The following is a 57,671-nucleotide window of genomic DNA, read 5'->3' as shown; positions in this document are numbered from 1 at the left end:
GCGCCAGCGGCGCCGCTCTACGGGCGTCGCTGGGATTCGAAAAATGCCCAGATTGCCTGGTCACCGTTAAAGTCTTGGGCGACTCGGCCGAGGTTGAATGGCGAAATCGTTGGTGACCATTGTGGCCACGTATGGCCACCGCCTTCGACGGTATAGAGCGCGGTGTCACCGGTACAGCCGACCCCATGGGAGATGACCGTGCGGGTGCCGTCATCGGCGACGTCCGGAACGTCCTCAAGGTCCACTGCCGACGGATCGCAACCGTTGATTTGCGCCCAGAATCGGAAGGTGTCCTGCGCCGACAGCAGGCCCAGGCGTGCGTCGTACCAGACATACGGGTCGCTGGTGCCGAGGACCAGCATCATCGGCATGGTCTGCGCGGGCGCACAGGCGCGGGACTGCGAGGTGCGCATCGATGCAGCGACCGAGGCCACAGCCGCGATCAGCTCGGGGCGCTCGCAGGCCAGACGGGTTGCCATGAAGCCGCCATTGGACATGCCGGCAACGTAGATGCGGGTGGGATCAATCGGATAGCGCGCGGTTGCGGTTTCGATGACCTTGGCCAGGTAGCCCACGTCGTCGGCGCCGGTGGCCGATTCCGGATCGTCGTTCCAGCGGTGGTTCTGACCCTCGGGGACGATAGCCCAGGCGCCGGTGGCGGCGACCAGATCGCCGATGCGGGTGGCGTTGGCAATGTCCTCGGACGTGCCGGTGGCATAGTGCAGCAGAATGATGGCCGGGACCGGCTCCACCGGATCGGCCAGCGGGCGGATATAGAGCGCACGACGGCCGACACCCTCGTGTTCGACAGCTTCTTCAAACGAAATCGTGCCATCGGTTGGAAACAAGTAGCTGTGCTGCAGCCGCGCAAGGCCGATCTCCAGCTGCTCCTGGGCGTTCTGCCAACCCTCGGTCAGGTTCGTCTGCAAAGTTTGCAGCGAGTTCTGCAGGTTGCCCTGCAGGGTCTGCAGTGAACTCTGCAGGTTGTTCTGCAGCGTTTGCAGGGAATCGGCAAGGCTCGCAGAGGCGTTGCCCGAGAACAGGCCAAGACAGATGGTCACAGAAATAAGAAAGTGACGGCGCACGAAAACCCCCAATGAGTGCAACGGCTCCGGCCATTATGTACCTGAACTGATGTAGGAATGTTCCGTAACAGGTTGATTTCCATTGATTCGATGCGGATGTCCCGGCGGGGCAGGTGCTGGGCGGAGGTCTGTGGGAGAATGCGCGTCTCAGAGAGCACCCATCGGCCGCTGCGGGATCACACGAGACCAAAACGGGAGGGCTTCGCCAGCCGATCGGGTCTCCGCCGCAGGCTCAGGTAATGAGACAGCGGCCGGGCATACTGATGTCGACCCCCTTTTCAACAGATCGAAACGCTATGGACGAAAACCGCAAGAAAGCTCTGGAAGCCGCGCTGAGCCAGATCGAACGTCAGTTCGGCAAGGGCGCCATCATGAAGATGTCGCCGGACGGCTTCGTGCCGGACGTCGAAGTCATTTCCACCGGTTCGCTGAATCTGGATTCCGCGCTGGGCATCGGCGGTTTGCCACGCGGTCGCGTGGTCGAGATCTACGGCCCGGAATCGTCGGGTAAGACCACGTTGACGTTGCACGTGATTGCCGAGTGTCAGAAGGCGGGCGGCGTTGCCGCATTCATCGACGCCGAGCACGCGCTGGACGTCAAGTACGCCGCCAAGCTCGGCGTCAAGGTTGAAGACCTGGTGATCTCGCAGCCGGACACCGGCGAGCAGGCGCTGGAAATCTGCGACATGCTGGTGCGCTCCAACAGCGTGGATATCGTTGTCATCGACTCGGTCGCGGCGCTGGTGCCGAAGGCCGAAATCGAAGGTGAGATGGGCGATTCCAGCGTTGGCGTTCAGGCGCGACTGATGTCGCAAGCGCTGCGCAAACTGACCGGCAACATCTCGCGCTCCAAGTGCATGGTGGTCTTCATCAACCAGATCCGCATGAAGATCGGCGTGATGTACGGTTCGCCCGAAACCACCACCGGTGGCAATGCGCTCAAGTTCTATGCTTCGGTGCGTCTGGATATCCGCCGCACCGGTGCGATCAAGAAGGGCGACGAGGTCATCGGCAACGAAACCCGCGTCAAGGTCGTCAAGAACAAGATGGCACCGCCATTCCGTGAGGCGCATTTCGAGATTCTGTACAACGAAGGCATCTCCAAGCTCGGTGAGTTGATCGATCTGGGTGTGCAGAACGGACTGGTCGACAAATCCGGGTCGTGGTTCGCGTACAAGGGCGACAAGATCGGCCAGGGCAAGGAGAACGCACGCAACTTCCTGCGTGAGAATCCGGAGATCGCGGCAGAGCTGGAACTGGCAATCCGAGCCAAGTTGCTGCCGCCGAGCAGCGCAGCCCCGGCCGCGGATGCCGCCGCGGAAAAGTAAGGAGCTGACCGAGCAGGGCGCCCGCGACGCGGCGTTGCGGGCGCTAGCACGGCGCGAGCACAGCGCGGCTGAACTGGCCTACAAGCTCAAGCAGCGGGGTCATGCAGACGATGTTGCACAGTCCGTGGTCGACGCAGTCGGCGAGGCGGGTTGGCAATCCGATGCGCGCTACGCGGAAATGTTGGTGCGCAATCGGATCGAGCAGGGCTACGGTCCGCTGCGGATCCGTGCCGAGCTGCAGGCCGCGGGCGTTGCCGACACTGTGGCACGCGAGGCACTGGACGCTGCGGATATCGACTGGTGTGAACGCGTGCGCGCAGTGCATCAGCGCCGCTTCAGCGGGCCGGCGTCCAGCGCCAAGCAGTGGCAGCAGCAGTATCGGTTTCTCGCCGGGCGCGGATTTGCGTCCGAGCATATCCGTATGGTCCTGAAGGGCCTTTCCGACTTCGATTGAACCGGCAGGGCCGACCGCCACCGTCGATGCGCCGGAAATACGCGAGTTCATGATATTGAGATCGAATATCATTCATATTACTATTTGTATGGGGCGCCGCCCGGCTGCCGGATATCCCGCAGGCCGTATTGCTGGGTTTTCGGAGTGCGTGCGTGGCGGCCAGAACATCAGGACCCATCGATCGGGGCCGGCCATCCATGTGCAGGCCGCCCTGCCACGGAGAAGAGCCTTGAATTTACTGACGCGCGGCGCGGCCGCAATTTACTCTGCGGGTTTGCTGGCGCTGGCATCGACCGCGCCGGCATCGGCCCAGTCCCAACCGCCGAGCAATGCGGAGCTGTTCGAGATCATCCAGGCCTTGCAGGCGGAGGTGAAATCCCTGCGCGAGCAGCTCGCGGAGGAGCGCGAGGATCGTGCGGACGCACCGCAGGTTGGCGCGCTGAAACAGCAGGTTGACGCTCAGCAGGCTAGGATCGATGCCCTGGCGGATGTTGCGCAGGGGGGCGGAAACGGTCCCTCGGCAGTGCATTTCGGCGGCTATGGCGAGCTGCACTACAACCAGTTGCGTGCGGACGATGCGGCCAACGATCTGGACATGATCGATCTGCATCGATTCGTGCTGTACACCGGCTACGACTTCTCCGATCGCGTCCGCTTCGTATCCGAGCTGGAGGTCGAGCACTCGATTGCCGGCGACGGGCAGGATGGGGAAGTCGAAGTCGAGCAGGCCTACGTGGAGTTCGACGTCAACACCTCGCTGTCGGCCCGCGGCGGACTCATGCTGATTCCCGTCGGCATCCTCAACGAGACGCACGAGCCGACGACGTTCTACGGCGTCGAGCGCAATGACGTCGAGAGCATCATCATTCCCAGCACCTGGTGGGCCGGCGGCGCCGGCGCGACCTATCGGTTTGCCCAAGGTCTGCAGTGGGATGTCATGATCCACGAGGGGCTGGCAATTCCGACCGACGGCAGCAGCGCGTTCCGGGTGCGTTCCGGGCGTCAGAAGACCTCCGAGGCCGATGCTTCGGATCTCGCGTACACCACGCGCCTGCGCTATACCGGGGTCCCCGGACTGGAGCTGGCGGGTACGCTGCAATGGCAATCCGATGCCAGCCAGGCCGACGGCGACGGTCTGGACGAAGCCCTGCTGTACACCGCGCACGCGATCTGGACGCGGGGTGCATTCGGGTTGCGGGCACTGTATGCCGGCTGGGATCTGTCGGGTGACGCGGCTGAGCTGGCCGATGCCGATCGCCAGAGTGGCTGGTACGTCGAGCCGAGTTATCGGATTGCCGAGCCTTTCGGACTCTATGTGCGCTATGAGGAAGTCGATGGCGTGCGGGCGCAGGACCAGTTTTCGCAGTGGGAAGGTGGATTCAACTACTATCCCCATCCGCAGGTCGTGCTGAAGGCGGACTACCGTGTCCGCGAGCATGACCTGTCGTCCGAGAATGGACGCGATTTCGACGGATTCGACCTGGGTCTTGGCTACAACTTCTAATTCACGTCTGAACAAGCGATCCCGTGCCGTGATCGCGGTCGGCCTGCTGCTGGCCGCGATCACCACCGCGGTGGCCGCGGTCGATGCGGAAGGATCGGTGTTCCTGACGCCGGAGGCATTTGTCGCCTCGGCTTTCGACGGATCCTCGCCGGAACCGCAGCTTCTGTGGTTGACCGGCGAGCTGCGCGATCAGGTTGCCGACGTGCTGGGCCATCCGCCCGGAGTCGTGCGTTTGCGGTATTGGCAGTCTGCTGCGCGCAGTGCCTGGATTCTCGAGGAAATCGGCAAGGAGCGCCCAATCACTGTCGGCATTGTCGTGGATCAGGGCCGGATTCAGGCGCTGCGCATTCTGATCTATCGGGAAAGCCGCGGATGGGAAGTGCGCAACGACTTTTTCACCCGACGCTTCTCTGGCGCCATTCTCGATGCCGATGATCAACTGGATCGGCGGATCGACAACATCGCGGGTGCGACCCTGTCGGTCAACGCGGTGCGCAAGCTTGCGCGCGTTGCGCTGATGCTCGACCGGCATTTGCGAAGCGAATGACCCATAGCGTCCGCATTCGCATGCGGCGCTGGCATCGCAGCGCCGGCGCCCTGGCAGCGATCGGCGTGCTGTTGCTGGTGGTGACCGGCATGCTGCTGAACCATGCGCCGTCGCTGGGACTTGACCAGCGTCCGGTCCGGGCGGATTGGGTGCTGGATCGCTATGGCATCCAGATCGCGGCGCCGATGGGGTACTTTGTCGCGCCGTTCTGGATCAGCGTCAGCGGCGGCCAGCTCTATGTCGATGCCAATGCGGCGGGGACGCTCGATCGTTTGCGGGGTGCCGTGACGCTCGAGGGCATGATCTTCGCCGGCGGCGGTGACGCGCTGGTGGTTCTCGACGGTGCGGGGCATCGGATCGATCAGCTGGATCGGGCTTCCCTACCGGGCGCAATCGATGCGATCGCGGCAAGCGCAGATCGCGTGCTGATCGAGACCGGGGAGCTGTGGCATGCCAGTGACAGCAGTCTGCTGGCCTGGACCCCGAGTGCAGCGCCGGATGCCGTGACCGGTGCCCGCCCGCTGCCGGTGTCGCTGGCCCGGGCTGTCGTCGCGGATGCGCGCAGCCGTCAGCTCAATTGGGAGCGCGTGCTGCTCGACCTGCACAGCGGGCGGCTGCTGGGTGCCTGGGGGCCCTGGGTGGTCGATGTGTTCGCGCTGCTGTTCGCGCTGCTGGCGGTCAGCGGATTCTGGTTGTGGCTGAGGAGCCGGCACCGTCCGCGCGCGTGAGCGCGTCAGCTGGCTGCTGTCACCTGTTTCAGTCGGTGCGGCATCGGCGTGACGGTGACCCGACCCTGATCGCGCATTCCGGGTCGCGTTCGCGGGCGCTGCAGGGTAGGGTGGGCGTGGCCGGAAGGCTCCGTCAGCGCCAGTGCGCACACGCCGCGTGTGGCGGCAACATCGGGGCTTGGCTACCATAACGCCCCTTTTTGTTTCGAATCCGGTCTTTACCGCCGCATTCCCGAACGCTGCCTTTCCGAACTGTTATTCCCATGAACAGCAACGAGCTTCGTGCCCGCTTTCTGGAGTACTTCCGTCAGCAGGCTCACACCGTCGTCGCGTCGAGCCCGCTGGTTCCGGGTAACGACCCGACCCTGCTGTTCACCAATGCCGGAATGGTGCAGTTCAAGGACGTCTTCACCGGGCAGGACACGCGGCCGTACACGCGCGCCGTCAGCAGCCAGAAGTGCGTGCGCGCAGGCGGCAAGCACAACGATCTGGAGAATGTCGGCTATACCGCGCGGCATCACACCTTCTTCGAGATGCTCGGCAATTTCAGCTTCGGCGATTACTTCAAGCTGGAAGCGATCCGTTTTGCCTGGGAGTTCATCACCGGCAAGGACTGGTTGGCGATCGACCCGGCACGCCTGCTGGTCACGGTGTACCAGGAAGACGACGAAGCCTTCGAGATCTGGAACAAAGAGATTGGCGTGCCGGCGGACCGCATCATCCGCATTGGAGACAACAAGGGCGCGCGCTACGCCTCCGACAATTTCTGGAGCATGGGCGACACCGGCCCCTGCGGCCCGTGCACCGAGATCTTCTACGACCATGATCCGGATGGCAGCAAGGGCATCTGGGGCGGGCCGCCGGGCTCGGCCGAAGAGGACGGTGATCGCTGGATCGAGATCTGGAACATCGTGTTCATGCAGTTCGACCGCGCGGCCGATGGCACGATGTCACCGCTGCCGGCGCCCAGCGTCGATACCGGCATGGGTCTGGAGCGCATCAGCGCGCTGATGCAGGGCACGCACGACAACTACCAGATCGACGTATTCCGGCACTTGATCGAGGCCGTGGCGAAACTGGCCGGGGCAGAGCCCTATTCGAGCCCGTCGCAGAAGGTCATCGCCGACCATATCCGCGCCACGGCATTCCTGATGGCTGACGGCGTCCTGCCGTCCAACGAAGGTCGCGGCTACGTGCTGCGCCGGATCATGCGCCGCGCGATCCGTCACGGTTACAAGCTTGGCGTGACTGACGCGTTCTTCCATGCGCTGGTGAAGCCGCTGGTCGAGATCATGGGCGAAGCCTATCCGCAGCTGGTTGAGCAGCAGGCGCAGATCGAAAAGGCGATCCGTGCCGAAGAGGACAGCTTCGCGGTGACCCTGGACAAGGGCATGAAGTTGCTCGACGAGGCGATTGCCGGCATTGCCGACAAGACCATCCCCGGCGAGGTCGTGTTCAAGCTGTATGACACCTACGGGTTCCCGCTGGACCTGACGGCCGATATCGCGCGCGAGCGTGAGTTGAGCCTGGATATGGACGGCTATGAGCGCGAGATGGAAGCGCAGCGCACGCGTGCCCGCGCTGCCAGCAGTTTCAAGACCGGCCAGAGTCTGAGTTACACCGGGGCCGATACACGCTTTACCGGATACGACGCGTTGCAGGGCGAGGCGACCGTCGTCGCGCTGTACCGCGACGGCGCGTCGGTTGACGCGCTCAACGCCGGCGAATCGGGTGTCGTCGTGCTGGATGCCACGCCGTTCTATGCCGAGTCTGGTGGTCAGGTCGGTGATCGTGGCGTGCTGTCCGCGGCGACGATGCGTTTCGATGTCGCGGACACGCAGAAGATCAAGGGCTCGGTGTTCGGTCATCACGGCGGCCTGGCATCAGGCACGCTGAGGGTCGGCGATTCCGTCAAGGCCGAGGTCACCGAAAGCTTGCGCCGCGCAACCATGCGCAATCACTCGGCCACGCACCTGTTGCATCGCGTCTTGCGCGACGTGCTTGGTGCGCACGTGGCGCAGAAGGGGTCGCTGGTGGATGCCCAGCGCACGCGTTTCGATTTTTCGCACAACCAGCCGATCACGGCTGAGGAACTGGCCGAGATCGAACGTCGTGTGAACACGGCGGTGCTGGCGAATGTGCCGGTCGAAACCGCCCTGATGAGCTACGACGACGCGATCAAGGCTGGCGCGATGGCGCTGTTCGGTGAAAAGTACGGTGACGAAGTACGCGTGCTGACAATGGGCGGCTATTCGACCGAACTCTGTGGTGGCACGCATGTCGCGCGCACAGGCGATATTGGCCTGTTCAAGATTGTGTCGGAAGGCGGCGTTGCCGCCGGCGTGCGTCGCGTCGAGGCGATCACCGGAGACAATGCGCTGAACTATCTGCGCGAGCTGGAACAGCGTCTGCGCCACGCGGCGGAGTTGTTGCGCGCGTCTCCGGACGAACTGGTGTCCAAGATCGAGCAGCTGCAGGATCGCAGCAAGCAGCTGGACAAGGAACTGGCGGCGCTCAAATCCAAGCTGGCGTCCAGCGCCGGCGGTGATCTGGTGGGGCAGGCGCGCGACATCAGCGGGACCAAGGTGCTGTCGGCCAGCGTCGAAGGAGTCGACGGCGGCGGTCTGCGCGATCTGATGGATCAGCTGAAGGACAAGCTCGGCTCTGGCGTGATCCTGCTCGGCGCAGCCAATGGCGACAAGGTCAGTCTGATCGCCGGGGTGACCAAGGATCTGACCGGCAAGGTCAAGGCCGGCGAGTTGGTCAATTTTGTCGCTGGTCAGGTTGGTGGCAAGGGTGGTGGTCGACCGGACATGGCGCAGGCCGGCGGCACGCTGCCAGCGGCACTGCCGGCGGCAATCGACAGCGTCTACGGCTGGGTCGAGCAGAAGCTTCAATAACGGCATTCGGTTTCCAGTTGCCGGGCCACCGTTTCAGTTCACCGAAACGGGAATGCGCTCCAGGGACTGGAAACACCTCACTGGAAACTGCTTTTCAAATGGCACTCATCGTTCAGAAATATGGCGGCACCTCAATGGGCTCGGTCGAGCGCATCGAGCATGTCGCGCGCAAGGTCGCCTCGTGGCATGGACAGGGGCATCAGGTCGTGGTGGTGGTGTCGGCGATGTCCGGCGAAACCGACCGCCTGCTGAAGCTGGCGAAGTCGATCGATCCGCGAGGATCGCAGCGTGAGTTCGACCAGATCGCCGCCACTGGTGAGCAGGTCACGATCGGGCTGCTGGCGCTGGCGCTCGGGAAGGTCGGCGTTTCGGCGCGCTCGTACACGGGCTGGCAGGTTCCGATTCGCACGGATGGCTCGCACATGAAAGCGCGCATCCAGGAAATCGATGCAGAACGCCTGCGCAGCGATTGCGAGGCCGGCATCGTACCAGTGGTTGCCGGCTTCCAGGGTATCTGCGACGACAACAGCGTCACCACACTGGGACGTGGTGGTTCGGATACGACCGGTGTGGCACTGGCTGCGGCGCTGAAGGCGGACGAGTGCCAGATCTACACCGACGTCGACGGCGTCTATACCACTGATCCGCGGGTTGAACCGAAGGCGCGGCGCCTGGATCACATCACCTTCGAGGAAATGCTCGAGCTGGCAAGTCTCGGCTCCAAGGTGCTGCAGATCCGTTCGGTCGAATTCGCAGGTAAATACAAGGTTCCGCTGCGTGTGCTGTCCACCTTCGTGGATGGCCCAGGCACTCTGATTACGCTTGAGGACAACAAGATGGAAGAGCCCCTGATCTCTGGCATCGCATTCAACCGCGACGAGGCCCAGATCACCATGAGCGGCGTGCCGGACCGCCCGGGTATTGCCGCGGCCATTCTTGGCCCGGTGGGCGAGGCCAACATCGAAGTCGACATGATCGTTCAGAACGTCGGCGGCGACGGCGCCACCGATTTCACCTTCACCGTGCATCGCAATGACTACGAGCGCACGCTGGAAGTGATGAGCCGACTAGGGGCCGAGCTAGGCGCCAAGGGCGTCGCCAGCGCCACGGACATCGTCAAGGTGTCGCTGGTCGGTGTCGGCATGCGTAGCCACGCCGGTATTGCGTCGAAGATGTTCAAGGCGCTCGCCGCGGCCGGCATCAACATCCGGATGATTTCGACCTCCGAGATCAAGATCTCGGTGGTGATCGAGGAAATGTATCTGGAGCTGGCCGTGCGGACCTTGCACAAGGCCTTCGGACTGGAGACGGCGCCGGCCGCCTGAGTCACTTATCCACAGGCGGTGGGCCATCGCTCAGGATTGGACCCACCGTCGCATTCTCTGACACTGCACCCATGCAGTCATGGAGGATGGTGGAATGTTGATACTGACACGGCGCGTCGGTGAGACCCTGATGATCGGCGATCAGGTGGAAGTGACGGTGCTTGGCATCAAAGGCAATCAGGTGCGCATTGGCGTCAAAGCGCCCCGTGACATCAGCGTGCATCGCGAGGAAGTTTTCGAACGATTGCACCATGACGATGTTGAAAACCTGTCGAAAGCGGCCGCCTGACAAATTCGCTGCAACTTTCTCTTTACCTTCACTAGCGAGGCCGCTAGAATCGCGGCCCCTGTAGCGTTGTTTGCAGGGAATGCGCGCCCGTAGCTCAGCTGGATAGAGCACCAGGCTACGAACTTGGGGGTCGGAGGTTCGAATCCTTCCGGGCGCACCATTATTTAAATGGACTGTGCTGTCGATCGTGTAAATCAGATCGACAGAAGTGCTTCGATAAGTCGGTTGTGACTGACAGATCGAAGCCAACCGGGGCCACGTTGCGATGCTCCGGTCATTCGAAAGATTGATCGAGGTGTGTGCAGGGTGAGAGCCCTGGCTGATCGTCCCGGAGAGATGGCCGAGTGGACGAAGGCGCTCCCCTGCTAAGGGAGTATACGGCTTATACCCGTATCGAGGGTTCGAATCCCTCTCTCTCCGCCAATTCAAACAGAAAGCCCCCGCGCGGGGCTTTTTGTTTGGCCGGGGTTCGGCGTTTTAACCTTCGATACCGTATTTGGGGCGCGACTGCGCGCAGCAGCCCTCATCGCAAACCATGACGCCTCAGAATGGCTGTATGGAGAGCGCGGCAACCTGTTTCACGTCATCCCGATCTTGGTGCGGAGCCAGTGGTGGCGATGGACTGCGATGTCAGCGATCGCAGTGTCTGCACGCTGCGTGACCCTGAGGAATGCGTCGCGCGGTCTCCGCTCATCCGTCCCGCCTGTTCGGTGGGGAGTGCATCGCAAGGCCGGTGTTGCCTTGGCCTTGTCAGGCCGGCGTGCGGCCGATGTCGCGATGGATGCGGCAGCAACAAAAAAGGCCCCTTGCACAAGGGGCCTTTTTTGCGAGAACGGACCTTATGCCAGCTTCTTGTGCCGTGCGCGGCGATTGACGCCGGGCTCGCTGCCGGTGCGGCGGCGGAAGTCTTCCTCGTAGTCCTGGTAGTTGCCTTCGTGCCAGACCACGTCGCCGGAATCCTCGAAAGCGAGGATGTGCGTGGCGACGCGATCGAGGAACCAACGGTCATGCGAGATCACCATCACGCAGCCCGGGAAGTCGAGCACGGCTTCTTCCAGCGCACGCAGGGTTTCGACATCCAGGTCGTTGGTCGGCTCGTCGAGCAGCAGGACGTTGCCGCCGCTGAGCAGCAACTTGGCCAGATGCACGCGGTTGCGTTCGCCGCCGGACAGCTCCCTGATGCGCTTGCTCTGTGCTTCGCCCTTGAAATTGAAGCGGCCGATGTACGCGCGGGAAGGCATTTCAAAGTTTCCGACGCGCAGGATGTCCTGGCCGCCGGCGATTTCCTGGAAGACAGTCTTCTCGCCATCCAGTGCGTCGCGTGACTGGTCGACGTGGGCGAACTTCACCGTATCGCCGATCTTGATCGTGCCGCCGTCCGGTTTTTCGTCTCCGGTGAGCATGCGGAACAGGGTGGTCTTACCCATGCCGTTGGCACCGATGATGCCGACGATGGCCCCGCGCGGCACCGAGAAGTTGACGCCCTCATACAGCACGCGATCGCCGAACTGCTTCTTGAGGTTGTTGACCTCGATGACGACGTCACCCAGGCGCGGGCCCGGCGGGATGTACAGTTCCTTCGTTTCGGAGCGCTTCTGGAACTCGGCGGAAGCAAGCTCTTCGAACGCTTTGACGCGGGCCTTGGATTTGGCCTGGCGTCCCTTCGGATTCTTGCGCACCCACTCCAGTTCTTCCTTCATCGCGCGGGTGTGCGCGTCTTCGGACTTCTGTTCCTGTTCGAGGCGCTTTTCCTTCTGCTCCAGCCAGGTCGAATAGTTGCCCTGCCAGGGAATGCCGTGACCGCGATCCAGCTCCAGAATCCAGCCGGCAACGTTGTCGAGGAAGTAGCGGTCGTGCGTGACTGCGATGATGGTGCCGGGGAAATCCTTGAGGAACTTCTCCAGCCATGCGACTGACTCGGCGTCCAGATGGTTGGTGGGCTCGTCGAGCAGAATCATGTCGGGCTTGGACAGCAGTAGCCGGCATAGCGCCACGCGGCGGCGTTCACCGCCCGAGAGCTTGGTGACGTCGGCATCCCACGGCGGCAGGTTCAGTGCCTCGGCGGCCTTGTCCATGATGACGTCGAGGTTGTGGCCATCGCCCGCGGCCAGAATCGCCTCCAGCTCCTGCTGGCGCGCCGAAAGCTTGTCGAAATCCGCGTCCGGTTCTGCGTAGGCGGCGTAGACCTGATCCAGCTCGGCCTGGGCGTTCTTGATGACCGACAGCGCCTCTTCAACATTCTCGCGGACGGTCTTTTTCGGGTCGAGCTGCGGTTCCTGCGGCAGGTAGCCGACCTTGAGTCCCGGCATGGGCCGCGCTTCGCCGTGAAAGTCCTTGTCGACGCCGGCCATGATGCGCAACAGCGTGGACTTGCCCGCGCCGTTATAGCCGAGCACACCGATCTTGGCGCCGGGAAAGAACGACAGCGAGATGTCGCGGAGGATTTCCTTCTTCGGCGGGACGGTCTTGCCGACCCGGTTCATGGTGTAGACGTACTGGGACATATGCGTTCTGGATGAGTTCTGGAATTTCCGGGGCGCTGATTATCCAGTAGTGGCCGCGGGCCTGTCATGCGCCATCGGCGCGCCAATGGGTGGAATCCCCGTCGCGGCTCGCTGCGGGGTCGGCAACAATCAACGGGCCGCTCCTGATCGCGATGGGACTGGCGCCATAACTACCAGTGGGGCGGGGAAGCAAACATGGACCAGATCTCAGTCGAGCGGCGCACTGCTGCACGTCGTCGTGCCGTGTACTTGGGCAGCTCGATGCTTGTAGTGGTGGCCTGTGCCGCTGCGGCACACAAGTTCCAGATTCACAGTCCGCGGCAGGTCTACGATCTGGCGCGCTTTGCCGTGTCAGGCGAATGTCCTCCGGGCACGCGCCGCGTTGGCGGTGACGTTGAAACCAATGGCGAGCGTGAGGGCGCCGCCTGTTTGCGGGGCCGCGGATTCGAGCCGGCACACGAACGCGTCAGTCTTGAGCGCGAATTTTCGTTCCGCCGCGGCGTGCCCGCGCCGGGCGCGATGCAAGCGGCTGTGGCGCAAAAGGCCGTGTTGAGTTCCGAGAAAGCTCAGGTGGCGGGTGCGGGCGGCATCTGGGAGCCACATGGCGGCGGTCCGGTGATCGCCAACGATCCGCGTTATGGCGCGGTCAATGGCGAAGGCCTGGCCAAGGTTGCCGGGCGCATCGACACCTTCGACTTTGATCCGGTCGCACGACGTTTGTTCGCCAGCGTCGGCAACGGTGGCGTATGGATGAGCGAGGATCTCGCCCAGAACTGGGTCTCGATCGGCGACACGCTGCCGTCGCAGACCATCGGCGCGGTGGGCTGGTCGTCAGCCGGTGGCGGAACAGTCGTCGCGTTGGGCGGCGAGCCCAGCATGGGCGGTGGCACCTATGTCGGGCTCGGGGCTTTCTGGTCCAATAATCTCGGTCAGAGCTGGACGCTGGCCAGCGGGGTGCCGGACGGCATCATGGGATTCAAGGTCGCGGTCGATCATGCGGATCCGAACATCGTTTACCTCGGCACCAGCAAGGGTCTGTACCGCTCCACCGATGCCGGTCGCAGCTACAGCCTGATCAGTCTTCCGGTCGGCGGCGGCTGCGACGGGCGCTACGACGGCGAATGCCAGTTCGCCAATTTCGTCACAGACGTCATCGTCAAGGAGCCCGGCGGCGCTACCGACGAAGCCGGTGGCCAGGTGCTGGCGGCCGTGGGTTATCGAGCCGGCAACACCAAGCTGTATCCGGATGGCAAACCGCATTCGCCCGGCAACGGCCTGTACTTCTCGGCGACGGGCGCGGCCGGCACCTTTGCCAAACTCGACATTGCCGCGCCGGATTCGCTTCTGCCCAATGGATTTGCGGCGCAGGACCGCACCGGCCGCATCGCGCTGGGACCGGCCATCGGTGCAGAACAGGATCACAACATCGTCTACGCGATGGTCGAGGACGCCGTGCTGTTCAACGGCGGTTTTCCCTTGCTGGACCTGCCGGAAGCGCTGTACGACCCGACCGGTCTCGGCGGGCTGCTGAATTCGTCGCTGTTCAACGGGCTGTATGTGTCGCTGGACTTCGGCCAGTCGTGGACGCGCATGGCCGATACGCTGGAGATCATCGCGCCCGGCAGCGGCTCGGCGCTGCTGACGCAGAGCGCGCTCGGCTATGCGCCGGGCGTTCAGGCGTACTACAACCTGTGGGTCCATCCCGATCCAACGCGCACGCTGGATGGCGTGCCGACGCGCCTGGTGTTCGGGCTTGAGGAAGTCTGGATGAACCGGCTGACCGATGTGCCGCTCAATGGCACGCTGCAGGCCGGGCCCGGTGATTTCATGGTGATCGGTGACTACTTTGCCGGCGAGACCTGCGGGGCGCTAAGTCTCGGCTTGCCGGCTTGTCCGTTGAGCAACGAGCCTTTGCCGCATACGACCACGCATCCAGACCAGCACGCCGGGGTGTTCATCCTGGATACAGATGGCAGTGGTGGGGTCACGCTGATCGTCGGCAACGACGGCGGTGCATACGCGCAGCATGTCGACAGCAGCAACGATTTCGCCAACGACGGCTGGGGCGATGGCGCTAACGACGGCTTCAATACGACCCTGCCGTACGGCATCGCGGCGGCCAAGGACGGCGTGGTCTGGTTCGGCCTGCAAGACAATGGCTCGGGCAAAGTCGATACCGACGGCCAGTACTACATGACCTACGGCGGCGACGGCTTCTATGCGGCCGTCGATCCGGACAACAGCGATGTCGCTTACACCGAGTACACCTACGGCGACATCCGCGTGACGCAGGACGGCGGACAGAGCTGGTCCGGCATTGCGCCGTCGCTGACCGGTGCGATGTTCGGCACGGTGTTCGTGATGGACCCGCTGGACGCCAATCACCTGATGACCGGCGGACAGGAGATCGTGGAACGTCTGCAAGGCCCCGACGGTAGCTGGACCGAGGTATTCAATCTCGGCACGGCGGCCAGCGGCGCGACCAATGTGATGTCGACGCTGGATGTCCATGGCGACGCGGCCTATGTGGGCTTCTGCGGTGTGTGCGACATCCTCAATCACACCGACGAAGGGTTCCATAGCGGTATCGCGACCAACGTCGGCGGTGACGCCGCGCCGCAGAAGGGCAGCAGTCAGGGCTGGCACATCGCGACCGCGGCGGGATTGCCGAATCGCTACATCAGCGGCATCGATATCGACCCGCAGGATCCGAACACGGTTTACGTTGCACTGGCCGGCTATGCCAATCGCCAGTGGGTGGTCCCGGGCTCGTACCTGGACAGCAACGCCGACATCGGTAGCGGTCATGTCTACAAGTCCACCGATGCGGGCGAGACCTTCACCGACATTTCCGGGGAGCTGCCCGACGTGCCGTTCCAGGCGGTAACCGTCCGCAATGGCCAGGTCATCGTGGGAACTGACATCGGCGCGTTCATTTCCAGCGATACCGACGGCAGCCACTGGAGTGTGCTCGGTGCGGGGCTGCCGAGCACGCCGATTACGTGGCTGCAGCGCGGGCCGGGTGACGACACGCTGCTGTATGCCTCGGTGTACGGGCGCGGCGTCTACCGCTATCGCTTCGCTGATGCGGGAACGGATGTGGGGGGTGGAACCGGCGGCACCGACGCCGGTCGCTTTGGCAGTGGCGCCGCAGCGCCGGCCAGCTTGCTGCTGTTGCTGGCCATGGTGGCGTTGCGCATGCGGCGGCGGATCGCCAGCGGCTTGGCGCGCTGACCGGTTGCTGTTCGCGGCGCAATGCGAATGATCCGCCCGCCGCTGCGCTGCACCTATAATGCCGCGCATGTGCGGTCGAGCCAGCATTGGAATCGCAGCGTGGATCTCATGCGCCATGGGGTGCCTTGCGTGGGCGCCTGTGGCGCGGGCTGCCGATGAGGTTTATCGCTGCCAGGTGGATGGCGCCACGGTGTTTTCCGACAAGCCCTGTGGCGATTCGGCAGAGCGTATCGACGTGCCGCCGCCGATGATCCTGCCGCCGCCGTCCGGCCCGAAGGTGGACCTGCTGGGCGAGGCCGAGCGTCGCGACCAGCGCGCCGCGGAGCGCAAGGCCAAGGCCGATGCCGAGTGGACGGCCGACTATCAGGCGCGCAAGGAGCAGGAGGAGAAGCTCCGCGCGGCACGGATTGCCGATGAAATCGTCACCGGCATGACCCCCGAGGATGTGCGGCGGATGCGGGGTGATCCGATCACCGTGGCGACTTCGCAGAGCGGCAAGTCGCAACGCATGACCTGGAGTTATCTGCTCGACGACGGCAGCCGGCTGCATGTGAAGTTCACCGATGGCGTGGTCAGTTCGACCTCTCTGCGTCAGGAGAAGAAGTAGTGGCCGCTGCCTTGATCAGTCTGGACGACGTGTGTCGCGCCGCAGCGGTGCTGGACGGCCAGATCGTGCGCACGCCCTGCACGCATTCGCGCGTGCTGTCGAAGATTACCGGAGCCGAAGTCTGGCTCAAGTTCGAGAATTTCCAGTTCACCGCTTCGTTCAAAGAGCGCGGCGCACTGAACAAACTGTCGCACCTGACGGAGGCTGAGCGCGCAGCGGGCGTGTGCGCGATGTCGGCCGGGAACCACGCGCAGGGCGTGGCCTACCATGCGACGCGCCTGGGCATCCGCAGCGTGATCGTGATGCCGCGCAATACGCCGTTTACCAAGGTGCGCAACACCCGCGAGCTGGGCGGCGAGGTGATCCTGCATGGCGAAACCCTGGCCGATGCGCAGGAATATCTGGAGCGCGAACTGGTCGCCGGAAAAGGCATGACCCTGGTTCATCCCTATGACGATCCCCTGATCATTGCGGGTCAGGGAACGGTAGCGCTGGAGATGATGGAGCAGGCGCCGGGTCTGGATACGCTGGTGGTGCCGATCGGCGGGGGCGGCTTGATTGCCGGCATGTCGATCGCCGCGCACGGCCTTGATCCCAATGTGCGCATGATCGGTGTCGAGTCGTCGGGTTATCCCTCGGCTTACGCGGCGTTGCAGAACGATCCCGAGCTGGTGCGCGGTGGACAGACCATCGCCGAAGGCATCGCCGTCAAGAATATCGGTCGTCTGACGATCGAGATTATCCGCGAGCAGGTGGCCGAGCTGATGCGGGTCGACGAAGCGACGATCGAGCGCGCGATCGGTCTGCTGGCGTCGATTGAAAAAGTCATTGTCGAAGGTGCCGGCGCCACCGGGCTTGCCGCGATGCTGAGCGATCCGGCACGTTTCGTCGGCCGCAAGGTCGGGCTGGTCCTGTGCGGTGGCAATATCGATACGCGGTTGCTGGCGTCGGTACTGCTGCGCCAGCTGGTCAACGAGCAGCGTCTGATCAGTCTGTCGGTCGACATTGAGGATCAGCCAGGAATCCTTGCGCGGGTCGCAGGCCGTATCGGCGAGTCCGGCGGCAACATCGTGCAGGTTCATCATGAACGCCTGCATCGTGGTCATGCCAAGGGGGCGACCCTGGAAGTCATGGTCGAGGCGCAGGACATGGCGCATGCGCGGCAGATCTTCGATGATCTGATCGCTTCCGGATTCACCGTGCGCCTGGGCACCGGCGGCATGGAATTCGACTGACCCCGAAATCATCATGAAACGCACGCTGTCTTTGTTCGAGTCCGCGACCGGACGTGGTCGCGTCGTGCGACAGGGTGATCTGGTGCAGATCATCATCGATGGGGGCGGTGCGCTGGTGACGACCTCGGTCGACTTTCGGGCTGCGCAGAAGTGGGCGCAGTCGAAGCCGGCAACCGGCAATTTGATCACCGATCGCGGGCGTTTCTTCGAGCAGATCGGTGCACTGGTGTCACGCCCTGGCACGATGGTGCCGACGCGGGGCAACAGCAAACAGCTTGAGGGGCTGGCACGGCTGATGAAGCAGGGCGGCTTCGATCTGGGCGAGTGGATGCTGCCACCGGAGCTGAAGAATGTCGGTCACGTGACGCTGCCCGGTCCGCAGGCGGCACGCGATGCCAAGGACGAAGGACAACCGGATCCTGTCGACGATCAGGCGACCGGCTCAGGCGACAAAGCCACGGAGTGACCGGGGCGCAGTCGCTGATTCGATCGGCTAGGAGATCACGGGTCTGCGCGGTGCCGCAGATGCAGGGACGAAAATGTCCTTGTACGCGGTGAACACCGACAGCAGCATTACCGGGGCCAGCACCAGCAGCCCCAGTCCCAGCGGAATCATGGCCAGTATCAGCAGCGCCAGCAGGGCGATGCCGTACACCAGTAGCGGAATGACATTGCGCAGGCAGGCGGCAAAGCTGGTCTGAAGGGCAGCAACCGGATCCATGCTGCTTAGCACGACCAGCGTCGGCGCGAACCAGGTGGCCATGCCCATCAGCGCGGACATCAGCAGCACCACCAAGGCGCCGAGAAGGACCCCGCTGGCTGCGGCCACGTCAGCGTGGTCGCCGCTCAGCGCAGAAACGCTGACGGCCGAGCCGAATACCAGCACCATGGCAACGACGACGATGATCGCGCCCATCACCACGTAGGCTACGCCGAGCAGCAGCAAAGGCTGCAGGTGCGGTGACTGCATCCCCGCCCACAGATATTCGAGTTTGAAGCGTTCACCGCGATCCTGTGCCTGCGCACCCAGCGCAATGCCGCCGAACAGGACCGGTGCAAACAGATTGATCAGCAGCGATCCGAGCAACGGCAGGCTGCTGACGACGATGGTGACGACAAAGACCACGATCATCGCGGCGATCCAGGCGCCGGCATCGGCGCGAAACAGACGGAACGCATCGGTGATCCAGCGCCATCCGGCACCGGCCGGTGCGGTGTGAATCGGCTGCTGCGGCTGCATGAACGCCTCCCGTGGGTAACGTGGGGTCAGGTGTGCCTGGCACGCAGCATAGCGGGTCCGCGAGGGCGGAGCGCTACGCGGGCGGTGATGTCGACAGACGTCCGAGACGGAAGGCGCGGACACCGAGCGTGACCGCGCCGGCGCCGGCCAGGGTGATCAGGGCGACGACGCCCGGCCAATGTGCGAGGCGCCAAATCAACGCCGGCAAAATGCCGCCCACGGTGCCACCGATGTAGTAGCTGGTGACGTACAGGCCGACCGCGGTTGCGCGCGCCTGCGGCACGGCCTCGCCGACAAACGTTGTGACTGTGGCTTGCGCGATGAACAGCCCAGTCGAGAACAGACACAGTCCGATGACGACGGCCCCGAGCCGGTCCGGTACGGTCACCAGCAGGCCGACGATCGCCAGTGACCACGCCGAGACCAGCATTGCGGTATGACCGTAGCGGTTCATCAGGCGGCCGGACCACGGCGTGACGATGACGCTGAGCAGGTAGACGGTGAAGATCAGCGACAGCTGTGCCGGCCCCAGTTCGAAGGGAGCTTCTGCCAGACGCAACGTGATGTAAGTAAAGCCCGCCACCAGTGCAAACAATGCGGCAAAGCCGGCAGCACAGGCGGCGCGCAGCTGCGGCAGGGCCAGCAGGCTCAACATCGGTGGGCGCGCTGTCGTCTCGGTGCGCTGCCGCGCCTGCTCCGGCGTCAGCCATGCGACGATCGCCCAGGCCAGCGCCAGCTGCAACATCGCCAGCGCCGCGAACGCCCAGCGCCATCCAGCAAGCTCGGCGACCATGCCGGCGAGCATGCGGCCCGCATATCCGCCGCCAATGGTGCCGGCGACATACAGCGCAGTGACCGGACGGGCCTGCACCGCCGGCCACTCCTGTGCGATGTAGGCGACCGTGACGGCGAAGATGCCGGGCAGCACCAGCCCCTGCAGAAATCGCGCAACGATCAGGAAGCCGGCCGATGGGGCCAGTGCGCACAGAAGTCCGGGCAGCGCCGCAAACAGCGCGGCGAATACGATCACGCGACGATGGCCGAGGCGATCGGCGATGACGCCGGCGAAAGGTGCGGCGAGCGCGACTCCGGCGGTGCCGGCAGACATGATCGCGCCGGCCAGCGCCACGTCCTGGCCCATCCATGCGCGTAGCAGGGGCAGCAGCGATTGCGGCGAGTACAGCGGCACGAAAGCCGCGGCCCCCGCCAGACACACCGCAATGCGGCGGCGATCCATACGGTTCCGGCAAAAACGACGAGGGGCGCCACCTTAGTGGCGCCCCTCGTCGATGTCCATACAGCCAGGGAAGGACTTATCGTCCCACCAGGGCGCGGGCGATGACTTCCTTCATGATCTCGTTGGTACCGCCGTAGATGCGCTGCACGCGGGCGTCGGCCCAGTAGCGCGAGATCGGGTATTCGGTCATGTAGCCGTAGCCGCCGAACAGCTGCAGGCAGGCGTCGACCACGCGGCCTTCCATCTCGCTGGTCGCGAGCTTGATCATCGCCGCGGTCGGCACGTCGAGCTTGCCCTCGACGTAGAGCCGGCAGCATTTCTCATAGAACGCGCGGGCGACCTCGATCTCGGTCTTGATCCGGGCCAGTTCGAAGCGGGTGTTCTGGAAGCTGGCGACCGGCTGTCCGAAGGCCTTGCGCTCCTTGACGTACGCGATGGTGCGCTCCAGCGCGCCCTCGGCGTGGGCCACCGCGGATACGGCCAGCATCAGGCGCTCGCGAGGCAGTTCGTCAATCAGGTGGCCAAAGCCGCCGCCGAGGCGGCCCAGCACGGCGTCGGGGCCGAGGCGGACGTCGTCGAAGAACAGTTCCGAGGTGTCGGCGGCATGCATGCCGACCTTCTCGAGGTTGCGGCCGCGCTTGAAGCCCGGCAGGTCGGTGTCGACCAGGAACAGGGTCATGCCCTTGGCGCCAGCCGCGGGGTCGGTTTTGGCGGCGACGATAACGACGTCGGCGTTCTGGCCGTTGGTGATGAAGGTCTTTGAACCGTTGAGGCGATAGCCGTCGCCGTCCGGAATCGCCGTCGTCTTAATCGCCTGCAAGTCCGAGCCGGTGCCTGGTTCGGTCATCGCGAGGGCGCCGAAGCACTCGCCGCTGATCATGCGCGGGAGATACTTCTGCTTTTGCGCCTCGGTGCCTAGATGGGAGATGTACGGCACGACGATGTCGGAGTGCATCATCACGTTGGTCACGAGCGACATGTAGCCTAGGCGTGCCGCCTCCTCCGCGATGGCGAAGGAGAACTCCAGCGGTGCCTCTGCGCCGCCGTAGGCTGCGGGAGCGTCCACACACAGCAGTCCGGCGTCGCCCATCTTGCGGTACAGCGATTTGGGCACGATGCCGTCGCGTTCCCACTGTTCGTAGTGCGGCTCTACCTCGTCGGCCAGAAAGCGCAGGATGGTATCGCGCCAGTCGGCCAACTCGGCGGCCATCGAATCGGACATCGGGTGATCAGCAGCAGTCATGGTTCCAGGTTCGTATAGGAGGGGGGGGGAGATCATCATCATTGACGCGCAGGGCGCCCGCCTCCCCGGATCGAGGGAGAATGGGTGGCCGCGCATCGGGGGCACCCGGGCTGCGGTGAGCCCGGATGCCGCTCGGATGCCGGCTCAGCGGCCGACCAGCGACCGCGCGATGACTTCTTTCATGATCTCGCTGGTGCCGCCGTAGACGCGCTGGATGCGCGCGTCGGCCCAGAAGCGCGAGATCGCGTATTCGGTCATGTAGCCGTAGCCGCCGAACAGCTGCAGGCAGGCATCGGTGACGCGGCCTTCCATTTCGGTGGTGGCGAACTTGACCATCGCCGCAGTCGGCACGTCCAGCGTGTTGTCGGCGTACTGCTGCGTGCACTTCTCGACGAAGGCGCGATGGACCTCAATTTCCGTCTTGCAGGTCGCAAGTACGAAGCGCGTGTTCTGGAAGCTGGCGATCGGCTGGCCGAAGGCCTTGCGCTGGGTCACGTACTCGATGGTTTTTTCCAGTGCACCCTGGGCGTGGGCAACGGCCGACACGGCCAGCACCAGACGCTCGCGCGGCAGCTCGTCAATCAGGTGGCCAAAGCCGCCGCCGAGGCGGCCGAGAATCTCGTCTTTGGAAATGCGCAGGTTGTCGAAGAACAGTTCGGACGTATCGGCCGAATGCAGGCCGGCCTTCTCAAGATTGCGTCCGCGCTTGAAGCCGGGCAGCGATGTGTCCACGGTGAACAGCGTCGTGCCCTTGGCGCCGGCCTTGGGGTCGGTCTTGGTCGCCAGGACCACGACGCCCGCATGCTGGCCGTTGGTGATGAAGGTCTTGGAGCCGTTGATGATGTAGTCGTCACCGTCTGCCGTGGCACTGGTCTTCATGCCCTGCAGATCGGAACCGGCGCCGGGCTCGGTCATGCCGATCGCGCCGATGCATTCGCCGGTTGCCATCTTCGGCAGGTACTTCTGCTTCTGCGCTTCGGTGCCCAGATGCAGGATGTACGGAGCGGCGATGTCGGAATGCACCGTCAGATTCGAGGCCAGCGCCAGGAAACCCATGCGCGCCGCTTCCTCGACAACCACGCAGGAGAAGGCGAACGGGGCGCCGATGCCGCCGTATTCCTCCGGCATGTCCACGCACAGCAGACCGGCTTCGCCCATCTTCAGGTACAGATCCTTCGGATAGATGCCGTCCTTTTCCCACTGCTCGTAATAGGGCTCGACGGTGTCCTTGAAGAAGCGGACGACGTTGTCGCGAAACAGTTCAAGTTCTTCGTTATGCATGCTCATGAGTCTTCTGCAATGGAGTTGAGAGGGGTCGTGGAGGAAGTCGGAGGGATCAGGGGCAGGTGCGGCGCCGCATCGGGAAGCGCAGCGCCATCGGCTGGCCGTTGGAGGTGCCTTCGATACGCGCATTGAGCTGATCCGGCGCGGTGAATTCGTAGACGATCCGGGACGGAAATTCGTTGCTCGGGTTGTCGAATACGACGCTGTGATTGGTCATCGACGCGGTATTGAAGCGGGTCTCGCTCTCGCCCTTGGGCATGGCGATGTAGTCGAAGCCGCCGCCACCGCTGGTGACAATCCGCAGGAACTCGAACTCGCGGGTGAAGCCGTTTTCGATGCGGCGTGAAACGCCGAGCATGCTGTTGCCAGTGGGGGCGGTCCAGTTCTCCTCGTAACTGCCGGTTTCGGTATCAAAGCCCCAGCAACCGCTCATCCAGGCAAAGCGGTTGACCCGAGCGGCATCGTCGGCGCCTGCCGTTGTGGCGGCGACCGAGAGCGCGAGCGCGCAGGCCAATTTCTTCAGCATTGCTGGCTCCTCCTGTTCGTGCCCCATTGTGGGGGCGTGCAGACACTGACGCGTGCAGTGCCGAGCGGGAGCCGCGCCCGGCCCCCTAGTCGCGAAAGCGACGGGTCAGGTCGCCATACGCATCAATGCGCCGGTCCCGCAGGAACGGCCACCAGCGCCGGACGTTTTCGCTGCGCTGCAGATCGATGTCGACCAGCAGCACTTCTTCGCGTTCGTCGCCCACTGCTAGCAATTCACCCTGGGGTCCGGCGGCGAAGCTGTGTCCCCAGAACTGCGCACCCGGCCATTGACCGGTCGGGTCCGGCTCGAAGCCGACGCGATTGGCCACCAGCACCGGCAGGCCATTGGCCACCGCATGTGCACGCTGGATCGTAACCCAGGCATCGCGCTGCCGACCCTGCTCTTCGGTAGGGTCTTGCGGGTTCCAGCCAATCGCGGTGGGGTAGAGCAGCAGGTCGGCGCCGGCCAGCGCCATCAGCCGCGCGGCCTCCGGATACCACTGGTCCCAGCACACCAGCACCCCGAGGCGGCCGACACTGGTGTCGATCGGGGCAAAGCCCGGACCGCTGCTGGCAGATGCAGCGTCGCCGGGGGTGAAATAGAACTTCTCGTAGTACCCCGGATCGTCCGGGATGTGCATCTTGCGGTAGATGCCGGCGAGGCTGCCGTCACGCTCCAGCACCACCGCGGTGTTGTGGTACAGGCCCGGGGCACGGCGCTCGAACAGCGAACCGACGATGACCACACCCAGTTCCGACGCCAGGGCGCCGAGAAAGTCACTGCTGGGGCCCGGAATCGGTTCGGCCAGGTCAAACAGGTCCGTGGACTCGTGCTGACAGAAATACAGACTGGTATGCAGTTCCTGTAACAGCACCAATTGCGCACCTTGTGCGGCAGCGGCGCGGATCGCGGCTTCGGAGGTGCGGAGATTGACGCTGGGGTCTTCGACGCAGGCGTGCTGGACGATGCCGACGCGGAGTTGTTTGGAGGTCATGCTGCGGCGCTCGGGATTTGCATGGTCACACAGTGCAGACTGCCATACTGGGCAATCAGTGCACGGCAATCAATGCCGATGACTTTCCGATCAGGGAAGCAGGGGCGCAGGCGTGAAAGCGCTTCTTCGTCGTTGATGTCGGCGTAGATCGGCACCAGCACCGCGCCGTTCAGGATCAGGAAGTTGGCATAGCCGGCCGGCAGGCGGCGACCGTCGTCGGCATGGATCGGTTGTGGCAAGGGCAGCGGCACTAGGCGATATGGCTTGCCGTCGGCAGTGCGCAGCGCGCGCAGCTCCTCGGCCATCGCCCCCAGATCGGCGTAGTGCGGATCGCTGGCGTCGTCGCACGCCTGGTAGGCGATCGTGCGGGCATCGCAGAAGCGGGCCACCGTGTCGATGTGGCCATCGGTATCGTCGCCCAACAGATCGCCATGGCGCAGCCACAGGATCCGCTGCAGTCCGAACCACTGCTGCAGCCTGGCTTCGATCTGCGCCTTGTCGAACTGTGGATTGCGCGTGGGGGCGAGCAGGCAGCGTTCAGTGGTCAGCAGCGTGCCCTGGCCGTCGGACTCGATGCCGCCGCCCTCCAATACGAAGTCCAGCGATTCCACCGGTGCATTCCAGCACTGCTGCGCGGCCAGCGCGCGCGTGACCTGATTGTCCAGCGTGGCGTCGAACTTGCCGCCCCAGCCGTTGAACACGAAGTCCAGGTGCACCGCATCGCCGTCGCGAAAAACAGTGATCGGCCCATGGTCGCGGGCCCAGACATCGTCGGCCGGCACCGGATACAGCTGCAGGCGTTCGGCCTGTGCGCCGGCGGCGGTCAGGTGCTCCCGCAGACCGTCGACATCTTCGCCGCAGGCCACGATCAGGTTCTCGAAACGGGTGATCGCCACCGCGATCTGCGTGAAGTTCGCTTCGACCTCGGCAAAGATGTCGGCGAAGTCGCCGTCGGGGCGCGGCCAGGTCAGCTGCACCGCGCGTTGCGGGGCCCACTCCGCCGGTAAGACGATGGTCATGATCGGTCCGTATTGGGTGATGGACATGGAAAGGGGCGCTGATGCGCCCCCGGAATAGTGCTTCGGCAGCGTTTCGGCGCAATGGCGGCGACGCTGCGGACAGGCGTGAATTTTACGGACCGTCGCTGAGCTCGTCCACGTGAGACAGCGGCGCCGGGGCATCCTTGACCACGATATCGATCACCGTACTGTTTTCGAAGAACACCGAAAAGCCGTCGTAATCCCAGCGCGTGATCGGCGGCGTTTTCGGGCCACCGCCGCCGGCCGGGGCGTGGCGTTGCAGCGGCTCGCCAAACTGGCGGGTGACGGCGTTCATCGTCATGCCGCGCTGGGGCAGTGAGGATGGCGCGGCAGGGGTTGCTGACTCGGCTTCGGGCAGCGTCAGAACATCCGCATGCAGGGCTGGCGCGGCACCGAGTGCAGCCATCGTCAGTAGCAGAAAAATCTTTCTCATGAGCGCACTTGCGATATATAGCTGGCTTTGAATATAGCACCGGAACGGCCCCTTGGCAGCGTTCACTGCCGCGATGCCAGACACTCCCGGCCGGCGGTATCATCCTTCTGTCGGTTCACAAGGGGAGGGAACAGAATGAATCGGATCGGTATTGCCGCGTTCGCGGCCGTTTGTGCGTTGGCTGCCTCCGGGGTTGAGGCGTCAGGTGACGCTGGCGATTTCTGGGTCAGCCTGGGGGCTGGCGTCTATGGTGCGCAGGACTACGATGCGCCGTCGGGGCAGCAGAAGGGGGATGCCCAGCGTACCGGCGGTGGTGAGGGCGTACTCGCGATGAGCTACGCGGGGCCGGTGCTATTGCGACTGCGTGCCAGCTGGATGCTGGAGTTCACCAGCAACACCGCCGAGGAAGTAGGCGGGCTGATCGGCCTGCCGGTGGTGCCGTCAAAGGTTTTCGTTGCCGCCGGCGTCAGTCGCCTGACCGATGTGTCCAATCGCCAGCAGTCGCCGACGGTGGGCGTGCCGATCGAGCTGCTGTTCTATCCCACGCGCGGGCTGGAAATGGGCATTCACGGCAATTTCAATCCGGACAGCGATTTCATTGGCGTGACCCTGTCCGGCGTGTTCGGCAAGAAGCGCGCGCCCTAGCGTACGCGCGGTGATTCGACGGGGCCGCGCCGTGCGCCGGACGCGAACTGAATGCCACGGGCAACTTGCCCGTGGCATTCACTGGATCGATCAGCGGTGCGGCGGCAGCGCGCCGATGTAGCCCAGATACGAACGACGCTCCGCACTGTCGGTGGTGACCTTGTCCTCGTCGCTTTCACCGTACGGGTGCTGAACCACGGCCATGATGTAGCCGAAGCCGTCGATTTCCGGGTAGTAGTAGACCGAGGTGGTTTCCGCGCCGTATGGCGTGGTCGCAATGCGGGTCAGCTTGCCGCTGTCGGTGCGATAGGCCCAGACCATGTCGTTCTGGTGGCCGCTGCCGGTGTCCTCGCCGATCAGCAGCATGTTCTGCCCCGGCATCACGCTGACGTTGTCCGGATTGGCCAAGCCGTCGACGTCGCAGCTGCTGTTGGCAAACGGACTGTCGGACGGGTAGGCGTCGATCGTGGTCGGATTCAGGCGCTCGGGATCGGCCACGGTGGTCATGCGTCCGGCAATCATGCCGTGTGCGGACTGCGCGACAAACGGGCTGCCGATATCGCTGTCCTCACCGACCGTGAAACGGTAGACCGCACCGCAGCTGTTGAACAGCGCCTTGACGTCGTTGGACGTGCCGACGTCGTACTTGGTGCTGTCGGCGCCGTTCTTCTTGTTGTCCTCCATGCCGTACTGAACTTCCGAGTAGGCCACATAGAGCTGATTGTGGCGTGCGTCGAAGCTGATGCCTTCTTCCTTGCGCAATTCGGTCGTCGCGCCCAGGTAGCCTGCGTAGCGGCGGGTCTCCAGGAACGCGGCGGCCTGCTCCATGCCGGGGTTGAGCTTGAGGCATTCCTCGCCGATGCCATTGGCGTTCACGGAGGTGTAGGCGCCGGGGCAGGTGCCGTCCGCGGCGGGATCGACCGTCGCGAAGATGTCGCTGAACTGGATGCCGTCGGCGATCAGCGCATCGATCTCGGCATCGCTGGCGTGGCCGAGCTTGATCCAGCTCAGGTCGGCGTCGATCAGATCCGACTCCCCGGCCGGCGTGGTCTGATGCCACTTGACGGCATACAGCGCGCCGGAGGAAAGGTCGGACGCAGTGTCGGCGACATACATGAACAGGCCGACATTGGTGCCATCGTCGGTGCCGTAGACGGTGCGCTCGTCCGGCATCACATAGGACAGCTCGTGGGCGAACCGGCCCATCGAGTAGTGCTTGACCACGCTGTGCGCGCCGCTGGTGTCAGTGACGCGGACTTCGACCGGATAACCGTAGCGATAGGCCTGGACCTTCGAGGTGTCGCCGCCGAAGAACGAAGCCATCGCTTCGGCGGAGGCGTCGCCGCTGCGCGCGTCCGGCTCGTACTCTTCGCTGCCGAGGTGGCTGCCCCACGGCGTGACGCTGCCCGCGCAGGGATTCCAGATGCCGTAGATCCCGGACAGATCCAGCGCCGTGGTGGACTCGGCGCTGAGACGGCCGCTGCTGGGATCCTGCGCCAGTGCGGTCAGGTACATCGTTCCGGGAATGCTTTCGAACTGCGACACCGAGAACAGCTTGCTGCCGACCTGCAGGATCGACGAGAAGTCATTGGAGTCGGCGATCGTGGTCGAACCGTCGGTCTGCATGATCGGCGTCTGGGTCTGATCCAGAACCTGGCCGAACACGTTCAGCTGTTCGCTGTCGCCGCGCTGTTCGCCCGAGCGCAGCAGGGTAACAAAGCCGATGTCGGCTCGCTTTCCTCCGAGAGTTACCGATTCGCTGGCGCGAACGGCACGCTTCTCACCGTCGGTCTGCGCGGCGCTGACCGGTTCGAAGCGGGTATCGACCGTCGGGCTATTGCAGGCTGTCAGGAACACGGTGCCGAGCGCAAGCAGCGCGGCGGCGGAGGGCGTCAGGGAGAACTGCGGGGAGCGGATCATGGCAAGACTCGATGAGGTTGAAGAGAGAGATGACGCTGAAGCGGAACGGCGACGGTTGATACGAATCAGGGCGCACCCAGCCGCGGTGCCGGCAGCGGTGTGACAATGCCGGTGGGCTGATCCATGTCGACGTCGCGCAGTACGTTGTCGCTGGGCGAGATCACCGGATCCCGGCCCTTGGCGAAGGACTGCTCGCGCACGACCAGCCAGTAGGCCTTGTTCAGCAGCAGAGCGCGCTCCGGCGACGGCAGCATCAGGCTTTCGAGATCCGTGGCGAGCGTGGCGAAGGCGGCTGCGCGCGGGGCGCCGTTTTCGTCGAAGAAGCGCTGACGGACTTCGGCATTGGCCCGGAATTCGTCGCCGGCCTGGTTCGCCAGCAAATAGCTGCGGAACTCGGTCTGGCCGTCGGTACGCAGCGGATCGGGCAGCTGCCGGAACGGACGCGATCCCCAATATTCCCAACCATGATTGTTCCCGCGATTGATCTTGCGCGGGAACGCGAAGGCACCGTCTTCAGTGGCGGACAGTCCAGAATGACAGCCGACACAGAACTGCGATTCCTCCTGCGTCTGCGGGCGCAGACGCCCGCGGGCGTCCTCGATATAGCCCTGGTAGGCCCAGCCCAATGGGCTGATCAGTCCGCGTTCCGGGTCGCCCAGATACTGCTCGGGCCGATCCGGGTTGAGATCGGCTTCCTTGATGTCTTTGAGCGATTGCGAGTACAGATCCGAGTAGGTCAGCCAGCGACGCTTGCGGCTATAGCGCAGTTCCTTCATGCGGGGCGCGGCAACCACGACGCCGGTTGCATCAAGGTCGAGGTAGCGCACGCTGTGCAGGAATTCGGTGCCCTCGGGAAACAGGCCCGCGGCGAGGTGAACCTGCCCGGCATCCTGCGCCGTGGAGGCTTGGCCGACGTAATGCATGTAGCGCTTTTCCAGCGGCGCCCAGTCGAAAGTGACCTGCGTGGCGGTGCCGAGCACGCCGTCCTTGTCCAGATCGACTCCTAATGCAGTTTCGTCAGTTGCCGTGATCGGCGTGTTGCGCCGCGTGATCAGGCTTTCGACGATGGCCAGATTGGTGGTGTAGACGGTCTCGCTGGGCTTGCCGTCGCGGTCCTGACGGAACACTTCCGGCAATCGGATCAGAACGTCGTCGAAGGCACCGTTGGTAGGCATGAAGGCGCCGGGAAACGGGTAATAGACGAACGCGCGCCAGCCGGTCATTTTGCCGCCGGCCGTACGGTCGTAGCCCTGAGCGTCGAAGCGGAACTGCGCATCGGGAACGTAGCCGTCCCAGCTACCGTTGCCGTTGACGTCCCAGTGCGCCGGCACGTTCTTGAGTCGTTCGGTTAGCTCGATGGCGCCGGCCTGATTGCGGTAGTTGTCGCCGCGGACGTAGCTCAGCGTGTCGTCGTCGGTGATGGCAGCAATCTGCCTACCGCGATCGATGAACAGATTGCTCCAGTCGTTGTGCGTTGTGCTGCCCGCGTGAACCTGCGGAAACGCATAGGCAAGCTGCAGCTCGGGTTGCGACTGGTAATTCGGCTCCGGCGCCTCGGCATGGCAGACATAGCAGGGATTCTGCACCGCCTTGCTGCCGGCATCCTGTGTGCGGGTGAAGCATTGCGGCGGAATATTGGCGATTGTGTTGGCGACCGGGCGCACGGTCAGGTTGACGCCGCCGTCGTCCTGCGGCGCGGGTGCTGGCTGGCGGCAAGCGGACATCGAAATCACCAGCCCCAGAAGGCAGCTCCGGTGCAGACCCGCTCGGGTAACCGAGCGCACAGTCATCTGGCGTTCTGGGTGACGACGATGCACGGCCATAAAAAAGAAAAGAGGTCCCGGCGCTTTGCCGGGACCGAGTCGGGGACAGATCGAAAATTGGACTGAGGGTTCAGCTGGCGATATCGCCGCTATCGTCCTTGGTGATCACGATGGTTGCCGAACGTGGGCGACTGTTGGCGGTGCCGACAGCCGTGGCGTCACCGGTGATCGAGGGCCAGTTGCTGGTCGGCGCTTCCGGTGAACCGTCCTCACCCGGATGCTGAATGTTTACGAACATGGTCTTGCGGTCCGGCGTCATCGTGATGCCGGTGATTTCGCATTCCTTCGGACCGACCAGGAAGCGACGCAGGGTGTCGTCGCTCGGCAGGGCGCCGATATAGGTCTTCTGGTCGCCGATGGTGATCTCGCCGCCGTCACCGACCTTGCCGGGCACCGCAGCCAGCATCATGCAGTTGGTCGTATCGGTGTAGGCGCCGTCGTCAGTCTGGATCCACAGCATGCCGCTGCTGTCGAACCACAGACCGTCCGGGCTCGAGAAATCATTCGCCGCGGTCAGTCCGGACACGTTGATGCTGACGCCATAGGTCGAACGGGCACCGAAGAGGAAGATGTCCCATTCAAACGTGGTTGACGAGGACATGCCGCCGTCTTCACGCCAGCGGATGATGTGTCCATTGACGTTGCCGTCCAGGTCCGGGTTGCCGTCGGTGCCGGCGTCATACGAGCGCGGATTGGCTGCGTCGACCGGCTGCGAGCCGGCGCCGCCCTGGCCGCGACCGCTGGAGCTGCTGGAGCTGTTGGTCAGTGTGAAGTAAACCTCGCCGCTCTTGTGATGGACCGCACCCCACTCGGGGCGATCCATCTTGGTAGCACCGACCGAATCTGCGGCCAGACGAGTTCCGACCATGACCGCGGCCTGGCTGCTGAAGGGATATTTGGCATTGCTTTCATCAAGGCCATTGCTCTGGTAGGCCAGCGCAATCCATTCACCCGTGCCGTCGGCGTTGAACTTCGCGACATACAGCGTGCCGCTGTTCAGGTACTTGTCGCCGGCGTCCAGGCCGCCCTCGGCGTCAGCGGGATCCCAATTCGCATTCGAGACGTACTTGTAGATGTACTCGTTGCGGGAGTCGTCCCCGGTGTAGGCAACGATCGGCTCGCCCTTCTTCGCTGGCGCGAAGATGCAGCCTTCGTGGCCCAGACGTCCCATGGCCGAGCGCTTACGCGGTGCTGAATCCGGGGTATAGGGGTCGATCTCGACGATCCATCCGTAAGTATAGGCTTCGTTGCGATAGTCCGCACCGGCCGAGGCGCCACTCACAGTGATGTCGAGGCGCTGGAACTGGTCGCCGGCGGCGGTGGTCCAGCCGTAGTTGCCGGCAGCGCCCGGGTTGATTCCGTAGCGCGACAGCAGCGCGTTGTCGGCGCTGTTGCGGTTGGCGTCGTCGCCGGTTGCCCGCTTGAAATAGTACGCCCAGTTCTCTTCGCAGGTCAGGTAGGTGCCCCACGGCGTCTGGCCGTTGGCGCAGTTGTTCAGCGTGCCGCGGGTCGTGCTGCCATCAGTGGAGTACTTGGTGACGGCAAATCCGCTGTTGCGCAACGGGCCATGCAATTCCATTTGCGTGAACGGCGTGATGCGGCGGTTGTACAGAGAGTCCTGAACGACCAACCAGACACCGCCGGTTTTCTTGATCTCGATGACGCTGACGCCGTGGCAGTTCATTTCCTTAAGCACTTCCGCTTGTGGGCGGACGCCGCCGTTGGACGTTGCACCGGCCACGTGCAGGTAGTCCTGCGTAATGTTTTCGTGGTTGATGCACAGCAGCCCGTTATCCGAGGCGCTTGAACCGTTCGGCAGCGGGAAGTACGACATGCCGTCGTGATGGTCGCCCGCGCGCTGGTCGAAGTCGGCATCAAGTCCGGCGTTGCTGTAGGCGCCGATTCCAGCCTTGATCGGATCGCCCAGGGCGTAAAGCACCGCTGCCGAGTAGCCGCTGGGAATCGACACGAAGTCGGCTTTGCTGTGCGCAACCGCGCTGAACCCGAGCTTGGGGGATGCGCCGTTGTCATCGTCGCTGCAGCCGACAAGGCCGACACTGCCGAACATCGCCGCGGTCGTGGCCGACAAGCCACCAAATACCGCCTGTCGGCGAGTGATACGTGCGTTCAGGACGTCGGAGATGTGGGGATTAGAAGAGAAATTGGTGACAGGTTCGTCGTCGTGTCTGCTCACGGGTTGCTTCCTTGGCGAGTTCTGGGCTGGGTTGACGCGCGGATGCTAAAGAGCCCGTGTTGCGTATTGCTTACCGTTTTGTGTCACCGGAACGATCCTGTGGGTGTCATCTGCAATGGATCGCCGGATCCGTCCCGCAGCGCGTCGGGCCTATCGCTATACTCATCCGCTGCAACAATTGACCGATCCCCCGTGCACAATCCCTACGAGTTGTATGCCGGCCTGCGCTATACGCGCGCCAAGCGGCGCAACCATTTCATTTCCTTCATCTCGATGGCGTCGATGCTCGGTATCGCGATCGGCGTGACCGCACTGATCACAGTGCTGTCGGTGATGAACGGCTTCGAGCGCGAGCTGCGGACGCGCATCCTCGGCATGGCTTCGCACGCATCGATTTCAGCGTTTCGCGGTAGCCTTGAAGACTGGCCGCAGGTGGCCGATTCGGCGATGAAAAATTCCTCGATCGAAGGCGTTGCGCCGTATATCGAGGGCGAGGGCATGGTCAAGGTTGGTGGTGAACTCTCGGGGACGCTGCTGCGCGGCATTCTGCCGGAGGAGGAGGTCAAGGTCTCCGATATCGGCGCCAACATGAAGGCGGGTTCGCTGGATTCGCTGCAGCCAGGGGCCTACAACATCATCCTGGGCTATGAACTGGCAACATCGCTGGGCGCGACCCTGGGCGATCATGTCGATTTGATGATTCCGCAGGCCAGTGTGACGCCGGCCGGTGTGCTGCCACGGTTTCGCCGTTTCACAGTGACCGGCATCTTCCAGGTTGGCATGTACGAGTTCGACCGCGGTCTGGTGCTGGTTCATATGAAGGATGCCCAGGCGCTGCTGCGTCTGGGCGAGGGCGTCACTGGCGTGCGCCTGAAACTGTTCGACCTGTTCCAGGCGCCGCAGGTCGCGCGCGATCTGGCCGGAACCTTGCCGGGCATGTTCTACGTGTCCGACTGGACCCGCAGCCACGCCAATTTCTTCCGCGCAGTGAAGACCGAGAAGATGGTGATGTTCATCATCCTGTCGCTGATCGTCGGCGTCGCCGCGTTCAATATCGTGTCGACCCTGGTGATGGTGGTTCAGGACAAGCAGGCCGACATCGCGATTCTGCGCACGCTCGGCGCGACGCCGCGTTCGATCATGGCGATCTTCATGGTGCAGGGGTCGATCATCGGCATCGTCGGTACCCTGCTGGGCGTCGCTGGCGGCATTGCGCTGGCGCTCAACGTCGAGAGTCTGGTGCCGCTGCTGGAGCGATTGATGGGACAGCAGTTCCTGTCGCCGGATGTGTACTACATCAGCGAACTGCCGTCGCAGCTGGAGCCGGGCGACGTGATCCGGATCGCCGGCCTTTCGCTGGCACTGGGCCTGTTCTCGACCCTGTATCCGGCCTGGCGTGGCTCGCGCGTCCAACCGGCGGAGGCGCTGCGGTATGAGTAAGCCCCTGAACAGCGTGGAGGGGCCCCAGGCACAGCCTGGGGATCGTAGCGTCGTGAAGGGGCAGCCCCAATGGAAAAGAGTCGAAGGCCTCGGGTGCAGTCCAGGGATCGTGGCCTCACAAGTGGACTGTGCGGCGCTGGGGGAGTGCGGGAATGACCGATAGCATTCTCAAAGCCTCCGGTCTGTCCAAGACGTTCGATGACGGACGCCTGCATCTGGATGTGCTGAAGGCCATCAACCTCGAAGTTGCCGCGGGCGAACGTGTCGCCATCGTTGGTGCCAGTGGCAGCGGAAAATCGACCCTGCTGCATTGCCTCGGCGGCCTTGAAACGCCCACCGCCGGCGAAGTCTGGGTCGCCGGCCAACGCATGTCGGCGCTGTCGGATGCGGAGCGTGGACGCTTGCGCAACCGCGCGCTGGGCTTTGTCTACCAGTTTCATCATCTGCTGCCAGAATTCAGCGCGCTCGAAAATGTGGCGCTGCCGCTGCTGATCCGCCGCGATCCCGAGCGCGACGCCTATGCGCGTGCGCGCGATGTGCTGGAACGCGTGGGCCTGGGCGAACGCCTGCAGCACAAGCCGGGTGAGTTGTCCGGCGGTGAACGCCAGCGTGCCGCGGTGGCGCGTGCATTGGTGACGCAGCCGGCCTGCGTGTTGGCCGATGAGCCGACCGGCAATCTGGATGCGCGCACGGCCGAGCGCGTGTTCGACCTGATGGTGTCGCTGAATCAGGAGTTCGGTACCAGTCTTGTCGTGGTGACGCACGACTTGAATCTGGCACGACGCATGGATCGCGTCTTGACCTTGGACGCCTCCGGGCTTAATACACCTCTCGAATAGATAACAACGCGCGCCGCTCATTGTGGTCGGACGTGTGTGGGAGGGGTGGCGGGTGTGGGACTCGATTCAGCGTGTCCTGAAGCCGCGCGCCGCGGTGGACCCGCTGCATATGGTGCCGGGCTTCACTGTCGGTGTGCTGTGTGTGCATGCCCTGCCGGAGCTGCCGACGCTGCTGCTCCTGTGCATTGCCGCCGTCTCGACTTTGCTGCCGTGGCGCGGCCGTGCGCTATGGGGCGCCCTGGTGCTCGGGCTGCTGCTGACCACCTGGCAGGCGCAGCGTTATCTGGATCAGCGCTGGCCCGCCCGGCGGCACGGCGAAACGGTCGAGCTTCGCGGCGTGATCTCGTCGCTGCCGGAGCGACGGCAACACGCGGATGAGGAGTTGCCCACGTGGCGCTTCTTGTTTACTCCGGATGCAGGCGCGGTCGGAAACGACTTTCCTCGCCGCATCCGCGTCAGCTGGTATCGCAGCGAGGCCGAGCCGAGCGGGGCGCAGTGCTGGGTGTTGCGTCTGCGCATGCGCAGTCCCCATGGCTCGCTCAATCCCGGCGGATTCGACTACGAAGCGTGGTTGCTGCGCGAGGGTATCGGCGCGACCGCCAGCGTGGTCGAGGGCAGGCCGTGCACGGAAGTCCATCGGGATGTGGTACTGAGTCTGCGCCAGAGTGTGGTCGATCGCGTCCATGCGGTGCTGGGTCGCGGAACGCCGGCAGCGCTGATTCTGGCGCTGAGCGTGGGCGACACGTCGGATTTGCGTGATGCTGACTGGGATCGCTACCGACTCACCGGCACCACGCATCTGATCGCGATCTCGGGCTTCAATCTGGCCATCGTCGGCGGTTTCGCCTTCCTGTTGCTGCGCTGGACCTGGTCGCTGTGGCCGCGCCTGTGTCTTGTTGTCCCGGCGCAGCGGGTCGGTCTGGTGGGTTCGGCGATGGTGGCAACGGTATACGCATTGCTCGCCGGTTTTGAGCCGCCGGTGACACGCGCACTGATCATGCTGCTCGTCCTGGTGGCGGCCTCGCTGCTGGCGAGACGCAGCCGTCCGCTGCGTTCGCTGGGCTACGCCTGGGCACTGATCCTGATGCTCGACCCGATGGCGGTGTTGAGTCCCGGCTTATGGCTGTCCTTTGGTGCCGTCACCGCGATTTTCTATGTCACTTTGGGGCGTTGGCGTGCCATGCCGGCGTGGCGGACCGTTCTGGTCGTACAGTTGTTTCTCAGCCTGATGCTGATGCCGCTGACGGTGTATTTCTTCGGCGGCCTCGCATGGCTGTCACCGCTCGCGAATCTGATGGCGGTGCCGGTATTTACCGTGCTGACGCCGGTGGTTCTGATCGCAACGCTACTGGCGATGGGTTCGACCACGGTAGGGCCCCTGTCCCTGCAGCTCAGCGCCTGGGCGCTGGACCGGGTTGATGTGGCACTGCAATGGGCTGCGCAGATAGCGCCGCAGGCCTGGATTCCTGCCGGTGCCGATGTTGCGACCCTCGCGCTGGCCTGCATCGGCGCGATCCTGGCGTTTGCGCCGCGAGGCCTGCCGCTGCGGCATCTGGCTCTGATCGGATTGCTGCCGCTGGCGTGGCCGCAGACACAGGAGGTCGAACGCCTGCAGCTGACGGTACTGGATGTGGGGCAGGGGCTGGCCGTCGTGGTGCGGACCGCGAATCACACACTGCTGTTCGATGCCGGCCCTGCGTGGGACGAAGGTTTCGATGCCGGGCGCTCTGTGGTGGTGCCGTATCTGCTACAGCAAGGCGTGCGTCGGATCGATCGCCTGCTGTTGTCGCACGGCGACAATGACCATGCCGGCGGCGTCGCAGCGGTTCGATCACTGCTTGATGTCGGCGACGAGATCGGTACGGATCAGGGGCGGCCCTGCCTTGAGGGTGAAGCCTGGACCTGGGATGGCGTGCAATTCGAGCTGCTGCATCCGGACGGTGGTGCGTGGTCCGATAACAATGGTTCCTGCGTGCTGCATATCGATGGCGTATTCGATGTGCTGTTGCCAGGAGACATCGAGCACGGTGCCGAGAAGCAGCTGCTACGAGCGCATCCGCAGCAGCTGCATGCCGATGTGCTGATTGCCCCGCATCATGGCAGCCGCACGTCGTCGACACGGGCCTTCGTCGCTGCGGTGCAGCCTCAGTGGGTCGTGTTCCCCGCCGGATGGCGCAGCCGCTACGGTCACCCCAAGCCGGAGGTCGTGGCGCGCTACCGCGAGCGTGGGGCGGTGCTGTTCACGACCGGAGTTGAGGGCGCGATCACAATCACCATGGGGCCGGACGGTGAGCCGGTGGCCGAGGCATGGCGCCGCCAACATCGACATTGGTGGAACACCGCGGCCGAGCCTTGAAAGCAGTTTATCGCTTCCGCAGCGCCGCTCAGGCGCTAGCCTGGAAACCGGAAACTACAAACTGGAAACTGCTGCTACAGCTTGGTCGGATTCGGCGCGTCGCCGTAGATTTCCTTCGGATCGAAGGTCTTCTCGGCTTCCTCGAATGCCAGTTCGCGCACGTCCGGTCCTGTGCCAACCGGCACCGAACGGTAGAAGCACGAGCGGAAGCCGACGTGGCAGCTGGCGTCGCCGACGACGTCCACACGCAGCCAGATTGCATCCTGGTCGTCGTCGACGCGCAGTTCGACCACTTTCTGCACCAGGCCGCTGGTCGCGCCCTTGTGCCACAGCACCTGACGTGAACGGGACCAGTAGTGTGCTTCACCGGTGGCGATGGTGCGCTTGAGCGCTTCGGCATTCATGTAGCCGAGCATCAACACCTCACCGGACTGCGCGGCGGTCGTGACACAGGGGATCAGACCTTCTTCGTCGAATTTCGGGGCAAGTTCCTTGCCTTCCTCGACCTGCTCGATGCTGACCCGGGGGAAAAAGTGAATGTCTGCGGCCATGGGGGATGCGCTGGGCTGCAAAAAATGGGGCGCTTTTATACCACAAATGCCTGATTCGGCTCTCGGCCGGCAGGCTCCTGCGCAGGAGCGCTCATCGCTGGCGTTGGCGCTCGGCGTCGACGTCACGCTGGGTCTGTCGTTCCGGACGCTCCCGGCGTTCTGTGCCCGGTTTCGGCGCGACGTCGCGCTCCGGATCGCGTTCCCGTATGACCCGTCCGGGTGTCGGGCGCGGTGTGGGCTGTGGCGCGGTCCGCGGCGGCGGCGTGATGCTCTGCCGTTGCTGGCGCGGCGGATTATTGTCGATGCGATGGTCGGTCCGTGGCGGCGGCTGGTTCGACTGATTGCTGCCCGGCCGGGGTTTCACGATGGGTTGCGCGATGCCCGCCCAGCCGCCATTTGCCGGTGGCCGGTTCGTTGGTGGGCGTGAGCCGTGATTGCCATCATGGTCGTTGTCGTGGTCATGACCTTCGCCAGGGCGATAAACATGACCGGGCGGTGGGCGTCGATGATCGTTGCGGTGGTCATCGTCCCAACCGTAGCCGTACCACGGCGACGGGCGCGAATAAAGATAGGGTGCGCCAGAATAGTTGTAGTAGTTGTAGCTGGAATAGCCGTAGGGTCGGTAACCGTACGGATACTGGTCGTAGTACGACCAATGGTTGTCGTTGTAGACGGGGTAGCCGTAACTCTGTCCATAGACCGCGCCGCCGTAGACTTCTCCGGGGCCATAGACTGGATAGCCGACGCAGCCTGTCAGGCTCAGCGCGCCGCCGAGGATCAGCAGAACAGATGCGGTTTTCCGACTCATGCCCGACAGTCTGCACCGCTGCAGCTGAATCCGGCGTGAATGGAAAGACTTACCCGCGTTGTTCCGCAACCGCGCCTTTCATCACCCCTTCGTACGCCCGGACCTGCACCGTGCGGCCTGGGCGCAGCGGCGCCAGCAGCCGTGCCAGGTGCTCGGCGATGCGTTCGACCGTGGTATCGCCGTCGAACAGGTCGACGTGGGATTCGGGCAGCGCCAGTTGGTAGTGGCCCTGGGGGGCGGTGTAGGCAAATCGCATGCGGCCATTGCCGCGCGCGACAAGATCCTCGCGACTGCCGAGATAAACATCGAGCCAGCCGCTGGCGACGCGCATTTCCAGTGCGGCGTCGCGTTCGCCGTCGACACGGATTTCGATCTTGGAACGATGTCCATGGGCAATACGCTGGCACGCTCCGGCATGTTTCTTCAGGCCGTGCGCGTAGTGATAGTAGGCGCCTGGAATGACTTCGGTGCGCAGTTGCAGATTGACCGCGCGCACGCTCTCCGGCAGCTGCGCATGCAACAGCGGGCGCAGATGGGCGCAAACCGCCTCGGCGTCGATTTCGTCGGTATCGATCAGGGTGACCGAAGCGGCAGGTGAGATGTGCTCGATCGCGCCCAGATCCGAGCGGAACAGCAGGTGCAGGCTGTCATCGCCGTTCTGCACCATCAATTCGGTGGCCTGCGCCGGCACCAGAAGGCTGTGGTCGACGCTCTGGTCGATCAGCTGCTTGCAGCGTTTCTTGACCTCGCCGAAGTCCAGCACCATCGATTGGTCGTCGAGGTCGCCATCCAGCTCGATGTCGACGATCCAGCTTTCACCGACCAAGCCGCGGGCCGCGTCGAGGAAGGCGCAGTCAATGACAGTCAGCTGTTCGACAAACAGACGGGACATAAATGAAGGGTTTGCTCGGCGGGGGTGCGGGGGCAGGGCGCCGATAGTCTAAAATGTGCGGCTTCCAAAGCGCGCGCTGCGGATCGGGAGGCCCGGAACGAGAATTCTAGGCTGGTCTTCCCGCCGCTTCCAGGCGTGCCCATGCACGAACTACCCAGAAAATGACCGCCAGTTCTTCGATTACCACGCGTTTTGCGCCCAGCCCGACCGGCTTTCTTCACATTGGCGGTGCGCGCACTGCGCTGTTTTCCTACCTTTATGCCAAGCGCCACGGCGGCAAATTTCTGCTGCGGATCGAGGATACCGATATCGAGCGCTCGACCCAGGAAGCGGTCGACGCGATCTTCGAGGGCATGGACTGGCTGGGCCTGAAGTCCGATTTCGAACCGATCTACCAGACCCAGCGTTTCGACCGCTACAAGACCGTGATTGCGCAGATGCTCGAAGCCGGCACGGCGTATCACTGCTATTGCACGCGCGACGAGCTGGACCAGATGCGCAACGAACAGATGGCGCGCAAGGAGAAGCCGCGCTACGACGGTCGCTGGCGCCCGGAACCCGGCAAGACCCTGCCGCCGCCGCCGGACGGCGTGCCGCCGGTGGTGCGCTTCCGCAATCCAGCGGAGGGTCAGGTCGTAATCGATGACCTGATCAAGGGCCAGATCGTGTTCGACAACCGTGAACTCGACGATCTCATCATTGCACGCGCAGACGGCACGCCGACCTACAACTTCTGCGTTGTCATTGACGACTGGGACATGGGCATCACCCAGGTCATTCGTGGTGACGACCACGTCAACAATACGCCGCGTCAGATCAACATCTTCAAGGCGCTGGGTGCGCCGACGCCGCAGTATGCGCATGTATCGATGATCCTTGGCTCTGACGGATCCAAACTGTCGAAGCGCCACGGTGCGCTCGGCGTGATGGAATATCGCGCGATGGGCTTCCTCCCCGAGGCGATGCTGAATTATCTGGTGCGTCTGGGCTGGTCGCATGGCGACCAGGAGTTGTTCACGCGCGAGGAAATGATCAATCTGTTCGATTTCCGCAATGTGTCCAGTTCGGCTTCGCGCTTCGACATGGAGAAGGCGTACTGGGTCAATCACCAGTATCTGAAGACAGCGGATGTAGCGGTAGTCGCGCCCGAATTCGAGTGGCATCTGCGCCGCATGGGGCTCGATCTCGCGAACGGCCCCAGGATCGAAGACGTCATTCTGGCGCAGCGCGAGCGGTGCAGGACCTTGCTGGAAATGGCGGAGAAATCGCACTTCCTCTACGACGAGCTGAGCGGCTACAACGAGAAGGACGCCGCCAAGCATCTCACTGCGGACGCGGCAGAGATCCTGGACGCCTTGGTGGAAGCGCTGTCGTCACTGCTGGAGTGGACGCCGGAGGCGGTACACCAGGCGGTGCATGGCGTCGCCGAAGCGCGCCAGCTGGGTCTCGGCAAGGTTGCCCAGCCCATCCGTGTTGCCGTGGTCGGCATGGCGGTGTCGCCGCCGATCGATCAGACCCTGGTGCTGTTGGGACGAACGCGAACGCTCGAGCGGCTGACGGCCGCCGCAGCGTATATCCGCAATCGATCCTGAACGACACCAACATCAGAAGAATTCATCATGGCAATTGAAATCACTTTCCCCGACGGCAACGTCAAGGCCTTCGACGCGCCGGTGACCGGTATGGACATCGCTCGCGGCATTTCTCCCGGGCTGGCCAAGAAGGCCGCTGTCATTACGGTAGACGGCGAGCAGTGGGATCTGAGCCGGCCGATCGACCGCAACGCGGCGATCAGCATCATCACCCGCGACAAGCCCGAAGCGCTGGAAGTCATCCGCCACGACGCCGCGCATGTTCTGGCGCAGGCGGTACAGGAGCTGTTTCCGGGCACCCAGATCACCTTCGGGCCGGCGACCGACGTCGGGTTCTATTACGACTTCGCCCGTGATACGCCATTTACCGAGGCGGATCTTGAGGCGATCGAGCAGCGTATGCGGGACATCGTCAAGCGCGATCTGCCCATTACCCGCGAGGTCTGGGCGCGTGAGGCCGCAATCGCGCACTTTGAAGCGCAGGGCGAATCGTTCAAGGCCGAATGGATTCGCGAAGGCATCGGCGCCGACGAAGAACTGACGATCTACAAGCAGGGCGACAACTGGCTCGACATGTGCCTGGGTCCGCATCTGCCGTCCACCGGCAAGCTCGGCAGCGCGTTCAAGCTGATCCGAGTCGGCGGTGTGTACTGGCGCGGCGATGCAAACAACGCGCAGCTGCAGCGTATCTACGGCGTGTGCTTCGCGAACGACGACGAGCTCAAGGCCTATCTGAAGCAGGTCGAGGAGGCGGAGAAGCGCGACCACCGCAAGCTGGCCAAGCAGCTCGACCTGTTTCATCAGCAGGAAGAGGCGCCGGGTATGGTGTTCTGGCACCCCAAGGGTTGGGCGATCTGGCAGGCCGTCGAGCAGTATGTTCGCGGCGTGTACCGCGACAGCGGCTACCAGGAAGTCCGTGGCCCCCAGATCATGGACGTCAGCTTGTGGAAGAAGTCCGGTCACTGGGACAACTATCACGAGAACATGTTCTTCACCGAATCGGAAAAGCGCACCTACGCGGTCAAGCCGATGAACTGCCCGGGCCACGTGCAGATCTACAACGCCGGCCTGCACAGCTACCGCGACTTGCCGATCCGCTACGCCGAGTTTGGCGGCTGCCACCGCAACGAGCCCAGCGGCGCGCTGCACGGCATCATGCGCGTGCGTGCGTTCACCCAGGATGACGGCCACATTTTCTGCACCGAAGCCCAGGTTGAATCCGAGGTGACCGCATTCCATCGGCAGGCGATGAAGGTCTACGAGGACTTCGGCTTCACCGATCTGTCGATCAAGATCGCGCTGCGTCCCGACAAGCGTCTGGGCTCCGATGCGGTGTGGGACCGTGCCGAGAGCGCCCTGCGCGCGGCGCTACGCGCCGCCGGTGTCGAGTGGACCGAGCTACCCGGCGAGGGTGCGTTCTATGGTCCGAAGATCGAATACCACCTGAAGGACTCGATTGGCCGAGCCTGGCAGGTCGGCACGATGCAGGTCGACTTCATGATGCCGGAGCGCCTCGGCGCCGAATACGTTGACGAACAGTCGCAGCGCCAGCATCCGGTCATGCTGCACCGTGCGATCGTCGGCTCAATGGAACGTTTCATTGGCATCCTGATCGAGCACCATGCCGGCAGCCTGCCGTACTGGCTGTCACCGGTGCAGGCGGTTGTGGCCCCGATCGTGTCGGACGCCGACGGCTATGCCGGTGAGGTGACTCAGGCGCTGCGCCAGGCCGGCGTGCGCGTGCAGAGCGACCTTCGCAACGAGAAGATCAACTACAAGATTCGTGAGCACGCGACGCAGAAGGTGCCGGTGATCGTCGTTGTCGGGCGCAAGGAAGCCGAGGAGCGCACGGTGACCTTGCGTCTGCGCGGCACCGAACAGCAGGAAACGCTGCCGCTGGCGGACGCCGTTCGACGCCTGGTTGACGGCGTCTGACCCGGCGCTCGCTCCCGGACTGCCGGGGGTGCGATGATGCGGTGACCTGTGTTCCACAAGGCGCCGCATGAACGCTGACGACAACGGTTCCGCTCAGCCGGTGCAGGCTTCAATCGATCCGCGTTGGTATCGCGATCTGGTGGAGTCTGCGCCGGATGGCATGGTGCTGATCGACGCCGAGGGGCGGATCGTGCTGGTCAACGCGCAGGCCGAGCGCTTGTTCGGCTACAGCCGGCACGAGCTGATTGGTCTGGCGGTTGAACAGCTGGTCCCCGACAAGTATCGCAGCGGGCACCTGATGCGGCGTGAAGGCTTCTTTGCCGAGCCGCGTGCGCGGGAAATGGGGGTTGGCGTCGAACTGCCGGGCCGGCGCAAGGACGGTACCGAATTTCCGGTCGAGATCAGCCTGAGTCCGATCCGGACCGATCGTGGGCTGTTCGTGATGGCGGCAATCCGCAATGCCTCGGATCGCAAGCGCGCGAATGACAAGTTCCGTGCGTTGCTGGAGACGGCTCCGGACGCCATCGTCATCATCGACGACAAAGGGGTGATTCGCCTGGTCAACGCGCAGACCGAGCGCCTGTTCGGCTATCACCGTGATTCGCTGATCGGCAAGCCGATCGAGGTACTGATCCCCGAGCGCCTGCGTGCACGGCATATCGATCACCGTGTTGGCTATTTCGATACGCCTAAGGTGCGTGAGATGGGCGCCGGCCAGGAGCTGCTGGGTCGGCGCAAGGACAGCAGCGAATTCCCCGTCGAGATCAGCCTCAGTCCGCTCGACACCGAGGAGGGGACGTGGGCCACCGCTGCCGTGCGCGATGTGTCCGATCGCAAGCGTGAACGCGATGCGGCCACGCGGCTTGCGGCCATCGTCGAATCGTCCAATGACGCGATCCTGGGCAAGGACATCAATGGACGCATTACCAGCTGGAACAAGGCCGCCGAGCTGATGTACGGCTATGCGGCCGAGGAGATCATCGGCCAGCCGGTGGAGCTGCTGTGTCCGCCCGAGCGCCAGGGCGAGGAAATGGAGATCCTCGAGCGTGTGCGGCGTGGCGAGCAGATCAAGCACTACGAAACTGAACGCATCAATAAATCCGGACGCCGGGTCGAGATGTCATTGACGATTTCGCCGATCCGCGATGCCCAGGGCCGCATCGTCGGTGCGTCGACCATTGGTCGTGACATCAGCGAGTACAAAAAGGCCGAGAGCAAGTTCCGCGACCTGCTGGAGACGGCTCCGGATGCGATGGTGATCATTGATACACGGGGAAGGATTGCGCTGGTCAACGCGCGTGCCGAGCGGGTGTTCGGGTTCAGTCGCGACGAAATGATCGGGCAACCGATCGAGACCCTGATTCCGGAACGTCTGCGCGAGCAACACGAGGCACATCGCAACCGCTTCATTGGCGATCCGCGCCAGAGACCGATGGGGACCGGGCTGGATCTGTGGGCGCGACGCAAGGATGGCAGCGAATTCCCGGTTGAGATCAGTCTGGGGCCATTGCAGACCTCGGAAGGTTCGCTGGTGACCGCAGCGGTACGCGATATCACCGAGCGCAAGGCGTTCGAGCAGCAGCTTGCCGACTACGCGGAAAGCCTGAAACGCAGCAACCGCGAACTGGAGCAGTTCGCCTATGTCGCTTCGCATGATCTGCGTGCGCCTCTGCGCAGTCTGTCCGGCTTTTCGCAGCTGCTGCAGAAACGTTACGGCGACCAGCTCGATGCACAGGCCGCGGAATTTCTCAGCTATATCACGCAGAGCGCCGAGCACATGCAGGCCTTGATCGACGATCTGCTGGCGTTCTCACGCGTCAGTACCGTCGACAAGTCGATGTCCGATGTCGATTGTGAGGCAGTGCTGGCACAGGTCGAGCGCCAGCTGCGCGCACAGATCGAATCGCGCGGGGCGCGCATCACTCACGATCCGCTGCCACGCGTCACCGGTATCGAGCATGAATTGGTGCAGCTGATGCAGAATCTGGTGTCCAACGGCATCAAGTTCCAGCCGGGAGAGCACCCGCATGTCCATGTCAGCGCCCAGCGGCTGGGTGAGTTCTGGCAATTTTCGGTGCGCGACAATGGCATCGGTCTGGCACCGGAATACCGCGAGAAGATCTTCCTAATATTCCAGCGACTGCACACCAGTGAGGAATACGAGGGCACCGGGGTTGGTTTGGCGATCTGCAAGAAGATCGTAGAGCATCACGGTGGCAATATCTGGGTGGAGTCGGAGCCGGGCAAAGGCGCGACCTTCTTCTTTACGCTGAAATCCATCTGACCCGAATTCAGTTCAGTCAATCTTATGAATGCAAGAGTGGTTTTTGCCGCGCTGTGTTGTGCCTGGGGTTTCTGGGCGTCGTCGGCGCAGGCCGAGGACTTAGCGCAATCGTCGTTGCAGATGGCAGGGCAATGGACACAGGGCGGCGTGATCGTCGGGCAGGCCATGCCGGGGACGGCAGTCTGGCTTGATGGCAAGGCGCTGAGGCTGACGGACGACGGGCGTTTCGTGCTCGGTCTGGATCGCGATGCGCCGGCGAGCGTCGAGCTCAAGGTGCAGCTTCCGGGCGCGGCGCCGACGATCCTAAAGCAGGCGGTCTCCCCGCGCGACTACCAGATTCAGCGCATCGATGGCTTGCCGCAGAACATGGTGAGCCCCCCGGCCAAGGTGCTGCAGCGGATCCGCGAGGATCAGAAGCTGGTGGCCGCCGCGCGTGCGCGCGATACCGATATCGACGCTTTTTCCGAGGCGTTTCTCTGGCCGTGCCAGGGGCGCATCTCCGGCGTGTTCGGTTCGCAGCGCATCCTCAACGGCCAGCCCAAGCAGCCGCACTATGGCGTCGATGTGGCGGTTCCGGTGGGGACCAAGGTATATGCACCCGCTGGCGGCATCGTCAGCCTGGCGCATCCGGATATGTACTACACCGGCGCGACGCTGATGATCGATCATGGACATGGCCTGTCTTCGGCCCTCCTGCATCTGTCGAAGCTGCTGGTCAGTGTCGGGCAGGAGGTCAAGCAGGGCGATCTGATCGCGCTGTCGGGCGTCAGCGGCCGGGCCACCGGACCGCACCTGGACTGGCGCGTGAACTGGTTCGATGCGCGGGTCGATGCCGCGCTGCTGGTCCCGCCGATGACGTCCGCTCAGGCGCAGTAAATCCTGCGAATTCCGCCCGAACCTTGCTCGGGCGGGGCGGCAAATTGCTGGCATCTATTGTAATGCGAATTATTCTCATATAGGATTAATTCGCTTCCAGGCAGTCTTCACTCCCGGCCCACCCAGAAGCGCATCGCAGCACGCGCGCTGGGGACGGTGTCGCGTGCGCGCTTCCAACGATTCGCGCAACAGAGAGCCTGCCACTATGGAATTCCGCTTGAGCCGTATTGCGGCCGCGATGTTTGCGGCCTATGCCTTGCCTGCCGTCGCCCAGCAGACGTCCGCGACGACGACGACCGCCGACACCGCCGCGGCCGCGGCCGCGAAGGATCAAGCCACGCAGCTGCCAGAGATCAAGGTCGAGGCAAACGGCGCCGCGCCGTACAAGGCCGACGCGGTGCAGTCGACGAAATTCACGCAGCCGCTGCGCGACACGCCGCAGACGATCCAGGTCATCACCAGCGACCTGTTCAGCCAGCAGGGGGCCACCACGCTGACCGAGGCGCTGCGCAACAGTCCGGCGGTGGGCACCTTTTACGCCGGTGAAAACGGCAACACCGCGACCGGGGATGCCGTCTACATGCGCGGTTTCGACACCTCCAGCAGCATCTTCGTCGACGGCGTGCGCGATCTGGGCTCGATCTCGCGCGACGTGTTCAACATCGATCAGATCGAGGTCGAGAAGGGGCCGGCCGGCACCGACAACGGCCGCAGCGCGCCGACCGGCGCGATCAATCTGGTCAGCAAGCAGGCGCTCCTGGGCAACGCGGTGTCCGGTTCCGTATCCATCGGCACCGACGGGCAGCAGCGCGCCACGGCCGATTTGAACCAGACGCTGGGCGATCTGGCCGGCAGCGCGTTGCGGCTGAATGTGCTGTGGCAGGACAGCGAAGTGCCCGGTCGTGATCACGTCGAGAACAAGCGCACCGGCATCGCGCCGTCGCTGGGCTTCGGACTGGGTGGCGCCACGCGCGCCTACGTCAATCTGCTCTACGTGCAGCAGGACAACATTCCGGACGGCTTCGTGCCGACGATCGGACTACCCGGCTGGACGCCGCAGCCGGGTCTGGAGCCACTCGCCGGACATCCGGTGGATCCGGAGAATTTCTACGGCACGCGCGACGACCACGACTCCGTCACCGCGCAGATGGCGACGGTGCGGTTCGAACATGATTTTTCAGATGCATTGAAGCTGAGCAACATTGCGCGCTGGGGACAGACCACGCAGGACTATCTGCTGACGGCATTCATGACCACCAGTGCGCTGGACGAGGACGGCAATCCGACCGGCAACGTGCAGTGGACGGATCCTGATGACTTGTCGACCTACACCTTTGCGCGCAGCCTCTCCACGTTCAGGGACCAGCAGAACCGGATTCTGGCGGACCAGCTGAATCTGCGGGTGGACATCGCCACCGGCGGCATTACGCACAACCTCAGCGCCGGCGTCGAGATCACGCGTGAGGAGCAGACCACGCACAGCATCAGCTCCAGTGGCAGCCGGCCTGCAACCAGTCTTTACGATCCGGACTGGAGCCAGGAGGGTGATCTGTCGTGGTCACGCAATGGCGCCGGTGCCGAAGGGCAGACCGATACCATCTCGCTGTACGTGTTCGACACGCTGAAGTTCGGGTCTCAGTTTCTGGTCACCGGGGGCCTGCGTGCGGATCGCTACGAGACCGAATACCGCGGCACCGCAGTCTGTAATGATGGCAGCGGGCGCGGCGCGGTCTCCTGCAACGGCGCGCCGATCGGCACGATTGTCGAAACCATCGACGCCCAGGCCGACGATACGCTGATCAACTGGAAGCTGGGTGCGGTGTACAAGCCGCTGGAAACCGGCAGCTTCTACGCCAACTACGCGATCTCGCAGCAACCGCCGGGCGGCGCGAATTTCCAGCTCAGTACCTCGGCCAGCAACCTCAACAATCCGAACATGGACCCGCAGAAGGCTGAGACCATCGAGGTCGGCACCAAGTGGGATCTGCTGGATGAGGCGCTGACCGTGAATCTGGCGCTGTTCCGCACCAACGTCACCAACGAGATCAACACCCAGGTCACCGACGACGACGGCAATCCGACCCAGACCGGCGAGAAGCGGGTAGAGGGCGTCGAGCTGTCCGCGGTCGGCAGCATCACCGAGAACTGGTCGGTTTCGGCCGGCTACACGCACATGAAGACCAGCGTCGAGGAAGGCGCGACGGTGGCCGTCGACGGCACTTCCAATCTGACCTATACGCCCGACGACGCCTTCACTGGATGGAGCACCTACCGTTTCCCGTTCGGGCTGACCGTCGGCGCCGGCGCGCGCTACTCCGATGGGCTGCATCGCGGCAACGATGGCGCCGTGGGAACGCCGACGACGACTGAGTCGTACACGGTTTACGACGCCGTCGTGTCCTATGCGGCCACCTCGAACGTGGTGTTGCGCGTGAATGGTTACAACCTCTCCGACGAGGAATACGTCGCGTCGATCAACAAGAGCGGCTACCGCTATACGCCGGGCACGCCGCGCACGTTCCTGATCAGCGCGGACTTCCGTTTCTAGCGCCGTCGCGGACGCACCGCTCACTTCGTTCAATGCCAGGAATCTCTCAGCCCATGGACGTCCGATCGCTATTGCGGAATCCACTCAATTGCAGGAACCGTCCGCGTCATCGCGTACGCGGGTTCAGGACAGTGCGTCGCGGAGCTGCCGCATCATGATGCTGCAGATTCCGGGGGTGCTGGGTCAGGATGAGCTGTCCGCGATCCGCAGCGCATTGGACGCGGCCGACTGGACCGATGGTCGCGAGACCGTCGGTGTGCAGGGCGCCCAGGTCAAGCGCAACGAGCAGCTGCCGGATGCCTCACCGCTGAAGGCGGAGCTGGGACGCATCGTGTCGGCAGCGCTGGAGCGCAATCCGCTGTTCTTCGCGGCGGCCTTTCCGCTGCGGGTACTACCGCCGCGGTTCAATCGCTATCAGGGCGGCGGCACTTACGGCTTTCACGTCGATGGTTCGGTGATGCAGATCGGCCGTGCCGCCGGCGGCAGCCTGCATGTGCGCTCGGACGTTTCCTGCACAGTGTTCCTGGCGGAGCCGGACGAATACGACGGCGGCGAGCTGGTGATCGCGGATACCTACGGCGAACACACGGTCAAGCTGCCGGCGGGCGACATGGTGCTGTATCCGTCCAGCAGTCTGCACCAGGTCAATCCGGTGACGCGCGGAGCACGGCTGGCGTCGTTCTTCTGGGTGCAGAGCATGGTGCGCAGCGAGGAACGTCGGCGCCTGCTGTTCGAGATGGACACGTCGATCGAGACACTGCGCCGCAGTGGCGCCGATGCCGCCGCAGTGTTGCGGCTGACCGGCGTCTACCACAACCTGCTGCGCAGCTGGGCGGAAGTCTGAGCGTGAGTGCCGCGGCGATAACACGCATCGACCTGCGCACGCCGCAGGTGATCGACCGGCGGCGCCTGCTGGCGTTTGCCGCGCGGGACGTGGTGCGGCCGCTGGTGGACCAGCCGTTGCAGGTCGCGTTCATCGTGCAGGCTGCTGTCGTCACCCCGGCGACTGCGCCATGACGCCGGCAAGATCGGCCCAGACCGTTGTGGATAGCAGCGCCCGTGCGAATGGTGCGCAGCGACGTGCGGCGTGGTCGAGAACGCTGCGGCAATGGCACGGGATCAGCTCGGCGGTGTGTCTGGCGGCGATGCTGTTGTTCAGCCTGACCGGCATCACGCTGAACCATGCCGCCCAGATTAGCAGCCGTCCGGCGGTGACCACGCTGACGGCAACGCTGCCGGATGCGGTTCTGCGCAGCGTGCGTGCGGCGGCAGACGAGCAGGGCGCGTTGCCGCCGGCGTTGCGGCATTGGATGGACGCGCAATGGTCGCTGCGCATCGGTCTGCGCCCGGCCGAGTGGTCCGACGACGAGGTGTATCTGAGCCTTCCGCGCCCCGGCGGCGATGCCTGGCTCAGTGTGACGCTGGACCACGGCCGCATCGAATACGAGCGCACCGATCGCGGTTGGATCGCCTACTTCAACGACCTGCACAAGGGACGTAACACCGGCGCCGCCTGGGGCTGGTTCATCGATGTGTTTGCGGTGGCCTGTGTGATTTTCTCACTGAGCGGGCTGCTGCTGCTGAAGCTGCATGCGGCGCAGCGGGGCGCGACCTGGCCGATGGTCGGTCTCGGCGTTGTCGCGCCGCTGCTGCTCGCCATCGTGTTCATTCATTAAGAAGGTTTCCTGAGGATTGTCATGCGTTATCTGTCCATGAGCGTTTTGTGGTTCGGTGTACTGGCGGCGGCGCCTGTCGCGGCGCAGCAGTTCGAAGTCGCGGTGCAGATTCCGCAGCTGGAGGTTGCCGAGTATCACCGGCCCTACGTGGCCGCCTGGATCGAGGACAGCGACCGTCAGGTCGCGGCCCATCTGATGGTCTGGTATCAGCAGGATCGCAAGGGCGGCGGCGCAGGCCCGGAAGTCGGCAATGCCGAGCGCGGGACCAAGTGGCTGCCCGATCTGCGCCAGTGGTGGCGCCGTGGCGGACGCGCGCTGGAGATGCCGATGGACGGTGTCAGCGGCGCCACGCGCGCGGTCGGTGACCATCAGGTGCGTTTCGTTCCCGGCGAGGGCGCACTGCCTGCGTTTACCGCGGGCACCTACACCTTGCGCGTCGAGGCGGCGCGCGAGGAAGGCGGTCGCGAACTGCTGGAAATTCCGTTCGCATGGCCGCCGGCCGCTGCGCAGACGCTGACCGCCGAGGGCCACAGTGAGCTGGGAACACTCAGCCTGCGCTTCGCCCCCTGACCCGGAACCCCGTTCCGAATCCAGACTGTTTCAGGAGAACACCATGAAGATTCGTCATCGGGCCGTTGCGGCACTGCCGGCCTTGTTGCTGCCGGTCGCTGCGCTCGCACACAACACCTGGCTGCAGCCGTCCAAGACCGTCCTGAGTACGGGGCAGTGGGTGACCTTCGACGGCGGCGCGTCGACCCAGCCCTTCGTCAAGGACCATGCACCGCTGCGTCTGGACCATCTGCAGATCACGGCGCCGGACGGCACGTCGGCGCAGCCGGAGAACGTTTCCACCGGCACGCTGCGCAGCAGCTTCGATTTGCAGCTGGCCCAGGAAGGCACCTACAGGATCGCCATCGTCATGCAGGGCATGTCAGCGATGTGGGAGGAAGCTCAGCAGCGCCGGCGCTGGCCGGGGCGGGGTGAGGCTTTTACCGCGGAAGGATTCGCCAAGGCGGTGCCGGCCGATGCGCAGAATCTGCGTGTCAGTGAAATGATCCGTCGCCTTGAGACCTACGTGACCGCCGGTCAACCCAACGACACCGCGCTCAAGCCCAGCGGCAAGGGTCTGGAGCTGACACCGGTGACTGCGTTCAATGACCTCTACGCCAACGAGTCGGCGACGTTCCGGCTGGTGCTGGACGGCAAGCCGGCACGCGACCTCGCAGTCGAGGTGATTGCCGACGGCATCCGCTATCGCGACGCCGTACAGCCGATCGAACTGAAGACCGATGCCGACGGTCGCTTAACCATCGCGTGGCCGGGACCGGGCCTGTACTGGGTCAATGCGTCGGTGCAGGACGATCACGCCACGCCGCCGGCGACATCGCGCAGTGCGAGCTACACCGGCGTGTTCGAAGTGCTGTCGCCCTGAGCGATTGCACGGCATCCCCGCTCGGAATGTCACGCGTCCCGGTGTTTTCCGTGCGGTGGGGTCCGATCGGACTGCCAGCGGTTCTGCTGGGGATCGCCGCGCTGGCTGCGGTGACGCAGCCCGAGGCCTGGGTCTGGGACATTCCCGACACCCGCCGGGGAATGGCGGCCGCGCTCGTCGTGCTGCTGTATCTGGGCGCCTGCACGGCAGGGGCCTGGCGCCGTCGCAGCCGAAACGCCGTCGTGGTCCCGGCGGCCGGCATCCGTATCCTCCACGCCAGCCAGACCGGGACCGCGGAACGCATCGCGCTGCGCAGCGCCGATCAGCTGCGGCAGGCCGGCGTGTCGACTGCCTGTGCTGCGCTGGGCGCACTGGATGCTTCGGCACTGGAGACGGGCGGAACCTGCCTGTTCGTCATCAGTACCACCGGCGAGGGCGAGCCGCCAGACAATGCGTTTGCGTTCGAGCGCGGGGCGATGCGCACACGGCCCGATCTTTCGCGACTGCATTACGGCCTGCTGGCGCTGGGCGACCGCGGCTACGCCCGCTATTGCGGCTTTGGCGTCGAATTGGATGTCTGGTTGCGGGATTGCGGCGCGCGGCCGGTGTTCGACCGCATCGAAGTCGATCGGGGCGATCCGCGCGCGCTGCGTCAGTGGCAACAGGCGCTGTCAGCGCTGGGGGGTGTGCCGGCGGCTGCAGACCGGGTGTCACCCCGCTATGACCGATGGCGTCTGCAGGCCCGAGAGCATCTGAATCCTGGAAGTGTCGGCGGAGCGGTGTTCCGGCTCGTGCTGGAGCCTGAAGCGGAGGCGCCGGGCTGGACCCCGGGCGATCTGGTCGAGATCCGTGTGCCGGTGAGTGGCGAGACTGTTCAGCGGACTTACTCAATTGCGTCGACGGCCGATGACGGCCGCATTGAACTCATGGTGCGCCAGGTCCGCCATCCGAACGGGCGAACTGGCACCGGTTCCGGCTGGTTGACCGAGCAGGCGCCGCTGGGCGCCGACATCGCGTTGCGGGTGCGCGAGAATCACGGCTTTCACCCGCCGCCGGCCGACGTGCCGATGATTCTGATCGGAAACGGCACCGGCCTCGCCGGGCTGCGGGCTCATCTGCGCGAAAGGGCGCAGCTTGCGGCGGCGCCGTGCTGGCTACTGTTCGGCGAACGCAGCCGTCGCCACGATTTTCTGTGTCGGAACGAGATCGAGGCATGGTGCGCTGGGGGTGTTCTGGCGCGCGTCGATCTGGCGTTTTCGCGCGACGGCGAGCCCGTGCGCTACGTGCAGGACGCCCTGCGCGCGGCGGCAGACACGCTGCGCGAGTGGATCGCCGGCGGCGCCTGCCTCTATGTCTGCGGCAGCCTGCACGGCATGGCACCTGGCGTCGATGCGGTCTTGCGTGAGGTGCTGGGCGCCGACGCCGTCGACGCGCTGCGGACGCAAGGCCGGTATCGGCGGGATGTGTACTGAATGCCGCGCCGGCACGGGCGAGCAGATGGCCAGGCTCGGCTCAGCCGGGCGGCCACTTCATCGGACGGCCGGCAAGCCCCGGCTCGCGTGCGAGCCGATCAGACAATGGATGCAAATGCAGATTCTTGCCGGTGCAGGCACTCAGCCGGAACGCGGTGAATGACAGTAGCGGCTCAGCCGGGCGGCCACTTCATCGGACGGCCGGCAAGAATATGCAAATGCAGATGAAACACCGACTGTCCGGCGGCGGCGCCGTTGTTGACGACCAGCCGGAACGCGTCGCCATACCCCTCGGCCGCAGCAATCTTGGGTGCGGTCAGCATCAGATGGCCGAGCAAGGCCTGATCGGAAGGTTCGGCGTCGGACAGCTTCACCATCGGCTGGCGCGGGACCAGCAGGATATGGGTCGGCGCGCCGGGGTTGATGTCGCGAAAGGCGACGCACAGCTCGTCCTCGTAGACGATCGTGGCGGGGAGTTCGCGGTCGATGATCTTTTCGAATAGCGTTTTGGACATCGTGGAGCCTTGCGGGGCGGGTTCTGCCGGCAGTGTAGGCGAATTGGTAGCATAGGCGCCCCCGAACCGCCCAGGCGCATGAAGAACAAACACATCGCGGACGATATCCCCGAGGAGGCCATTCTCAAGCCATGGCCCACCTACCGGCGGCTGCTGAACTATTCACTGCCGCACTGGCGGGTGATGTTGCTGGCGTCCCTGGCGACTGCGGGATTCGCAGCGATCGATGCCAGTTTTGCGGCGATGATCAAGCCGCTGCTGGACAAGGCCTTCGTCGAGCAGAACCCGACCTACATCCGCGCGATGCCGCTGATGATCGTCGGCCTGTTCCTGTTGCGTGCGATTAGCATGTTCGCGTCGAGCTATGGCATGGCGTGGGTCGCACGGCGTGTGGTCAAAGACGTGCGCGCCGAGCTGTTCGGCAAGCTGTTGAGCCTGCCGGTGCGTTTCTACGACCGCGTCAGCTCGAGCCAGCTGATTGCGCGGGCGACCTATCACGTCGAGCAGCTGGCGGACGCCTCAAGCACCGTACTGACCAATGTGCTGAAGGACAGCCTGACGATCCTGTTCTACATCCTGCTGATGTTCTGGCTGAACTGGAAGCTGACCACGTTTGCGTTCGTGGTGGTGCCGGTCATCGCCTTGATCATCCGCTACGTCAGCGTGCGCTTCCGCAAGATCAGCGGTCGCATCCAGACCTCGGTCAGTGATGTCACCGAGGCTGTCGACGAAGCGGTGAGCGGTCAGCGCGTGGTCAAGATCTACAACGGCCAAGCGTTCGAGTCCGAGCAATTCAGCCGCGTCAACGAGAGGAATCGCTGGCTCAGCATGAAGATTGTGGCGACGCGATCCGGCAGCGCCGCGGTGATCCAGTTCATCGCCGCGTGGGCGGTGGCGGCGATTGTCTACTTCGCGACGCAGCCGGGCATGATCGAGAACATGACCGCCGGGACCTTCGGCGCGTTCATGCTGGCGATGCTGTCGCTGATGCAGCCGATGAAGAACATGGGCTCGGTCAACGAGCGCCTGCAGCGCGGCATCTCAGCGGCGGCGTCGATCTTTGCCACGCTGGATGAGCCGAGCGAACCGGTTGATGGCAAGCGCACGCTGGAGCGCGCGCAGGGCGCGATCGAGTTCCGCGACGTCAGCTTCAGTTATCGCGACGAGCTGGGTGATGCGCTCAAGCATGTCAGTCTGCAGATCCAGCCAGGGCAGACCATCGCGTTCGTCGGCCGCTCGGGAAGCGGCAAGTCGACACTGCTGTCGCTGCTGCCACGCTTCTACGATGTGAAGCAGGGCGCAATCCTGGTCGACGGTCACGACCTGCGCGATTACCGTCTGGCCGATCTGCGCCGGCAGATTGCGCTGGTTGATCAGCAGGTGCGGCTGTTCAATGTCAGCGTCGCTGACAACATCGCCTATGGCATGGAGCCGCGGCCAGACGATGCAGCGATCATGGATGCCGCGCGCCGCGCGCACGCCTGGGAGTTCATCGAGAAACTGCCGCAGGGCCTGCAGACGCCGATCGGACAGAACGGTGCCGCGTTGTCCGGCGGCCAGCGTCAGCGCCTGGCGATCGCGCGTGCCTTGCTGAAGAACGCCCCGATCCTGATCCTCGACGAGGCAACCTCGGCGCTGGATACCGAATCGGAACGCCTGATCCAGGCGGCGCTGGAGGAACTGGTCGAAGGGCGCACGACGCTGGTGATCGCGCATCGGTTGTCGACGATCCAGGACGCCGATCTGATCGTGGCGATGCAGGATGGTCGGATCGTCGAAAGCGGCAGTCACGCCGAGCTGCTGGCGCAAAACGGTCTTTACGCGGCGCTGCACCGCATGCAGTTCGAAGACGCGGCGTGAGCGAGGCGCTGCTGCGGCGCTGGTACTCAAAGCGTCCGCCTCCGCTGCTGTTGCAGCCGCTGGCGGCGCTGTACGGCGCTATCACGCGCCGGCGTCGTCAGCGATTGTCCGCCGTCGCCGCTCCCTTGGCGGTGCCGGTGATCGTGGTCGGCAACATCTCCGTTGGCGGAACTGGCAAGACGCCGCTGGTGATCTGGCTGGTCGAGCACCTGCGTGAGTGGGGCTGGCGGCCGGGCGTGATCAGTCGCGGCTACGGAGCACGTGCGCCGGTGTATCCGTATCGGGTACGCGCCGACGGCGATGCACGCGCCTGCGGCGATGAGCCTCTGCTGATCGTGCAGCGCACGGGTTGCCCGCTGATGATTGCACCGCAGCGTCGGGACGCCGCGCAGGCGTTGATCGACAGCGGAGAGGTCGACGTGCTGGTCGCGGATGACGGACTGCAGCACTATCGGCTCGCGCGTGATCTGGAGCTTTGCGTTGTCGATGGGGCGCGCGGCCTTGGCAATGGGGCGTTGCTGCCCGCCGGGCCGCTGCGCGAGCCGGCGCAGCGTCTGCATGAAGTGGATTGGGTGGTCGTCAACGGCGGTCTCGAAGCGGATCTGCAAGGCTGGCGTGATCCTGCGCTGCCAGTGGTGCAGATGCAGTTGACCTTGTCCAAGGCAATCAATCTGCAAGGCGGGGACGTTCGGGCGCTGACGGCCTTCGCCGGACAGCGCGTGCATGCGGTGGCCGGCATCGGTCATCCGCCGCGTTTTTTTGAAGCACTGCGCGGGCAGGGGATCGATGTCATCCCGCACGGGTTCCCAGATCACCATGCGTACAGTGCGGACGACCTGGCATTTGGCGACACGTTGCCGGTGTTGATGACGGAAAAGGACGCGGTCAAATGCCGCGGATTCGCGCAAGCGCAGTGGTGGCAGGTGCCGGCTGTGGCGGAGCTGTCCGCCGCGGATACGGCGCGTATGAAACAATCGCTGCAACGACTGAGGAAAGCGTAGTGATCGACAAGCGACTGCTGGACATTCTGGTGTGCCCGGTGACCAAGGCGCCGCTGGAATGGCGCCCGGACCGCAACGAACTGTGGTGCAAGGCCTCGCGCCTGGCGTACCCGGTGCGTGACGGCATTCCGGTCATGCTGGAAGAGGAGGCGCGTCCTCTGACGGATGAGGAGCTGGCGCGGTGATCGCCGTGGAAGCCGCATTCAAGGTGGTGATCCCGGCGCGTCTGGGTTCGACCCGCTTGCCGCGCAAGGTGTTGCTGGATCTTGCGGGTAAACCGGTGGTACGACACGTCTGGGAACTGGCGCGCCGCTCCGGTGCGGAAGAAGTCGTCATCGCCACCGATTCACAGGAAGTCTGCGATGTCTGCAGTGCCTTCGGAGCGGACGTGCGCATGACGTCGGCGCAACACCAATCCGGCACTGATCGGGCCGATGAAGTTGCGCGGATGGCCGGCTGGAATCCGGATGCGATCGTCGTCAATCTGCAGGGTGATGAGCCTTTGATGCCGCCTGCACTGGTGCGTCAGGCCGCCGCGCTGCTGGCGGACGATCCGCAGGCGCAGGTCGCATCGCTATGCCATCCGCTGGAGCGGCTCGACGAGTGGCTCAATCCCAATGTCGTCAAGGTTGTGATGGACCGCCGCGGTTACGCGCTGTATTTCTCGCGCGCGCCGATTCCGTGGCAGCGCGACGGCGCTACGCGCGAGGCGCCGAAGCTGCCGTCGGCGCTCGCCTTCCGCCATATCGGCCTGTATGCCTATCGCGTAGCGTCGCTGGCCGAATTCAGTGCCCTGTCACCGGCACCTTTGGAAGAATGTGAGGCACTGGAACAGCTGCGTGCGCTGACCCATGGGCTGCGCATCCGCATGGGCATTACCGACAACGCTCCGCCACGCGGCATTGATACCGAGGAAGATCTGCGTGCTGCTGCGGCGCACCTGAGCAGCTAGGCTCCCGCTACACCAACGCACTTTTCCCGCGTTTATTTTTATTTCTGGCCTGATTCATCCGGCGCATCATCCAGATGCCGGTGATGGAGAGTGCGAGTGCGGAGAGCCCGACGCAGTTGATGACCCAGGGCCCGAAGCGTCCGAACAGACGTCCGGAGTGGGCATCGATCAACACCTGCTCCAGCGGCATCGACGGTCGCGTGTACGGCAGGATCTGCTTCTGACGCTCGGCCGACAGATCAGCCGGCTCGACCCAGGTGATGGACGCATTGGCCGGCAGCGCCTGCCAGTCCAGACCATCGACGGTGGCAAAGACATCCAGA

The 57,671-nt window shown here is 64.1% G+C and carries 48 protein-coding genes, 2 tRNA genes and 1 pseudogene; 33 read left to right on the top strand and 18 right to left on the bottom strand.

Translation table 11 applies throughout. The features are described from left to right. Window positions 1–17: 17 nt before the first annotated feature. On the bottom strand, window positions 18–1,061 hold the full coding sequence (locus E4T66_RS18920) for a CE1 family esterase (protein ID WP_169577721.1): 1,044 nt from the start codon (window positions 1,059–1,061) through the stop codon (window positions 18–20). Window positions 1,062–1,381: 320 nt separating this feature from the next. On the opposite strand from E4T66_RS18920, the gene recA reads away from it, so the two are divergent. The 10 genes from recA (at window position 1,382) to E4T66_RS18870 (ending at window position 10,583) form a co-directional block, all read left to right on the top strand. After that, a complete protein-coding gene (recA, locus tag E4T66_RS18915) occupies window positions 1,382–2,413 on the top strand; it encodes a recombinase RecA (RefSeq protein ID WP_136851219.1) in 1,032 nt (343 codons plus the stop codon). Further along, on the top strand, window positions 2,394–2,867 hold the full coding sequence (locus E4T66_RS18910; RefSeq protein WP_136851217.1) for a regulatory protein RecX: 474 nt from the start codon (window positions 2,394–2,396) through the stop codon (window positions 2,865–2,867). The genes recA and E4T66_RS18910 overlap by 20 nt, the downstream gene beginning before the upstream one ends. 229 nt (window positions 2,868–3,096) lie before the next feature. Continuing rightward, window positions 3,097–4,371: a porin gene (locus tag E4T66_RS18905; protein ID WP_211243032.1), complete on the top strand. Its 1,275-nt coding sequence runs from the start codon at window positions 3,097–3,099 to the stop codon at window positions 4,369–4,371. Continuing rightward, on the top strand, window positions 4,355–4,918 hold the full coding sequence (locus tag E4T66_RS18900; RefSeq protein WP_169577720.1) for an FMN-binding protein: 564 nt from the start codon (window positions 4,355–4,357) through the stop codon (window positions 4,916–4,918). Before E4T66_RS18905 ends, E4T66_RS18900 begins: the two co-directional genes overlap by 17 nt. After that, window positions 4,915–5,646, top strand: coding sequence for a PepSY-associated TM helix domain-containing protein (locus E4T66_RS18895; protein ID WP_136851211.1), 732 nt, complete (start codon window positions 4,915–4,917; stop codon window positions 5,644–5,646). Before E4T66_RS18900 ends, E4T66_RS18895 begins: the two co-directional genes overlap by 4 nt. A gap of 263 nt (window positions 5,647–5,909) precedes the next feature. Then, on the top strand, window positions 5,910–8,546 hold the full coding sequence (alaS, locus tag E4T66_RS18890; RefSeq protein ID WP_136851209.1) for an alanine--tRNA ligase: 2,637 nt from the start codon (window positions 5,910–5,912) through the stop codon (window positions 8,544–8,546). 98 nt (window positions 8,547–8,644) lie between these two features. Beyond that, window positions 8,645–9,871 (top strand): aspartate kinase, encoded by a 1,227-nt coding sequence (locus tag E4T66_RS18885; protein WP_136851207.1) that lies wholly within the window; start codon window positions 8,645–8,647, stop codon window positions 9,869–9,871. Between the two features lie 94 nt (window positions 9,872–9,965). After that, complete coding sequence (csrA, locus tag E4T66_RS18880; RefSeq protein WP_136851206.1) at window positions 9,966–10,160, top strand: carbon storage regulator CsrA; 195 nt, start codon at window positions 9,966–9,968, stop codon at window positions 10,158–10,160. 83 nt (window positions 10,161–10,243) lie between these two features. Then, window positions 10,244–10,320: transfer RNA gene (locus tag E4T66_RS18875), tRNA-Arg, on the top strand. Between the two features lie 170 nt (window positions 10,321–10,490). Next, a tRNA-Ser gene (locus E4T66_RS18870) sits at window positions 10,491–10,583 on the top strand. A 416-nt stretch (window positions 10,584–10,999) separates the two neighbouring features. On the opposite strand, the gene ettA is transcribed toward E4T66_RS18870, so the two are convergent. Beyond that, window positions 11,000–12,664 (bottom strand): energy-dependent translational throttle protein EttA, encoded by a 1,665-nt coding sequence (gene ettA, locus E4T66_RS18865; RefSeq protein ID WP_136851204.1) that lies wholly within the window; start codon window positions 12,662–12,664, stop codon window positions 11,000–11,002. A 195-nt stretch (window positions 12,665–12,859) separates the two neighbouring features. On the opposite strand from ettA, the gene E4T66_RS18860 reads away from it, so the two are divergent. The 4 genes from E4T66_RS18860 (at window position 12,860) to E4T66_RS18845 (ending at window position 18,206) form a co-directional block, all read left to right on the top strand. Further along, window positions 12,860–15,898 (top strand): WD40/YVTN/BNR-like repeat-containing protein, encoded by a 3,039-nt coding sequence (locus tag E4T66_RS18860; protein ID WP_136851202.1) that lies wholly within the window; start codon window positions 12,860–12,862, stop codon window positions 15,896–15,898. A 115-nt stretch (window positions 15,899–16,013) separates the two neighbouring features. Next, on the top strand, window positions 16,014–16,505 hold the full coding sequence (locus E4T66_RS18855; RefSeq protein ID WP_169577719.1) for a DUF4124 domain-containing protein: 492 nt from the start codon (window positions 16,014–16,016) through the stop codon (window positions 16,503–16,505). Beyond that, on the top strand, window positions 16,505–17,740 hold the full coding sequence (locus E4T66_RS18850; RefSeq protein WP_169577718.1) for a threonine ammonia-lyase: 1,236 nt from the start codon (window positions 16,505–16,507) through the stop codon (window positions 17,738–17,740). The genes E4T66_RS18855 and E4T66_RS18850 overlap by 1 nt, the downstream gene beginning before the upstream one ends. Before the next feature lie 13 nt (window positions 17,741–17,753). Then, the gene (locus E4T66_RS18845; protein ID WP_136851197.1) at window positions 17,754–18,206 is read left to right on the top strand and encodes a hypothetical protein; all 453 of its coding nucleotides are present in this window, start codon (window positions 17,754–17,756) and stop codon (window positions 18,204–18,206) included. A gap of 27 nt (window positions 18,207–18,233) precedes the next feature. On the opposite strand, the gene E4T66_RS18840 is transcribed toward E4T66_RS18845, so the two are convergent. From E4T66_RS18840 to E4T66_RS18805, 8 genes are all read right to left on the bottom strand, one after another. After that, window positions 18,234–18,980 carry a BPSS1780 family membrane protein gene (locus tag E4T66_RS18840; protein WP_136851195.1) on the bottom strand — a complete coding sequence of 249 codons (747 nt, stop codon included), beginning with the start codon at window positions 18,978–18,980 and terminating at the stop codon, window positions 18,234–18,236. A 73-nt stretch (window positions 18,981–19,053) separates the two neighbouring features. Further along, window positions 19,054–20,217 (bottom strand): MFS transporter, encoded by a 1,164-nt coding sequence (locus E4T66_RS18835; RefSeq protein WP_136851193.1) that lies wholly within the window; start codon window positions 20,215–20,217, stop codon window positions 19,054–19,056. A gap of 76 nt (window positions 20,218–20,293) precedes the next feature. Beyond that, entirely contained in the window at window positions 20,294–21,427 is a 1,134-nt protein-coding gene (locus E4T66_RS18830) for an acyl-CoA dehydrogenase family protein (protein WP_248679799.1), read from the bottom strand. 177 nt (window positions 21,428–21,604) lie between these two features. Next, window positions 21,605–22,747, bottom strand: coding sequence for an acyl-CoA dehydrogenase family protein (locus E4T66_RS18825; RefSeq protein ID WP_136851189.1), 1,143 nt, complete (start codon window positions 22,745–22,747; stop codon window positions 21,605–21,607). 49 nt (window positions 22,748–22,796) lie between these two features. Next, window positions 22,797–23,270 (bottom strand): DUF6265 family protein, encoded by a 474-nt coding sequence (locus tag E4T66_RS18820; protein ID WP_136851187.1) that lies wholly within the window; start codon window positions 23,268–23,270, stop codon window positions 22,797–22,799. Between the two features lie 85 nt (window positions 23,271–23,355). Then, window positions 23,356–24,264 carry a carbon-nitrogen hydrolase gene (locus E4T66_RS18815; RefSeq protein WP_136851185.1) on the bottom strand — a complete coding sequence of 303 codons (909 nt, stop codon included), beginning with the start codon at window positions 24,262–24,264 and terminating at the stop codon, window positions 23,356–23,358. Beyond that, window positions 24,261–25,283 (bottom strand): agmatine deiminase family protein, encoded by a 1,023-nt coding sequence (locus tag E4T66_RS18810; protein WP_136851183.1) that lies wholly within the window; start codon window positions 25,281–25,283, stop codon window positions 24,261–24,263. Before E4T66_RS18810 ends, E4T66_RS18815 begins: the two co-directional genes overlap by 4 nt. A gap of 112 nt (window positions 25,284–25,395) precedes the next feature. After that, window positions 25,396–25,737: a hypothetical protein gene (locus tag E4T66_RS18805; RefSeq protein ID WP_211243031.1), complete on the bottom strand. Its 342-nt coding sequence runs from the start codon at window positions 25,735–25,737 to the stop codon at window positions 25,396–25,398. A gap of 135 nt (window positions 25,738–25,872) precedes the next feature. Between E4T66_RS18805 and E4T66_RS18800 the strand changes: the two genes are divergently transcribed. Further along, the gene (locus tag E4T66_RS18800; protein WP_136851181.1) at window positions 25,873–26,382 is read left to right on the top strand and encodes a hypothetical protein; all 510 of its coding nucleotides are present in this window, start codon (window positions 25,873–25,875) and stop codon (window positions 26,380–26,382) included. 90 nt (window positions 26,383–26,472) lie between these two features. Here the strand turns inward: E4T66_RS18800 and E4T66_RS18795 are convergent, their stop codons facing one another. The 3 genes from E4T66_RS18795 to E4T66_RS18785 form a co-directional block, all read right to left on the bottom strand. Then, on the bottom strand, window positions 26,473–28,302 hold the full coding sequence (locus E4T66_RS18795) for a PhoX family protein (protein WP_136851179.1): 1,830 nt from the start codon (window positions 28,300–28,302) through the stop codon (window positions 26,473–26,475). A 65-nt stretch (window positions 28,303–28,367) separates the two neighbouring features. Continuing rightward, window positions 28,368–30,026 carry a hypothetical protein gene (locus tag E4T66_RS18790; RefSeq protein ID WP_211243030.1) on the bottom strand — a complete coding sequence of 553 codons (1,659 nt, stop codon included), beginning with the start codon at window positions 30,024–30,026 and terminating at the stop codon, window positions 28,368–28,370. Window positions 30,027–30,195: 169 nt separating this feature from the next. After that, the gene (locus E4T66_RS18785) at window positions 30,196–32,319 is read right to left on the bottom strand and encodes a PhoX family protein (protein ID WP_136851175.1); all 2,124 of its coding nucleotides are present in this window, start codon (window positions 32,317–32,319) and stop codon (window positions 30,196–30,198) included. A 192-nt stretch (window positions 32,320–32,511) separates the two neighbouring features. Between E4T66_RS18785 and E4T66_RS18780 the strand changes: the two genes are divergently transcribed. The 3 genes from E4T66_RS18780 (at window position 32,512) to E4T66_RS18770 (ending at window position 36,954) form a co-directional block, all read left to right on the top strand. Then, window positions 32,512–33,759, top strand: a complete 1,248-nt coding sequence (locus E4T66_RS18780) for a lipoprotein-releasing ABC transporter permease subunit (protein WP_136851173.1) — start codon at window positions 32,512–32,514, stop codon at window positions 33,757–33,759. Between the two features lie 152 nt (window positions 33,760–33,911). Beyond that, window positions 33,912–34,598 (top strand): lipoprotein-releasing ABC transporter ATP-binding protein LolD, encoded by a 687-nt coding sequence (lolD, locus tag E4T66_RS18775; RefSeq protein ID WP_136851171.1) that lies wholly within the window; start codon window positions 33,912–33,914, stop codon window positions 34,596–34,598. A 52-nt stretch (window positions 34,599–34,650) separates the two neighbouring features. Then, window positions 34,651–36,954 (top strand): DNA internalization-related competence protein ComEC/Rec2, encoded by a 2,304-nt coding sequence (locus tag E4T66_RS18770; protein ID WP_136851169.1) that lies wholly within the window; start codon window positions 34,651–34,653, stop codon window positions 36,952–36,954. Window positions 36,955–37,028: 74 nt separating this feature from the next. Here the strand turns inward: E4T66_RS18770 and hisI are convergent, their stop codons facing one another. From hisI to E4T66_RS18755, 3 genes are all read right to left on the bottom strand, one after another. Then, window positions 37,029–37,505: a phosphoribosyl-AMP cyclohydrolase gene (hisI, locus tag E4T66_RS18765; protein ID WP_136851167.1), complete on the bottom strand. Its 477-nt coding sequence runs from the start codon at window positions 37,503–37,505 to the stop codon at window positions 37,029–37,031. A gap of 91 nt (window positions 37,506–37,596) precedes the next feature. Then, the gene (locus E4T66_RS18760) at window positions 37,597–38,313 is read right to left on the bottom strand and encodes a hypothetical protein (protein WP_136851165.1); all 717 of its coding nucleotides are present in this window, start codon (window positions 38,311–38,313) and stop codon (window positions 37,597–37,599) included. Between the two features lie 49 nt (window positions 38,314–38,362). Then, window positions 38,363–39,205: a 6-carboxytetrahydropterin synthase gene (locus tag E4T66_RS18755; protein WP_136851163.1), complete on the bottom strand. Its 843-nt coding sequence runs from the start codon at window positions 39,203–39,205 to the stop codon at window positions 38,363–38,365. Between the two features lie 161 nt (window positions 39,206–39,366). Between E4T66_RS18755 and gltX the strand changes: the two genes are divergently transcribed. The 11 genes from gltX (at window position 39,367) to E4T66_RS18705 (ending at window position 53,020) form a co-directional block, all read left to right on the top strand. After that, window positions 39,367–40,797 carry a glutamate--tRNA ligase gene (gene gltX, locus E4T66_RS18750; protein WP_136851161.1) on the top strand — a complete coding sequence of 477 codons (1,431 nt, stop codon included), beginning with the start codon at window positions 39,367–39,369 and terminating at the stop codon, window positions 40,795–40,797. A gap of 27 nt (window positions 40,798–40,824) precedes the next feature. Further along, on the top strand, window positions 40,825–42,732 hold the full coding sequence (gene thrS / locus E4T66_RS18745; RefSeq protein ID WP_136851159.1) for a threonine--tRNA ligase: 1,908 nt from the start codon (window positions 40,825–40,827) through the stop codon (window positions 42,730–42,732). Between the two features lie 67 nt (window positions 42,733–42,799). Then, entirely contained in the window at window positions 42,800–45,016 is a 2,217-nt protein-coding gene (locus E4T66_RS18740) for a PAS domain-containing sensor histidine kinase (protein ID WP_136851157.1), read from the top strand. Between the two features lie 24 nt (window positions 45,017–45,040). Continuing rightward, the gene (locus E4T66_RS18735; RefSeq protein ID WP_136851155.1) at window positions 45,041–45,892 is read left to right on the top strand and encodes a M23 family metallopeptidase; all 852 of its coding nucleotides are present in this window, start codon (window positions 45,041–45,043) and stop codon (window positions 45,890–45,892) included. A gap of 205 nt (window positions 45,893–46,097) precedes the next feature. Beyond that, window positions 46,098–48,440 carry a catecholate siderophore receptor Fiu gene (locus E4T66_RS18730; RefSeq protein WP_136851153.1) on the top strand — a complete coding sequence of 781 codons (2,343 nt, stop codon included), beginning with the start codon at window positions 46,098–46,100 and terminating at the stop codon, window positions 48,438–48,440. 154 nt (window positions 48,441–48,594) lie between these two features. Continuing rightward, window positions 48,595–49,284: a Fe2+-dependent dioxygenase gene (locus tag E4T66_RS18725; RefSeq protein ID WP_136851151.1), complete on the top strand. Its 690-nt coding sequence runs from the start codon at window positions 48,595–48,597 to the stop codon at window positions 49,282–49,284. Window positions 49,285–49,286: 2 nt separating this feature from the next. Next, window positions 49,287–49,457, top strand: a complete 171-nt coding sequence (locus E4T66_RS21470; protein WP_169577717.1) for a hypothetical protein — start codon at window positions 49,287–49,289, stop codon at window positions 49,455–49,457. Further along, window positions 49,454–50,116, top strand: coding sequence for a PepSY-associated TM helix domain-containing protein (locus E4T66_RS18720; protein ID WP_136851149.1), 663 nt, complete (start codon window positions 49,454–49,456; stop codon window positions 50,114–50,116). The genes E4T66_RS21470 and E4T66_RS18720 overlap by 4 nt, the downstream gene beginning before the upstream one ends. Window positions 50,117–50,137: 21 nt before the next feature. Next, window positions 50,138–50,686, top strand: a complete 549-nt coding sequence (locus E4T66_RS18715) for a DUF2271 domain-containing protein (protein ID WP_136851147.1) — start codon at window positions 50,138–50,140, stop codon at window positions 50,684–50,686. 43 nt (window positions 50,687–50,729) lie between these two features. Then, a complete protein-coding gene (locus E4T66_RS18710; protein WP_136851145.1) occupies window positions 50,730–51,548 on the top strand; it encodes a DUF4198 domain-containing protein in 819 nt (272 codons plus the stop codon). 50 nt (window positions 51,549–51,598) lie between these two features. Further along, entirely contained in the window at window positions 51,599–53,020 is a 1,422-nt protein-coding gene (locus tag E4T66_RS18705; RefSeq protein ID WP_211243028.1) for a sulfite reductase subunit alpha, read from the top strand. A gap of 173 nt (window positions 53,021–53,193) precedes the next feature. On the opposite strand, the gene E4T66_RS18700 is transcribed toward E4T66_RS18705, so the two are convergent. Next, on the bottom strand, window positions 53,194–53,535 hold the full coding sequence (locus E4T66_RS18700; RefSeq protein WP_136851141.1) for a histidine triad nucleotide-binding protein: 342 nt from the start codon (window positions 53,533–53,535) through the stop codon (window positions 53,194–53,196). A gap of 78 nt (window positions 53,536–53,613) precedes the next feature. Here E4T66_RS18700 and msbA point away from each other — a divergent pair, with 78 nt between their 5' ends. Genes msbA through kdsB form a run of 4 tightly spaced genes read left to right on the top strand, consistent with a single transcriptional unit; the run spans window position 53,614 to window position 57,348 of the window. Continuing rightward, window positions 53,614–55,395, top strand: a complete 1,782-nt coding sequence (gene msbA, locus E4T66_RS18695) for a lipid A export permease/ATP-binding protein MsbA (RefSeq protein ID WP_136851139.1) — start codon at window positions 53,614–53,616, stop codon at window positions 55,393–55,395. Continuing rightward, window positions 55,392–56,396 (top strand): tetraacyldisaccharide 4'-kinase, encoded by a 1,005-nt coding sequence (gene lpxK / locus E4T66_RS18690; RefSeq protein WP_136851137.1) that lies wholly within the window; start codon window positions 55,392–55,394, stop codon window positions 56,394–56,396. Before msbA ends, lpxK begins: the two co-directional genes overlap by 4 nt. Before the next feature lie 2 nt (window positions 56,397–56,398). Further along, window positions 56,399–56,581, top strand: coding sequence for a Trm112 family protein (locus E4T66_RS18685; protein ID WP_211243037.1), 183 nt, complete (start codon window positions 56,399–56,401; stop codon window positions 56,579–56,581). Window positions 56,582–56,586: 5 nt separating this feature from the next. Continuing rightward, window positions 56,587–57,348: a 3-deoxy-manno-octulosonate cytidylyltransferase gene (gene kdsB, locus E4T66_RS18680; RefSeq protein ID WP_136851529.1), complete on the top strand. Its 762-nt coding sequence runs from the start codon at window positions 56,587–56,589 to the stop codon at window positions 57,346–57,348. A gap of 7 nt (window positions 57,349–57,355) precedes the next feature. Here the strand turns inward: kdsB and E4T66_RS21465 are convergent. Next, window positions 57,356–57,671: pseudogene (locus E4T66_RS21465) on the bottom strand (PepSY domain-containing protein); the annotation flags it as partial.

The organism is Sinimarinibacterium arenosum, from assembly GCF_005047655.1.
Taxonomy (GTDB): Bacteria; Pseudomonadota; Gammaproteobacteria; order Nevskiales; family Nevskiaceae; genus Solimonas.
Note: the sequence above shows the minus strand (reverse complement) of the source record. Positions and strands in the feature narration are given on the sequence as shown.

What these genes read in the sequence shown, in the direction of transcription:
- E4T66_RS18710 (WP_136851145.1), top strand. Translation starts at nt 50,730, where the DNA reads ATGAAGATTCGTCATCGGGCCGTTGCGGCACTGCCGGCCTTGTTGCTG.
- E4T66_RS18755 (WP_136851163.1), bottom strand. Translation starts at nt 39,205, where the DNA reads ATGTCCCGTCTGTTTGTCGAACAGCTGACTGTCATTGACTGCGCCTTC.
- recA (WP_136851219.1), top strand. Translation starts at nt 1,382, where the DNA reads ATGGACGAAAACCGCAAGAAAGCTCTGGAAGCCGCGCTGAGCCAGATC.
- E4T66_RS18740 (WP_136851157.1), top strand. Translation starts at nt 42,800, where the DNA reads ATGAACGCTGACGACAACGGTTCCGCTCAGCCGGTGCAGGCTTCAATC.
- alaS (WP_136851209.1), top strand. Translation starts at nt 5,910, where the DNA reads ATGAACAGCAACGAGCTTCGTGCCCGCTTTCTGGAGTACTTCCGTCAG.
- E4T66_RS18700 (WP_136851141.1), bottom strand. Translation starts at nt 53,535, where the DNA reads ATGTCCAAAACGCTATTCGAAAAGATCATCGACCGCGAACTCCCCGCC.
- csrA (WP_136851206.1), top strand. Translation starts at nt 9,966, where the DNA reads ATGTTGATACTGACACGGCGCGTCGGTGAGACCCTGATGATCGGCGAT.
- E4T66_RS18830 (WP_248679799.1), bottom strand. Translation starts at nt 21,427, where the DNA reads ATGGCCGCCGAGTTGGCCGACTGGCGCGATACCATCCTGCGCTTTCTG.
- msbA (WP_136851139.1), top strand. Translation starts at nt 53,614, where the DNA reads ATGAAGAACAAACACATCGCGGACGATATCCCCGAGGAGGCCATTCTC.
- E4T66_RS18910 (WP_136851217.1), top strand. Translation starts at nt 2,394, where the DNA reads ATGCCGCCGCGGAAAAGTAAGGAGCTGACCGAGCAGGGCGCCCGCGAC.
- E4T66_RS18810 (WP_136851183.1), bottom strand. Translation starts at nt 25,283, where the DNA reads ATGACCATCGTCTTACCGGCGGAGTGGGCCCCGCAACGCGCGGTGCAG.
- E4T66_RS18845 (WP_136851197.1), top strand. Translation starts at nt 17,754, where the DNA reads ATGAAACGCACGCTGTCTTTGTTCGAGTCCGCGACCGGACGTGGTCGC.
- E4T66_RS18715 (WP_136851147.1), top strand. Translation starts at nt 50,138, where the DNA reads ATGCGTTATCTGTCCATGAGCGTTTTGTGGTTCGGTGTACTGGCGGCG.
- E4T66_RS18805 (WP_211243031.1), bottom strand. Translation starts at nt 25,737, where the DNA reads ATGAGAAAGATTTTTCTGCTACTGACGATGGCTGCACTCGGTGCCGCG.
- lolD (WP_136851171.1), top strand. Translation starts at nt 33,912, where the DNA reads ATGACCGATAGCATTCTCAAAGCCTCCGGTCTGTCCAAGACGTTCGAT.
- E4T66_RS18840 (WP_136851195.1), bottom strand. Translation starts at nt 18,980, where the DNA reads ATGCAGCCGCAGCAGCCGATTCACACCGCACCGGCCGGTGCCGGATGG.
- E4T66_RS18735 (WP_136851155.1), top strand. Translation starts at nt 45,041, where the DNA reads ATGAATGCAAGAGTGGTTTTTGCCGCGCTGTGTTGTGCCTGGGGTTTC.
- E4T66_RS18720 (WP_136851149.1), top strand. Translation starts at nt 49,454, where the DNA reads ATGACGCCGGCAAGATCGGCCCAGACCGTTGTGGATAGCAGCGCCCGT.
- E4T66_RS18795 (WP_136851179.1), bottom strand. Translation starts at nt 28,302, where the DNA reads ATGATCCGCTCCCCGCAGTTCTCCCTGACGCCCTCCGCCGCCGCGCTG.
- E4T66_RS18800 (WP_136851181.1), top strand. Translation starts at nt 25,873, where the DNA reads ATGAATCGGATCGGTATTGCCGCGTTCGCGGCCGTTTGTGCGTTGGCT.
- E4T66_RS18815 (WP_136851185.1), bottom strand. Translation starts at nt 24,264, where the DNA reads ATGACCTCCAAACAACTCCGCGTCGGCATCGTCCAGCACGCCTGCGTC.
- E4T66_RS18820 (WP_136851187.1), bottom strand. Translation starts at nt 23,270, where the DNA reads ATGCTGAAGAAATTGGCCTGCGCGCTCGCGCTCTCGGTCGCCGCCACA.
- E4T66_RS18790 (WP_211243030.1), bottom strand. Translation starts at nt 30,026, where the DNA reads ATGTCCGCTTGCCGCCAGCCAGCACCCGCGCCGCAGGACGACGGCGGC.
- gltX (WP_136851161.1), top strand. Translation starts at nt 39,367, where the DNA reads ATGACCGCCAGTTCTTCGATTACCACGCGTTTTGCGCCCAGCCCGACC.
- E4T66_RS18825 (WP_136851189.1), bottom strand. Translation starts at nt 22,747, where the DNA reads ATGAGCATGCATAACGAAGAACTTGAACTGTTTCGCGACAACGTCGTC.
- E4T66_RS18835 (WP_136851193.1), bottom strand. Translation starts at nt 20,217, where the DNA reads ATGGATCGCCGCCGCATTGCGGTGTGTCTGGCGGGGGCCGCGGCTTTC.
- E4T66_RS18895 (WP_136851211.1), top strand. Translation starts at nt 4,915, where the DNA reads ATGACCCATAGCGTCCGCATTCGCATGCGGCGCTGGCATCGCAGCGCC.
- ettA (WP_136851204.1), bottom strand. Translation starts at nt 12,664, where the DNA reads ATGTCCCAGTACGTCTACACCATGAACCGGGTCGGCAAGACCGTCCCG.
- E4T66_RS18725 (WP_136851151.1), top strand. Translation starts at nt 48,595, where the DNA reads ATGATGCTGCAGATTCCGGGGGTGCTGGGTCAGGATGAGCTGTCCGCG.
- E4T66_RS18855 (WP_169577719.1), top strand. Translation starts at nt 16,014, where the DNA reads ATGGGGTGCCTTGCGTGGGCGCCTGTGGCGCGGGCTGCCGATGAGGTT.
- E4T66_RS18760 (WP_136851165.1), bottom strand. Translation starts at nt 38,313, where the DNA reads ATGAGTCGGAAAACCGCATCTGTTCTGCTGATCCTCGGCGGCGCGCTG.
- E4T66_RS18860 (WP_136851202.1), top strand. Translation starts at nt 12,860, where the DNA reads ATGGACCAGATCTCAGTCGAGCGGCGCACTGCTGCACGTCGTCGTGCC.
- thrS (WP_136851159.1), top strand. Translation starts at nt 40,825, where the DNA reads ATGGCAATTGAAATCACTTTCCCCGACGGCAACGTCAAGGCCTTCGAC.
- hisI (WP_136851167.1), bottom strand. Translation starts at nt 37,505, where the DNA reads ATGGCCGCAGACATTCACTTTTTCCCCCGGGTCAGCATCGAGCAGGTC.
- E4T66_RS18885 (WP_136851207.1), top strand. Translation starts at nt 8,645, where the DNA reads ATGGCACTCATCGTTCAGAAATATGGCGGCACCTCAATGGGCTCGGTC.
- E4T66_RS18730 (WP_136851153.1), top strand. Translation starts at nt 46,098, where the DNA reads ATGGAATTCCGCTTGAGCCGTATTGCGGCCGCGATGTTTGCGGCCTAT.